Consider the following 46,528-nt stretch of genomic DNA (forward strand, 5'->3'; position numbering starts at 1 on the left):
TTAGGATAAATCCGAAACTTATAGGCTTTATTGACTAACATGACTTTCACCTCCTCGCGTGTTGAGATATACATCTTATACCATATTAGATAGATATTCCATTTCATTTAGAGGTGAAGATATGGAAACACAATCGGTTGTCTTAAGATTTTTTTAGATAGAGTCGACATATACAACGAGCGAAAGGGTTTTGGTACTCGTACACAAGCTATTTTTCATTTACTGCAACTCGCACTCGAACAGTCGGACAATCGAGATGGCAAGTAAGCCATCCCTTGCCTATCTCTCCATAAGAAAGCACCCCAAATGTTAGAATTGGTGTCTAACATTTGGGGTGCACTTCATTTTACTGAATTTTTTTCGGCAAGGGATGTTACGGCTTGAGACATATTAGATTAGTTTTTTAATCCTCTTGTCTTAGACTCTTTATTTATGGAATTTTTTAACTGTCTGTATGTCATTTGGCGTAAGAATCATGTTAGAACTTTTTTTATTTGCGACTAAGTCTGGAAGGGCATCTTGTGTTTTTCCTAATAGTCGATTTAAATTTGTGGTCATTTGGACAAATTCCTCATCATCGAGTACTTGCTTTGCGTGAAGATAGCAACTGATCGCGTAAGCAAGCGCACTCGTATCGATGGTGACTGATACATCTACATCTGAATTCCCACTATTAACAACCTTTGAATGATTGTGCAAGATGTTCTCCTCCTTGTGTAAGTATAAAATAGGGCATACCAAATTATTTATCTATTAAAAGCGTCTCGGTCTAAATACATTACGATTATCATTGTCATTTGTGTTATCGTTGTTATTGTCGTTGTCGTTTTCATTTGTGCTATTAATCGTATTGCGATTTCTACTTACAGCGTTCGAATCGGAGTTAGAGTCTGAATTTGCTCTAGCACTTTGACCTCTTTGACGCTGTTGCGTTTGCTGACGTTGTTCACCTTGTTGGTTTTGCTCACCATCTTGACGATTACGAGTTTGTTGATCTTGATCTGCCTCTTGCTTTTGAGCTGATTCTGCATTAGAGTCGATATGAACATGAACGTGAGAGTTTCCAATGTTTTCGATATGAACCGAGTTTGACCCTTCTGTTGTTTCAGTAGTAGGTCGATCATAATATTTCTTTTTTGATGGATATTGACAATTTGGTTTTTGTGGATAATACAAGTGAATTCCTCCTTACGTGGTATACTTATAAAGTATGTCAAAGATATGTTCATGAAAGGGCGTTTGTCCTAGGACAAGTGCTCATTTTTGTCCCAATATGATAAAGATCACGACAAGATACTTGTCCGTTCATGAAAAAAGCTATGTCATAGGAAACAAAAACGTTCCATTCGACATAACCTGATCCATAACTTAAGTAAAGAGCTAGAGACTTTGTATTCATCACTTCTATCGTTTCACTTGTCCATTCTTTTGCTGCTGTAACCAAATGAAAAAAGCACCTGCATCACGAACATTATGTTCAATGACGCCTTTATACACATCTTCACTTGTATAATAACGTCGATAGCCATTTTGTTGTTTTAAAGATAAAATTAAGTTTCGCTTTTCATCGGTTAGCATTGATTTTAATTGTTGCTGTTTCTTTAATTGCTGCCTGACCAACTCTGTGGATACTAGCCATATATCAAACTTCCACTCTTTTTCTAAACTATCTGCATACATTCCCCAATATAAACCGTTCGGTAAGTGAGGAGTTTTAGCAATGCGTTCATTACGATAAATCATTTTTTTCGGCTCAAAGCGCATCGTCAGCTCTCTGCCTAACCGAAAAAACGCATCCTCAAACATAACATCATTACCGATATAAACATCGATATCTCGCCAAGTCATCACATCTAAATCATAACTCCCAATAATTAAAGGATTGCCGTATTTTTTTAAAATAGAAAGTAAATGATAATCGTCTAATAATTCCGTTGCTTCGCGCTTTAGCTCGCTCGATTGTGATAGCAACTCATTCATAATCGTTACCCCTATCTTCAATAAATTGGTTATCTTGTTTATTCGACCTCTTTCGCAAAAATCCTTTTTCTTTTAGTAAGCAAAAAAAGAAAGTAGCTCTTCACTACTTTCTTTTTCATTTATATTTATTGTTGAACATACACAGAGACAGATCCTCCATTCACATAGAATTGCCCCCATCCGTCTGCATTAATCGTTACTTTATCTCCTCTGTTACCTGTCAAGTCACCCCATACCTCACCAGCATTTTGTTTTCCTACATACATCCACTTTGATCCACCTGGTCCATCCGTAATGAGAGTTGCTAACCCAGATTTTGCTTTTGTCCCGTCTCCTTCACGAGTCCAACCAATAACATCCCAGTGATCCATGTAGTTGTGTTGAGTACCGTATGCATAATCTTTACGTGCTTTTAATAACGGCTCTAACTTTGTTTTTAATGCAGGAATCTCATAGGAACTGTTTCCATTTGTTCCATACATATCACCGTAAAATACACTCGGGTAGCCTTGTGCTCTCGTTAAAATAAATGCATAAGCAAGTGGTTTAAACCAAGACTGTACAACGGATTCTAAAGACTGACCTGGCTGTGAATCATGATTTTCAACTAATGTCACAGCTTTCGTTGGATGCGTAGCTACGACAGTGCCATTTAATAAGTTTCTCATATCATAGTTTCCACCTGATTGAGACGCATAATGAAAATTGTAATGAAGCGGTGCATCAAAGACAGAATGATTATAATTCACTTTAGCTAAATAGTTGTTAATCGCATTCACATCATTTTGCCAATATTCAGCAACCGTAAACATTTCTTTTCCTGTTCGAGTACGAACGTGATTGACCCAATCTCCTAAATAATTGTGTTTAATATGCTTTACCGCATCTAAACGAAATCCATCTAAGCCAACTTCATTTGCATACCATACGCCCCAGTTTTTCATTTCATTCGCAACGTCTGGATGTTCAAAATCAACATCCGCATACATTAAGTAATCGTAGTTACCGTTTTCAGTGGAAACTTCCCAATCCCATGCTTTTCCTGTTCCGCGAAACTTAAAAATACGACTGGCATTCCGAGACTGATCCCAGTCTGTTCCATCAAAATGATACCACTTCCATTTAAACGAACTATGTGTATTCCCACGTCCAGGAAAGTTAAAGCCTGTCCAAGCTTGAATCATGTAGTCTCCTGATGTTTCCTGGTTTCGGTTAGAAGGGTTTACTTCGACTGCTGTTACATTTTCTGTATAATCGGCTCCCCCTTTATGATTCATGACGACATCTCCATATACTTGAATGCCGTTTGCTTTGAGTGTACTAACTGCTGACTTAAGTTCAGCCTTTGTTCCATACTTTGTGCGTACCGTTCCTTTTTGATTAAACTCACCCAGATCATACAAATCATACGCTCCGTATCCTACATCATTTTGACTTGTGCCTTTATAAGCAGGTGGCGTCCACACCGCAGAAACACCGATACTTTTTAAATACGTTGCGTCAGTGCGCAAACGGTTCCAGTGTTGTCCATCATTAGGTAAATACCATTCAAAGTACTGCATCATCGTACCGTTTTGTTTAGCTGCCTCCGCTTTATCACCTGGTGCAACCGTTAGCACTGCTAGTAATAAAAAAACAATTGAAACGAACCATGTTTTTGTTCCTTTTTTCTTCATACGGTCATCTCCTCCACTATTATGTAAGCGCTTCACATGATAAAATTAGAGATAAAAAACGAAAACTCCTTCTTCTTTTTAAAAAAGGAAACAATCGTCCTATTATTTTCACAATAAAGAAGAGAATCGTTATTTTACATACTATTTTTAATGCTCATTAAGAAAGAGAATAAGAAAGAAGAACTAAAAAAGCCCAAAAAAGACTATTCATATCTTTTTTGAGCTTCTATCTTATCGTTGCATTTCAAAAAAAGAGCGTGCTCCTAAAACGTATATCTCGCACCTTCACCTTCTCTCAAAAGATTTACCTATAGTAGTATGAAACGTTGGCATGCCCTACTCAAAATTTATAGAGACAATGAAATGTATTTCACTTCCAAATACTCATCGATTCCCCAATGACCACCTTCACGACCTAATCCACTTTCTTTAAACCCACCAAACGGAGCTTGTGCCGTCGAGGGAGCACCATCGTTTACACCGACAATTCCATATTCAAGTTGTTCTGATATCGAAATGGCTTCCTTAATCTGTTCAGTAAACACATATGCTGCTAAACCGTACGGTGAGTTGTTGGCTCGTTTAATGACTTCTTCTTCTGTTTGATACGTTGTAATCGGTGCAAGAGGGCCAAATGTTTCTTCAATCATACATTCCATCTCGTCTGTTACATTTGAAATGACGGTTGGTTCCATAAAGTTTCCACTTTGCTCATCAATCTCTTTCCCGCCTGTAAGAAGTTGACCTCCTTTATCAAGTGCATCTTGTATATGTTCTTTTACTTTTTCCACTGCACCCTCATCAATTAACGGCCCAATATCAATTCCTTCTTCCAAACCATTCCCCACCTTTAATTGTTGAACCGCTTTTGTGAATTCACTTGTAAACACTTCCGCCACTTCTTCATGAACGTACACACGATTTGTACAAATGCACGTTTGCCCTGCATTTCGAAACTTCGATCCGACTACTCCTTCTACTGCTTTTTTTATATCTGCATGCTTCGTTACAATAAATGGAGCATGACCGCCTAGCTCGAGGGACAACTTTTTGACGGTATCGGCAGCACTCTTCATTAACATCTTTCCAACTTCTGTTGAACCTGTAAACGATACTTTACGAACACGTTCGTCTTTCATCCACGCTTCACTAATTTCGCTTGCACTCCCTGTCACAACATTCAATACTCCTTTAGGAATGCCTGCTTCATGAGCTAACTCTGCTAGCTTAAGTGCTGTTAAGGGTGTTTGTGAGGCTGGTTTTACCACTGCCGTACACCCTGCCGCTAGAGCAGGTGCAACTTTTCTTGTAATCATCGCTGCTGGAAAGTTCCAAGGTGTGATAGCCGCAATGACTCCTACTGGTTGTTTATGTACAAAAATGCGTTTATTTGGAGCAGAAGCAGGAACGGTTTGCCCATATACCCGCTTTCCTTCCTCCGCATACCATGAAACAAACTGATTTGCATACGTAATTTCACCAAGCGCTTCTTTTTTTGGCTTCCCTTGCTCTTTGGTCATCAAAACGGCCAGCTCTTCTTTTTGTTCATCAATCTTTTTGTACCAATTCATTAATAACGCACTTCTTTCTTCAGCTGTTTTTTTTGCCCATGTTTGAAACGCTTCGTGTGCCGCATTTACAGCCAAAGTTGCTTCTCTCTTTCCTCCTTTAGGAACTGTCGTAAGAACTTCGCTTGTTGCTGGATTTGTAACGGTAATCGTATCGTTTGTTTTGATCCACTCTCCATTGATATACATTGAATCAAGTGTCATGTTATCCATCTCCTTTTGTTTTTATTAGTTTATATTTATCCTATCCACAAAAGAACAAACTTCTTCTTGTACTGTTACGACTCTCTAAAAGAAAATTTCTGTAAAAATCTACTTAGATGCTTAAAGTGTGATCTTAATGATTATTTAGCACATATATTAATTAAATCGTTTTTCATTACCAGGCATGATTTTAACTCTCTAACTTAAAATAATCAGGTGTCGTATTACTTTTTTAGGAGGATTATGAATGAATATGAATAGCCAAACTCATGAAAACATGCACATAGGTCAAGTTCCACAGCAAATGAACCACGGTGGTCACGAAATGTTTGATGTACATGAAACATTAGCAGGCTACATTAATGTCCTTGATCAATTTATGTTATTTCGACAATATGTACAGGACGCTGAGTTACTTTCAATTCTTGATCATCAATATTCATTTATTTTAGATGAGTACAATATGCTGACTCAATGTTTTTCATCCGGACAAAAGCCACCCCATCCAACACAAACGTACAACATGTCCCAAAGTCATGATTTTGTCTACGGATTGAAACCGTCTCAACCGAAAAAACCAAATCAGTCGATTAATGACATGAAAGACACTGGTGTTTCAGGGCATATGTTAGGGTTAATAAAAGCTCACGCATCCCTTTTGACGATGACATCTTTAGAAGTAACAAACCCAATCATTCGTCGAATGTTTGCTGATACCGTACCAAATTGGGTAGAGATGGCTTATGACATCGCCTTGTTCCAAAACAAACGTCATTATTATCAAGTGCCACAATTAGCACAACAAGATATGCAACAGATGACAACAAGTTTTGTACCAAGTCAAGCACAACCGCAAATGCCTTCGAACCAAACACATTAAAAAGAGAGAGACCGAACAATAAAGAGAAGAACTTCTTCGCTCGATTCTGTCCTAAACATCCCATGCCCATCACATCCACACACAAAAAAATAGATAGGCATGGGATGTTGCATATAAACTTACTTTTCTTCACTCTTCTTACTTATCAATCACCCTTCTTTTGTTTAGTTCAATTCACTTATTTTTTGTAACAGTTATGTATCAAACAAATGTAAAACTCACCTATTTTTGTGAATATATAATGAGTTTCTCATCTAAAACACCTGTTCTTTCGACAATATCTATCCTTATAGTTCAAAATATTCATACTATTTAATTTATTTATGATATATAATGTATACAACTTATAAGAAAGGAAGTGACATACAAAAGCATACTTGTTAAAAGGAGGTGTTAAGCAAACGTAGTTGGTGCAAGATGAATGTTGTATGAATGAAACAGAAACAAACATATTACACCTATCTAAGCTTTAAGCGAGTTTGCCATTATGTCCAGATTTACGATTCCTCTAAAAGAACGAATAAACAAATAAGCTGCGTCTCTATAAACAAAAGAGAGCAGCTTATTTGTATGTTTGACTGTTATAATTTTTATCATCAGTACTAGCTACTTGCTCTTTATAAACAAGAAAAATCATGACTTCTCCTTTTTCACTCCTTCCTCTAGAACTATCCTTCTTACTCATTCGCCCCACCTTTCACATTTCTTGAAGATGGGAGTTTCTCGCCTCCTTTACATAAAGTTAAACACGTTACACTTGCTCTCTTTTATTCAAATATTTTTTTGAATATATGTGTGGATTTTCTTTTAAGATGACGAACCTACAAAATATGTACATGTTCCTTTTCAATTTGGACAAGACTGTACTTATACATATTATCTAAACTACATGAATTGAGGTGAAAACATGGTAGCGTTGAATTTGGTTCTTGTTGCTCTTTTGATTGCATTAACGGCTTTTTTTGTTGCTACTGAATTTGCCATCGTAAAGATTCGTACATCGCGTATTAACCAATTAATCGAAGAAGGAAATAAAAACGCCCTTGCAGTTAAGCATGTGGTATCAAACTTAGATGAATACCTTTCTGCATGTCAGCTCGGTATCACCATTACAGCCTTAGGTCTTGGATGGTTAGGTGAGCCAACACTCGAACGACTTCTTCACCCATTGTTTCATAGCTTAGAACTAAACCCTTCCGTTTCAAAGATTTTATCATTTGCCATTGCATTTGCAGTCATTACTTTTTTGCATGTCGTGATTGGAGAACTTGCTCCAAAAACATTTGCAATTCAAATGGCGGAACGTGTCTCTCTTTTATTCGCTCGCCCCATTATCTGGTTCTACAAGATCATGTTTCCCTTTATCTGGGCGTTAAATGGTTCAGCCCGTGTTATTACGAGAATGTTTGGAGTCAACGCTGCATCTGAGCATGAAGTTGCTCACAGCGAAGAAGAATTACGCATTTTGTTATCTGAGAGCTTAAAGCGTGGAGAAATCAATCAATCTGAATATAAATACGTAAACAAAATATTTGAATTTGATAATCGCCTCGCAAAAGAAGTAATGGTACCACGAACAGAAATTGTCGCAGCATCTAAAGCTGACATTGTTGAAGTGTTCTTAAAAGTGGCTGGCATCGAAAAATATACACGGTATCCTGTTATAGAAGACAGTGACAAAGACCGCATTGTTGGGTTAATTAACATTAAGGAAATTTATAATGATCTTGTTTTTAATGAAAAAGATGGAACTGAAACACTCGAGTCGTATATTAAGCCCATTATGAAAGTAATTGAAACCATTCCCATTCACGATCTCCTTGTAAAGATGCAAACCGAACGTGTACAGATGGCAATTTTGTTCGATGAATATGGAGGGACCGCTGGTTTAATTACGGTCGAAGATATTGTAGAAGAAATTGTCGGTGAGATCCGAGACGAGTTCGATGTAGATGAGATCCCAGATGTTCAGAAAATCAAGGACGGCCATTACATTTTAGATGGGAAAATGCTAATTACAGAAGTGAACGAACTTCTTGGCACAGATATTAATGAAGAAGAAGTAGATACGATTGCCGGCTGGATTTTAACAAAGGATTTCGATGTAGGCAAAGGAGATATCGTTCGCCATGATGGCTACTACTTTAAAGTACTCATTATCGATGATCATCATATTAAATATGTTGAAGTAAAGAAACGAAAAACCGAAGAGCATACAGAAGAATCATAGGAATGAACCAGTTAACTGGTTCATTTTTTGTTTATCGCTTTCACATTCCTTAATTGGGCACCGTTTATTGGTCGTTGCATACTATGACAACGAATCAATACAAAAGGGTGTGAGAACATGAATGAACAGAAGTCTTATGTCGTGATGTTTGCTGCTTTTTTATGTACATTAACGCTGGTTACCGTTTTCTTTTTGTATGATACAGGAACGAAACAACCTTCCTCTCACCAACTGAACGCTTCACCTTCTAGTGAGTCATCCGTTCAAAACGAGGTTCAAAACACGATTAATCATAAAGGCGACGGCACTATCAATAACAACGTGACAAACTCCGTTGAGGTAGATGAAGGTAACACCATCGCCAACTCTCTTGCAAACAACATCGATGTCAGTGTGAACGTCACGATTGAAAACTCAGTCACAAACAATGTGAAAACAACACCACCACAATCAAGCGAATCTTCAAACCAGACAGATGAAACAAAAGCTTCCGATAAGACGAACGAAACAAACACTTCTATCCAAAAAGGCAATAAAGAAAACGAAAATCAGCCAAACAAGCAACGTGATAGTCAAAAGCAACTAGAACTAGTATGGGGAATTGATTCTGCAAGTGACACAACCGAAGAATTCAATTCATGCGTACGTAAAAACTTCGGAAATCCGGCTGTGTGGGGCCGCTATTTAGGTGATAAAAATAACGTTTCAAAAGGTGTGACAAAAGACGAAGCCTCGTTTATTCAATCAACAGGTGCAAAAGTGTTACTTATTTATAACCAATTTAAAGATGCTCGCGGATATGAATCAGGTAAAGAACAAGCTCAACTAGCCACCAAACTTGCTACTGACCTCGGTGTACCCGATGGAGTCGCCATTTTCGCTGATATTGAACCTAATTATCCTGTTGACGCTGACTTTATTGTTGGGTGGTTTGAGACAATGACAGCCTCTCCTTACAAGCCTGGAATTTACGGGATTTTTGACGCAGAAAGGGAATTAACAACAGCATTTGAAGAAGCTTCAAAACAAAATGAAGAACTTAAATCCAGTACTTATTTATGGACTGCAGCACCTAATATGGGAATCACAACCGAAAAAAACGCACCAAATTACCAACCTGAAGCACCAAAAGATGCACTTGTAGCAGGGTGGCAATACGGAATTGATGCCGAACAATGCAACATTGATACGAATTTATTTACGAGTGAAGCATTAGACGTTTTATGGTAGTAAAATCCTCTGCACTCTTTATTACTTGCTGCAAAACGGCATAATGAAGAGTGCTTATTTTCTACTCATTCTATTATTGACTACTTTTCCTCTTAAAATAGGTAATCGTATGAAGCAACACTCACAAGTATGAATATAGTATAAGAGAGTGAAGAAATAAAAGGAGTGAGTATATGAGCAACCCACAATTTTCAAAAGACAGCTTGAAATTTTTAGTAAATAGTACGTTAAAAAAGCATGGAGTATCTTCTAATAATGTGAAGAAACTATCTAATGCAGAACGCCAACAAATTCTATCAATGGTAAGAGATTTAAAACAAAACGTTGAAACGATTGTGAAAAACGCAAACAAACAACAAAATGCAGCGAAGCAACAAAATAACACGAAAAAATAACCTATTTAACTATGAATGGACCATGACACCTCACGTAATATATAGCCAATGAGGTTGGGACATAACGAAATGATTTCTTTTCAAAAACGAACAATGCCGTTTCTATAATCGTTAAGTTACAACAACAAGTTCGTTCCATTTCGCTCCAGCCTCTTTCTTTTTCATCTAGCATGTCTAACATACTCATTGCTCATTTTTCTCTTTTATTGAGTTCATTCATACAGCTAGATTCATAGCTTTATGTCATTAAAAGTTTCACAAACAGTCATTCACCCTTCTCTCGAACTCTTTTTCCTATTAGCTAGGTGTAAGCCAATTTTAATAGATTAGTAGAATAGCCTGTACCATCCTCACCTTCTTTTCATATACATATAATGTAGTTACTAAATGAAGGAGGAAGTTCAATTGAATCAACATGATTTTTGGTTTGGAACAAGAAATGGTAGAGGGAGTCAATCAGGTTCTAGACACGGTGATAGTTTTTCTCTATCAAACAAAGGCTATTCTGAAGTTGTTCAAAATACTCATGAAGAAATTTATGTAAAAGATTCTACTAATGTTGCTGTACTTTCTATTGATGCAAAAGCTGCATTATCTTTACAAGCTGCATTGCAAGCGGCGATCTCCGCTATTATTAGCCTTTCTTTACTTGACGATGACGACGATACAGCAAACCACATCACTCAAGAGTTATTAGGTGTTGTCAAAACAAAACAGTATAATTATCAAAAAACATATATTGAAGGTTCTGATAATGTATTAGTCGCAACGATTGACCTTGGTCTAGTTGTCAACTTACAAATCTTATTACAGTTATTACTTCTTTTAATCGTTGAATTAGACATTCTATAATTTTTTATAGAAATAAGAAAGCCAACCCCGTATGTACAGGGGTGGCTTTCTTATTTCTAATTGGTATCTTGTTTCATAAACAGGCGATCGGCATAAAACTCTAAAATTTCTCGTCGTCTTATAATCCCGATAAATACGCCTTGATCATCTACAACTGGTACGAAGTTTTGATCAATTGCTTTTGATAAAATGCTATCAATTTCGTCATGGATAGAAATTGGCTGGTAATCTTGATAGCGATCGACTTGTATAAGTGGAATTTGTTCAGTATCTTGAAAACGATAATCACCTAAACTTTTTAATTTCCACAGTAAATCTCCTTCTGTTAAAATTCCAACGTATTTCCCATCATCATCTACTAATGGTACAGACGAATAACGATGATATTCCATCTTCTCAAGTGCTTGTCGTAATGTTGAATTGATGTTTAATGTTACGACCTCATGTTTTGGAATTAAGAGAAAAGCAATATTCATTCGTTTTCATTCTCCTTTTTTGCCTTTTTAAATCTACAACATAAAAAGTCAGCTCTTAACACGCTTACGGAGTTAGCTGTCGGATTCGGATTATAAGAGTAACCCTGCCTTTTTCAAAAGGTTCACCCCAAGTAGTCGGTTCCCCCGTTCATCGTAAAATGATTAAGCGTTCATTTGCGACAAATAATACGAAAGTATATTACCGTTGTAAATATTTTCTGTCAAGCGAGATACATTGCTTTTTCACCCTATTTTTCGATGACTAAATGATTTTTCAAAATAACATTATGGTTATTTACCGACAAAATTATCTATATGTATCATAACCCCTTTTTTATTCCCCCTTCTTTTGTCTTACAAACTTCTTTTTCTCTTTGGCTCTTAGAATCTTCCTTATATTGCACTATATACACATTCGCGATAATGAGCATCTTTCCTTTAAAAAAATGGAAAACTCCGCAACTACCCATTTTTATCACAACCTCTACGTTTGTGCGTATGATAGTAATGTAACGTAAAGTAAATCACCTATAAGAAATACTTTTCATGTGTAACAGAAAATAAAAGGAGGCGTTTTGGATGGGCGCAGGTTGCGGAACTGGTGGATATAACGGAGGTTTTGCATTTTTAGTTGTTCTTTTCATTCTATTAATCATTGTTGGTTGTAGCTGTTTTGGTGGCGGCTGGTAAGCTGAAAAACAACCATGATTTGCAAAAGTTCTTCGTAAAAAAAGACCGTTTTGAAGCGGTCTTTTTTTCTGTTTAAACAGCTAATGAGTATCATGTAAGATTCAGTTTGAGCACGAATTAAAAGAGCGAAATAAAGCATGTTATAGACAATACCCTTTGCTTATCTGTTCTTCATTTCTTAGACTCTATAAACAAAAGGTATTGCCAATTACGTTTCACAAGCGTCTTTCATTTACGTTTTTTCATTCAATTTTATCTAAACGGAATAATGATTCACAAAAAACTCCCACATCATCTGACTGGCGTTAGGGCCTTGAGGATCCGTATACGTTCCTGATTCATCTCCACCTGACCAAGCATGACCCATACCGTGTATAATATGCTTTTCAACTATGACTTTTTCTTCTGTTACTGCGTATTTGTAACTTGTGTATCTGCGACCAAAAGGTACAGTTTCTTCATCAATATGAATATCAATGTCACGAATCCAATTATTATTTTCTCCATTATGAGCAAAATCGTTCGTGACAATCCACTGTGACACCACTTGATTCGCATTCTTTTCAATGACGGTTCGATCAGCTGTTCCTTGAAATACAATAACAGGAACGACTTTAGCATATTTCCCCATTTGCTTGTATGCTAACTTGCCTTGTTTCACTGGATTAGGTCCACCACTTGCCATTGCCGCGTATGCTCCTAATACATTCGTGGCTGCTTTATATTCAAGTCCCGCAACTACACCTACACCAGAAAATACATCAGGGTATGTCGCTCCTAAAATGACGCTCATCGCCCCTCCTGCAGATAATCCTGCAACGTAGACTTGACTTTCGTTAATGTTATACATATCTTTCACTTTATTCACCATGCCAACAATAATACGAGGCTCTCCCTTTCCTCTCTTTTGATGAGATGGTGAAAACCAATTCCAGCACTTCTTCATATTTGATTTTTCTGTTTGTTGTGGATATAGAACTAAAAAATTTTGTGTATCAGCTAATTCATTCATCTTCGTTCCAGCTGCAAAGTCGTTTGCATTTTGTGTACACCCATGTAACATCACCATAAGCGGGTACGACTCGCGGTCATCATAATGTTTTGGAACATACAGTTTAAACATCTTTCCTCCGAACATGTATGATTCAAAAGTACTTTCTTGAACAACATTCTCGAGCGAATCTTCCTCACAACTCTTACCACAAATCAACATTAAAATTGTGACGATCACCGTAAGCGCTTCAGACATGTGGCACCACCCTTTTTGTGAGCGTTTACATTCATGTATATGCGTAATGAAAACCCTTCATTTATATAAAATATTGAAATAGATGAAAATTGACACTAGTAAAAGATAAAAAAAAGCTAAATTTAGCTCTTGTTTACATAGAAACTCACTAATTGGAAAAGTTATCTAGTATAGAACAGAAGGAGGGACTTTTATGACAAAATCAAACATGCCTCAATCTCCTGAACCATTTTGGCGCAGTAACCTTCCATTACCTTCATTTGATGCACTTCAAAATGATTTAACCGTTGATGTAGCCATTATCGGTGGAGGTATAACAGGGATTACAACCGCTTATCTACTTACAAAACAAGGGTTAAATGTGGCTTTATTAGAGGCCAATGAATTGCTAAATGGTACAACGGGACATACAACAGCTAAATTAACCGCTCAACACGGTCTTATCTATGATGAATTAATTCAACACATTGGAAAAGAACAAGCAAAGAATTACTATAAAGCAAACAATGAAGCACTTCAATTTGTAAAAGATTTAATTGAAGAAAAACAGATTAATTGCGATTTCTCAACAGAAGATGCTTACATTTATACAAATTCAGACAAATACGTACAAAAAATCTACGATGAATATAAAGCATACCAAAAGCTAGACATTCCAAGTGACCTTACACATGAAATCCCTTTCGATTTCCCAATTAAGGAAGCTGTCGTTATGAAAAATCAAGCACAATTTCATCCTTTAAAATACTTATTTGCATTAGTCGAAGAGATAAAAAAAGCGGGTGGACAAATTTTCGAGCATACGGTAGCAACTGATATAAAAAAAGGAGAACAACCCATTGTATTGACGAAGAACGGCGTCAAAGTCACATGCAAACACGTTGTCATTGCGTCTCACTTTCCTTTTTATGATGGCAATGGCTTTTACTTTTCAAGAATGTATGCTGAGCGTTCTTATGTCATTGCGATTAAATCTGAAAAAGCCTATCCTGGTGGTATGTATTTGAGTGCTGAACAACCAACACGCTCACTTCGGTATACAGAAATGAACGGAGAAAAGTTGATTTTAATTGGTGGAGACAGTCACAAAAGTGGTCAAGGTGTTAATACGATGTATCATTATAAAGCACTGCAAGATTTTGCCGAAGAGACATTTGGTATAAACGAATACTTATACCGCTGGTCAGCTCAAGATTTATATACACTCGATAAAGTGCCTTATATCGGTTCTATTACACCGAAGAAGAAAAACATTTTTGTCGCAACGGGCTACCGAAAATGGGGAATGACAAACGGAACCGCTGCTGCTCTTCTTCTGCGAGATTTAATTACAGAGCGCGAGAACCCTTATATGGAATTATTTTCTCCTTCACGCTTTAATGCCGATCCTAGCATCAAACAATTTTTAATGCAAAACTTTGATGTTGCAGGTCATCTAATAGAAGGGAAATTAGACATTGGCGACAAACAAATAAAAGATTTAGAAATGGGTGAAGGTGCTGTCGTACTCATCAAAGGGAAACGATCAGGGGCATACAAAGATCTAGATGGTAAGGTTCATTGCATCGATACGACTTGTACACACTTAGGTTGTGAAGTTGAATGGAATGCTGGAGATACGACGTGGGACTGTCCTTGTCATGGTTCAAGGTTTTCTTATGATGGACAAGTTATTGAAGGTCCTGCAAATAAACCTTTAAAACATGTGGAAACGGAATAGACTTGCTTTTCAACAGCATAAATAAGCCCCCTCTATTCAATTCATCACATGAATGAAACAGAGGGGGTTATTAATCATCTTCTTTTTTAAAATAGCGGTTATAGAATAAAATCATTCCGTAGCTAACTAAAAATGAAATCGTAAATACAACAATTCGAATGACTTCTGTTAAGTGTTCAAAATAAAATGTTTCAAACAACAAGATAAAAATGAAAAATGGCACCAAAAACATGAGCCAAATAAACTCTCTATCAATCGTTACTTTTACGAAAAAAAAGAGAGCTCCTAAATAAAACATAATTGTAAGCATATAAATCCCCATTCACACTTCTTCAATTACGTTATTATAAATCATTTTCATGTTGATTTATAGGGAAATTTGGTTTAATTTTCTTTCATCATGACGTTTTTTCACGCACAAACGAGGATTAATTTGTTCTTGGTAAAATCAGAACTTCTACTCGACGATTTTTTGCACGCCCTTCACTTGTTTTATTGGACTCTACAGGCTTAAACTCTCCGAAACCTTTCGCACTAAAATCAGCTGGGTTCAATGCTGTATTTTCTAAAAGCAGTTTCATAAAGTTAACAGCTCTGAACACACTTAACTCCCAATTTGATTCGAATTGCTTGTTTCGTATTGGGATATTGTCTGTATGACCGCTAATGATAATGTTCCGTGGAGGATTCATCACTAAAAGTGAAGCAACTTCTAGGGAAACTTTTTCACTTTCTTTTCGAACGACCGCTTGACCAGAATCGAATAAGATACCAAAGATCTTAGGTACTCGCTTTATTTCACTAGTTGGGAATGCTACGATGACTGAAGCTGCAGTGCCTAAAAAAATAATGAGAATGGCAGTTGGGTTTACAAGCACCATTAAACTTACACCTTTTAAAACCATTCCTACCCCGATAGCGATTAGACCTATGATTAGACCTATCCATGTCGATTTATCCATGTCCTCTCCCCTAAATAGTTCATCTTACCTTTGTCTTAATATACTATGCAAAAGAGAAGGACGAGGTTAAACACTCATTATGAAGTTCAAGGTATTAAAAAAGCACCTGTTAGACATAACGCCACCTAACAGGTACTGAATCGCGATCAGCAATGTTGCTTATCTTTTTTTTAATTGATCTACATGAGCGAAAAACTGTGGATACGAAACGGAAACAGCTTCTTTTTGATGAATAGTCGTTTCACCTTGTGCAATGTAGCTTGCGATTGCTAACATCATACCAATGCGGTGATCACCATGACTACTAACCTCAGCTCCATGAAGAGGTGTTTTTCCTTTAATGATCATGCCATCTTCTGTTGCCTCGATGGTTGCTCCCATTTTACGTAATTCGTTGACAACTGTATCAATGCGGTTCGTTTCTTTTACTTTTAACTCCGCCGCATCTTTAATGATTGTAACACCTTCTGCTTGCGTTGCAGCTAATGCAATGATTGGAATTTCATCAATTAAACGAGGAATTAATTTACCACTAATTTCGATTCCTTTTAAAGAAGATGTGTTCACTTCAATGTCTGAAAATGGTTCTGCTTCGTTTTCCTTCATATTTAAATAGGTTAACTGTGCACCCATTGCCTTAAGAACATCTAATATACCTGTTCGTGTTGGATTCATCCCAACTTTTTTCAATAAAATGCGACTATTTGGAATGATTGCTCCTGCTACAAGGAAAAAAGCAGCGGAAGAAATATCACCTGGTACGTCAATATGTGTACCTTTTAACGTTTGTCCACCTTCAATTGATACAGTTAATCCGTCAACCGCTACATTCACACCGAATGCTTGTAACATTCGTTCTGTATGATCACGGGATTTCGCTGGTTCTGTCACGGAAGTGGTACCCTCCGCTTGCAATCCTGCAAGTAAAATAGCAGACTTCACTTGTGCACTTGCAACAGGTGAATGATAATGAATTCCTGTCGTTTTTCCACCACGAATCACTAATGGTGTAAAATTCCCTTCATCTCGTCCATCAATGTGAACGCTCATTTCGCGAAGTGGATTTGTGACACGCTTCATGGGACGTTTTGCAATCGATTCGTCTCCGATGAGCGAGGAATGAAACGATGTGTTTGCTAAAATACCCATTAATAAACGAATCGTCGTACCTGAGTTTCCAACATCTAATAGATCTACAGGTTCCTGTAATCCTTCTAATCCTCTCCCGTTTACCATGACAGTTTGGTCATCAATCATTTGAATATCGACACCAAGCTTTTGGAAACAGGAGATTGTACTTAAACAATCATCACCTGGTAAGAAGCCACGAATCGTCGTTTGCCCTTGTGCAATCGCTCCGAACATAACCGATCGATGCGAAATGGACTTATCACCAGGTATCTCAATCGTTCCTTGTAACCCTTTCGTTACGATTTCTTCCATTTTTCTCTCTCCTTACACGTACCGTCAATCTTTACACGAATTAAAACTTCTTTGCATACTCACGATGTTTTTGAATGTTTTCTTGCAGAAGGTCGATACGGTCAAATCCAAACTGTTCAACTAGTGCACTTGCTAGCTCCCAGGCAACAACAGACTCAGCAACAACAGCCGCTGCTGGAACTGCACAACTATCTGAGCGCTCAATGCTTGCTGCAAATGATTCTTTAGAATCAATGTCAACACTTTGTAACGGCTTGTAAAGTGTTGGAATTGGCTTCATAACGCCTCGAACGACGATTGGCATCCCAGTTGTCATTCCACCTTCTAAGCCACCTGCATTGTTTGTTTTACGTGTATATCCATTTTCTTCGTCCCATTGAATCTCATCATGTACTTCACTTCCCGGTCTTCTAGCTGCTTCAAAACCAATCCCGATCTCAGCACCTTTGAAAGCATTGATACTCATGATAGCGGAGACAAGTTTCGCATCTAATTTGCGGTCATAATGAACATAACTTCCAACTCCAGTCGGCATGCCTTCCACAATGACTTCAACAATGCCTCCAATACTGTCTCCATTTGCTTTTGCATCGTCAATGGCTTTCATCATTTTTTGACCCGCTTCTTCATCTAAACAACGTACAGGAGAAGCTTCTGTTTTCTCTTTTAACTCGTCAAGCGATGCATACTTTGTCTTTTCCGCTTTTACACCACCAATTTCAAGAACATGACAAGCGATAGTAACACCAAGAGACTTTAAAACTTGTTTCGCTACAGCACCAGTCGCAACACGCACAGTCGTTTCACGAGCAGAAGAGCGCTCTAACACGTTTCTCATATCACGGTGACCGTATTTAATCGCTCCATTTAAGTCAGCATGTCCAGGTCTTGGCTTTGTAATTTGGCGCTTCACTTCTTCTGTATCATCAATCGGATCAGCACCCATAATGTTTCTCCAGTGAGTAAAATCTTTGTTTTCAACAACTAAAGCTATCGGTGAACCTAATGTTTGACCGTGACGGACACCTCCCACGATTTGCACACGATCTGTTTCAATTTGCATTCTACGTCCACGTCCATGCCCTTTTTGACGTCTAGCTAAGTCTTCGTTAATGTGCTCAGCTGTTAACTCTAAGCCTGCTGGAACTCCTTCTACAATCGCTGTTAGCTGTGGTCCATGTGATTCTCCTGCTGTTAAGTATCTCATCTGCCTCTTCCTCTCTATTCTTTATAGAGAAAACTCGCCCTAAAGTTAGGGACGAGCTTCCTACCCTAGTAATAAGCTGACCCGTCTACTACCTTACTATATGAATAAACGAAGGTCTTATTATTTCATCTTTATTTTATTATGATAATTTAACTGCTGCACCTTTTAATATTTCCATGAATGAGTTGAACTCTGGAATATTCATTTGTTGTGCAGAGTCAGATAATGCGACTGCAGGGTCTGGATGTACCTCTGCCATTACCGCATCTGCTCCAATCGCAATGGCTGCTTTCGCACAAGGTAATAATAAGTCTTTACGTCCAGTTGAATGCGTTACATCGACAACAACTGGTAAATGTGTTTCTTTCTTTAAGATTGGAACAGCTGAAATATCTAATGTGTTACGTGTTGCACGCTCATATGTGCGAATTCCTCGCTCACAAAGAATAATGTTTCCATTTCCGCGAGACATAATGTATTCAGCTGCATTAATGAACTCTTCAATCGTAGCTGCTAAACCACGTTTTAGTAAAATTGGTTTATCTACAGATCCTGCTGCTTTTAATAGTTCAAAGTTTTGCATGTTACGTGCACCAATTTGAATCACATCTACGTAATCAAGTGCCACTTCAATGTCTTGTGGTGTGACAATTTCGCTTACAATTGATAAACCTAGTTCGTCACCAACTTGACGTAAAATCTTCAACCCTTCTACTCCTAAACCTTGGAAGTCGTATGGAGATGTACGAGGTTTAAATGCCCCACCACGCATTAACGTGATGCCTTGTTCTTTTAAAGCTAACCCAACTTGTTTCACTTGCTCATAGCTTTCTACTGCACAAGGGCCCATCACAAATTGTAATTCACCATTACCAATTTTCGTTCCGTTAATATCAACCACTGTATCTTCTGCTTTCTTTTTACGTGATACAAGTAACGCTTTACGGTGGTCATCTTCTTGAAGCTCTAAGCTTGCTTTGAAAATCTCTTTGAAAATGTGTTGAATCGTTGACGGCTCAAATGGACCGTTATGGTTTGATAAAATATGATCTAATGATTGACGCTCACGAACTGGATCGAATCGTTTTACACCTTGTACTTCTTTTAACTTTCCAATTTCCTGTGCAATTTCACCACGTTTGTTTAATAATTCTAAAATTTGAAGGTTTAATGAATCAATCTCGCCACGTAATTGTTCTAATGTTTTGTTTTCCATGTTTATTTCCTCCTTAGGATATTTGTTTTTTCGAAATCTTCTGTTTATTAAAGGTAAAGATAGCATCCTACTTCAAGCTAAGAAAAGCTTATACATATACAAAAAGTCCCTACTGATTGTGTCAGTAGGGACGAATTGATCGCGGTACCACCCTAATTGCAAACATATGCTTGCCTCTTCATTCGTATAACGGCTCATCACCGTCCTTTGTAACGAAACGTTACAACAGGAAAGCTCCAAGAATGTAATTCACAAATTCCTTTGTGCTGATTCACACCAACCATCAGCTCTCTGAAAAACAGGGAGGAAAATGTTACTTTGCTCTTATCATCGCTTCTATTCATATCCAATTATCATGTGCCACAAAAACAAAAAGTCCCTACTAATCCTAAGATTAGTAGGGACGAATTATTCGCGGTACCACCCTAATTGCAAGCAAATGCTTACCTCTTTATTACGATAACGGTTATACACCGTCTTTTCCTACTCAGAAAAGATGCTCAAGGATTGTAATTCATGCTCATTTATGTTCTGACTCGCACCGACCGTCAGCTCTCTGATACAGGGAAATGGAACATTACTTGTGATCCTCTCAACGCTCTATATTGCCCCTAACAAGGGGGTACTTGATAAGATGAGTATCAAGTACACTATGTATGATGTGTGTTAACAACTCATCGAGTGTGATAAGTTGTTGTTGATGTTGTTTTGTATTATGAACCGTTTTTAGTTAATCGTCAATACATTTTCTGAAAAAAATATAAAAAGAATTTTATTCGTTTTTGCATTTTTTAGAAAAACATGGATAAATCAACTTTGATCACGCTTACAATACCGAAGCTAATTTTTAAAATTTTCAAGATAAAAAAATAGCTCCATAGATCAGTGCACCACTAATGACGACAGCAGGATGCCACTTTCTCTTTTCAAGCAACAGAAAACTAACAACAATAATTCCAACAGTTTGCCACATCCCTGAGCTCTCATACGAAGTTGAAAAAAAATCAAATGCCATGACGCCTAAAAGAACCGCAATAACTGGGCGAATTAAATTGGTCATTCGTTTAACTTGTGGTGAATCTTTATAGGTATACAAAATACGCAAAAAAATAACTAACAATAATACAGACGGTGCCACCGTTGCAAAAACAGCAATACTTGCACCTACTATTCCTGCTTCTTGGTAACCGATAAACCCGGCCATTTTCGTTGCAATTGGACCAGGTAACGTATTGGCAATCGCAAGCATCTCACTAAATTGTTGCGTTGTTAACCACCCATATGTACCGACCACTTCTTTTTCGATGAGCGGAATAGAAGCTGGTCCCCCACCATAACCAAGAATATTTGCGATAAAAAAGGCAGTGAAGAGTTGAACATAAACCATTCACTTCTCTCCTTTCTTTGTCTTTTGAAGCCGTTTAACTGGAATCCAAGCTGCAAGCATTAGCCCAATAATTAAAATCGCAGGGTGAAGGTGAAACAGTTCCATAAAAATGAGTGCAAAAACAGCCAACATAATAGCCAATTTCAAGCCAAAGTAATCTGTTGATTTAGATAAAAATTCCCATGTCATCACAGCAAGCATCACGCCTACAACAGGTACAACAGCTTTGGTCATTCCGGCTACCCATGGCTGATCTTTAAACTGAGAAAGGGTTGTTAATAACAACACCATTAAAATAACAGTTGGTACGACTGTTGCCATAATACCATTTACTAACCCTAATAAACCTCCAACTCGGTATCCGATGTACCCAGCTAATTTGGTTGCAATGGGTCCTGGTAAGGTATTAGCGATTGCGAGTATATCACCGAATTCTTCGTCACTCATCCACTTGTATGTATCGACCACTTCTTTTTTTACAAGAGGAATCGATGAAGGACCTCCTCCGTAACCGAGCATTCCTGAACGAAAAAAAGCAATAAAAATATCAAGTTGCTTCAAAACTCTCTCTCCTCTTTTTTCTTTTTCTACTCCTTATATTATAGATGAAGATTTATTTCCAAAGAAATATTTTCAGAAATTTTAGACAATTAATTCATTTCGTCGACAGTATCTTTATTTTAACTGCTATCTTTTGTCGTTTTCTACAATTTTATTTCATTGATTCGTTTTGTTTGAAAGCAGACACTAGAAATAACATAAGAAGAGCGTCACCCTTAAGCGACGCTTTCTTTTCATTACTCACTTAATTTTGAACGAACTGCTTGTAATTTCCCAGCCATTGTATGTTTTTTATCGCGACGATCGTCAATGCGAATATTCGTACATACTCGCTTAAGACCCTTTTCAAACGGAACTTCGTGCAATTCTTGTACAATTTGTAATAAATCAGCCAATTCACCTTCAATTAATGTACTCATTGGCGTTAATTCATATGTGATTTTATCATCATGCTTTTTTAACACTTTATGTATATCTGCTACATAACTGCTCACACTTGGCGATTCTGTCCCTACTGGAATAATAGTTACATCTACAATTGCCATTTATGTATTCTCCCTTCATCAACAAATATTGTCTACATCAGTTTTACCACAATCCACATTTTCTATCAATTTTGTGATTATTTTTGTTTATTTCTACACAAAAAGGGAATAGTCTTTATGACTATCCCTATTACAATATGAATCTATTAAAGATAACGTTTCGCACCTAAGTAACGTTTTGACCAGTAAGAGTTGCTTAATGAATCAATGCCAACTCCTTTTGAAGAAGAGCTGTGTAAAAATTGCCCATTTCCGATATAGATTCCTGCATGACTTGCTCCTGGTTGATACGTTTCAAAGAAGACAATATCTCCTACTTGAGGGCTGCTGACACGCGTACCTTGTTGATAGATTTGTGCCACTGTACGAGGAATACTTACGCCAGCGCCGTTACGGTATACATAGTTTAAGAAACCGCTACAATCAAATCCACCTGGTGCTGAACCTCCCCATACGTATGGTGTACCCATGAAACGTTTACCATATGAAATAAGCTGAGAAGCAGAGCTTACTGTTGAAACACCACCAACAGCACTTTGAGATGTGTTAGAGTTTAACGCTCGTTGTGTAGCTGGCCCAACCACACCATCAGCTGATAAGCCATTTGCACGTTGGAAATTAATAACTGCCGTTCTTGTTAACGAACCAAAGTAACCTGTTGCACTCGCTTTTAAGTACCCTTTATTAATTAGCACTTTTTGTACAGATGTTACCGCTGATCCGCTCATGCCTAAACGTAGAGTTGTCGAACTTACAGAAGTAGACGGCGCTGAAGACGTACCTCCACCTTGTAATGCACGGAATGTAGCAGGTCCTGCGATACCATCTACAGAAAGACCATTTGCACGTTGAAAATTCATGACAGCACTTTTCGTAATCGAGCCAAAGTATTGAGTTGTATTTCCACTAAAATGTCCTTTATTCTTTAAAAGTTGCTGTAACTTCTGAACATCCGCTCCAGTTGAACCAACACGAAGTGTGCGGCTAAGCGTAGCAGAAGATGAAGTAGTAGAAGCTTGTCCACTATTTCCTAATAAAGCTCGATATGTATTTGGTCCGACAACACCATCAGCTGATAAGCCGTTTGCACGTTGAAAGTTGATAACTGCACTTCGCGTAATAGATCCAAAGTGATTAGTCGTTGTATTTCCACTAAAATGTCCTTTTTGTTTTAAGACGTTTTGTAATGCTTTTACATCAGGATGATTCATTCCTTGACGTAACGTCATATCTCCAAGTGCTGCTTCACTAATCGTAGGGACAACTGTTAACGAACCGCATAACGCGATAGAATATATTAACTTTTTCATAGAAAAGGTTCCTCCATTGTTATAATCTTCTAAGACGTTTACATTGTAACAACATATTATTACAATTTAAAAGCACTTTTGTTACATTTTTGTTACACGAATCGACATCATCCGTAATGCCTAATTTTCTATTATTAACCATTTATTTCTATAAAGATACCAATATATAGGTCTGAAATAATACAAAAATACACTAATAATACTTTTTATCCCAATTGATAATTTAAAAGTCTTCCCTTTACGATAATTAAAACAATTCTTATCACCTACAATATATTGAATACACGACCTAATTTTTTTACGAACTCTCCTTCTTTTATTAAATGAATAAAACATCCCTTACTTATTTATTCATTTCAATGAATGTCATAAGTAAAGGATGTTCCTTTTAGCGACTTGTTAATTTTCTTCCGCAGCCATTGCATCTGCTTTTGTTTTATGAACCGTACCAAAAGGATGTTCTGGTGGTGCGTAAATGCTATAGACTTTTAATGGTTTGTTTCCTGTATTCGTAATATTATGCCATTTACCTGCAGGAACCATAATAGCATAATCATCATATACGTTCGCTTTAAATGATAAATTATTCTTTGTATCTCCCATTTGAACAAGCCCTTGTCCGTCTTCAACACGGATGAATTGATCAACGTCTGGATGAATCTCTAATCCAATATCATCTCCAACATTAATACTCATCACCGTTACTTGCAAATGATTTCCTGTCCATATGGCTGTACGAAATGTTTTATTTTGTTTCGTTAGCTCTTCGATATCGACAACATATGGCTGTTTCCCATAATCTTTTACTTTCCCGTTACTTTTATAACGCGAAAAATGTGGTGAGTAATGTTTCATCTCGTTACCAATTGGATAGTAATTCGCCTGTCTGTAGTCGTAGGTTGGTTGCACATAATAAACGGGTGGTGAGTACATGTAAGGCACATAGTACATTCTTTCTCATCCCTTTCACAAAATAGTCGAAGTCATTTTATGCGTGATGAGTGTAAAATGTACGTTGGCCTACAAAACAGAACATAACCGTTACGACGATTTAAACACGGAAATGGTTTGACTCAATGAATCTGATAAACTAGCAAGCGATTGAGAAGAAGATGTCACTTCTTCCATTGTGGCTAATTGTTCTTCGTTTGCAATAGTTGTTTCATGGATTGCTTGAGTATGTGTAAGTGCAATTTGCTTCACACCTTCAATTGCTGTATGGATGTCATTTGCCTCTGCTTGCATCTGTAAGATTGCTTGGATAATAGAAGTTGCTTGAATGGAGACCTTATCAATGTGAGTTTGAATATGTAAAAATGACTCTCTTACTTGCTCAACCTCGTCTATTCCTTCGTTGACTGCATGTGAACTTTCATTCATATGTAAAACAGCTTCATGTGTTTCGGTTCTAATTTCTTGGATGAGCACAGAAATTTCTTCAGCTGATTGCTTTGTATGTTCAGCAAGCTTTCTTACTTCATCAGCAACGACCGCAAATCCTTTTCCTTGCTCTCCAGCTCTTGCTGCTTCAATGGTTGCGTTTAAGGCTAACAAATTGGTCTCGTTCGCAATGCCACTAATTACTTCGACGATTCGACCCACTTCGCTAGAGCGACTTTCAAGCTGTTTGACTCTTCGAGAGGTTTCAGACGATGACGATGAAATCTGTTGCATCTTCTGTACAATATTTTCTACTTTTCCGTTTCCATCACGAGCTGATATCGTCGCTTCACTCATCGAGATGGCCATTTTCTCACTATGACCTGTCATCACTTGAATCTGATGACGTAACTGCTCAATCGAAGTAGCAATTTGTTCAAATGCGCTTAGTTGGTGAGTTGCTCCGTCTGAAGAGCTCTGCGCCACCGCTACCATCTCTTCAGCAGAGTGCATGCTTTGCTCTGCACTTGCACTTAGTTGCTGAGACGCTGAAGCGACTTGTTCTGCTGCTTCTTGAACAGAATGAATGACTGTTTGAAGTTTTAACGTCATTTTTTCTAGCGAATGGAACACGAGCGTAATTTCATCTTTTCCTGTTTGCTTCGTGATTTTATGTGTTAAGTTCCCTTCTGCTAATTGTTCAATATGCCTTTGCATATGCTGAAGCGGCTTTGTTACTTTTCTTTTAATCATACGAAAGGCAATAATGACAACAATCACATAGAAAAAGGACATACCCATCACAGCCCATAATAACATGGTCGCTTGATTGTGTTGTTTTGTCACATCTTGTTCGACTCGCTTATTTACTAGCGTATCAAACTCTGTATTTGCTTTAATCATCGACCCTTTTGTACTTTCATAACTCATACCAAAAAGTTGTTTTCGTGCTATGTATACATTTCCTTTTTCGACTTCTTTAAATGCACGCTGATCTTGATTGATAAGTTCATCACCGTTCTCTTTAGCAAGTGAAAGAAGGTTCAACTCTTCTTTTGTCAAACCTTGTTTTTTAATAGTGCTCGTGAGTGTATCTCTTGTTTTCTTTTCATCTACTTCTCTTTGGTATTTCTCTAGATAAGTCGAGTTACTTGTCACAACGTATAGACGCGCTAAGTTTGATAGCTCCTCTGTTGTATGCTGAAGTTCAGATGATAATTTTTGGATCGATAGTTGCTGATCACGAGCCTCGTTTACATCGATAAAACTTTTATACATAAAAACTAATAAACTGAATAATACAATGGACAACACAAGAAACAATGTTGACAATCGTTTTAACAATGAAGCAATTGACACAAAAAAGCCCCCTATTTAATGGAATACGTTCAAGATTTTATCACAATAACAACTTTTGAACTAGGAAAATTTTCTTTTTAAACAATTTCATTCATTAAGAGAATAAATTTACCTCCATTGAAAAAAAATACAAAAATCAACAACTCACAAGGAGGCTTTTTATGAAAAACGAACAGTCTAATAATCCGAACCACCATGGAACGCATGTCGATGGTGCTGGTGGTTCACTTGATAGACGTTTTGGGACAGGCGAAAATGAAGAAACGTTAACAACTCGCCAAGGACAACCAATTCGCGACAACCAAAACTCTCGAACTGTTGGAAATCGCGGACCTGCTACACTTGAAAATTACCAGCTTATCGAAAAGCTTTCACATTTTGACCGCGAACGTGTGCCTGAGCGTGTTGTTCATGCACGTGGAACAGGTGCACATGGCTATTTCGAAACATACGGAAAGCTTGGAGACGAACCTGTTGAGAAGTATACACGAGCAAAAGTATTTTCAGGAGCAGGCAAACAAACTCCTTTATTCGTACGATTTTCAACCGTCACACACGGGAAAGATTCACCCGAAACAATGCGTGATCCTCGTGGATTTGCTGTTAAGTTTTACACAGAGGATGGAAACTGGGACCTTGTAGGGAACAATTTAAAAATATTTTTCATCCGTGATGCCATTAAATTTCCTGATTTAATTCATGCATTTAAGCCTGACCCTGTTACAAACCGACAAGATAGCGAGCGTATTTTTGATTTTATTTGCCAAACCCCTGAAGCGATGCACATGATTACGTTTTTATTTTCACCATGGGGAATTCCAGCCAATTATCGTCAAATGCAAGGTTCTGGAGTGAATACATACAAATGGGTCAATGACAAAGGCGAAGCGCATCTTGTTAAATACCACTGGGAACCGAAGCAAGGCATAAAAAATTTAACTCAAAAAGAAGCGGAAGATATTCAAGCAAAAAACATTGGCCATGCAACACAAGATTTATACGAGGCCATTGAACGTGGTGATTATCCAGAGTGGGAATTGTGTATGCAAGTTATGCCAGATGGTGAACATCCTGAGCTTGATTTTGATCCATTAGATGATACAAAGATTTGGCCAGAAGACCAATTTCCGTTTTTACCAGTAGGAAAGATGGTGCTGAATAAAAATCCAGAAAACTTCTTTGCTGAAGTGGAACAAGTTGCATTCGGAACAGGAGTACTTGTTGATGGGTTAGATTTTTCTGACGATAAAATGCTGCAAGGTCGAACATTTTCTTATTCCGATACACAACGCCATCGTGTAGGTGCAAACTATTTACAGCTTCCGATTAATGCTCCTAAAAAGCATGTGGCAACAAATCAACGCGATGGACAAATGGCGTATCATGTTGATTTAGGACCTAATCAAAATCCTCATGTAAACTATGAGCCGTCTTTATTAGGAGGATTGAAAGAAGCAAAAGATCATCCTGTTCCACATCAACCATATGTAGAAGGACACTTAACTCGCGAGAAAATTGATCGAACAAATGATTTCAAACAAGCGGGTGAACGTTATCGCTTATTAGAAGAGTGGGAACGAGAAGATTTAATTCAAAACTTAGTGGCCGGCTTAAAACCTTGTCATCAAGAAATTCAAAAGCGAATGATTACACTTTTAGCAAAATGTGATGCTGATTACGGACGACGAGTTGGCGAAGGAATTGGCTTGACAGTAAGAGAAGATGGTTCCATCGATATGGAGTTTGCTGAAGAACTTTCACCTTCATCTGGAAAATTGCCTACTAGCGGAGGATCTCCACTTGGAAGTTCAAAAGCAGCAGATGCTGTGGATGAAGCTGAACAAAAAGGGCATGACGCCCATCCTTATTAAAAAAATGAAAAAGCTGACTTCCCTTTCATAAAGGAGGTCAGCTTTCTCATTTTGCACCTTTTCATAAACGCGGCTACGGTGCTTAAAACAATCGACTTTTAACATCATCCATTCCATTTTGTTGTAATGAAAGTAAAGAAGTTGAACATGTTGTGATAGACGCAAAGAAGATTATGAGACATATTGGTTATGCTTTTCTCTTCTATACGTTAAGAATCTTACGAAAAACCAAGTTACTTTCATACAACAGCAAGTTCATATCTTATCACAGAATGACATTCTTTTGTTTAAAAAAATTGATTTTACACTTAGAAATTATTCCCTTTTGATTGTGTCATTAAATGATGCCTAACACATCTAAAAAGACAATGATAATTAAAATCGGTGCAACGTAGCGAAGGATTAATAGCCATAATGAAAACCACTTTTTCACGTTTGACGATCCGTGGCTAAATTCCTCGATTAACACGTCTTTCTTCATTTTCAATGGCACAAATAATGCGATAAGGAGTGCACCTAACGGCATTAAAATATTACTTACTAAAAAGTCAGCGGCATCAAAAATAGATTTACCAAAAATCGTTACATCTGCTAATGTTCCGTACGATAAAGCTGATGGTATTCCTACTACAAAAATAAGGAGACCAGCCATCCATGATAACTTCACACGCTTTGTTGAATCTCCTTTTGCAAGAGATGCAACAATGATTTCAAGCATTGAGAATGCCGATGTTAGTGTTGCAAATAAAAACAGCGCTAAAAACAGAAGCTGAAACACAACACCAAACGGTAGCTGTTCAAAAATGGACGGAAGAACGATAAACAGTAATCCTGGTCCAGCTGCTGGTTCGACTCCCATTGAAAACACCGCTGGGAAAATCGCAAGCCCTGCTAAAAGCGAAATGAAAATATTTAAGCCAGCGATTGAAATAGCCGAACGAGGTAAGTTTTGCTGCTTATCTAAATAAGAGCTATACGTAACCATCACCGATACTCCGACACTTAATGAAAAGAATGCTTGTCCCATTGCAAATAAAACACTTTCAGATGTGAGTCTTGAAAAGTCTGGGTATAAGAAAAACTCAACACCTTCCATCGCTCCGTCTAACGTTAATGAACGAATAATAATTGTGATAAATAAAAGGAAAAGTGCAGGCATTAAGTATTTATTTGCTTTTTCAATTCCGTTTTGAATCCCTCTTGATACGACCACGATTGTGATCAGTAAAAACAATAACTGCGCTCCTACAGACGTTGCTGGATTAGCAATCGTTGTTCCAAATAGCTGTTCGTAGTCTCCAGCTTTAAACAACTGACCTGATACAGTTGAGAATAAGTACTGTAAAATCCAACCTCCCACTACACTATAAAACGATAGTAAAATGAAACATGTAATTACACCTATGTATCCTGTTACGTTCCAAAAAGAACGCGGAGCAACAGCTTCATATGCACGAATTGCTTCTTTTTGTGTGTTTCTTCCTAGCGCAAACTCTGCTAATAGTAGCGGCAAACCGATAAGCGCGGTAAATAAAATAAATAAAAAGAAAAACGCGCCCCCTCCACTTGTTCCTGCAACGTACGGAAGCTTCCAAATGGCTCCGATTCCAATTGCAGAACCTGCTGATGCTAAGACAAAGCCTAGCTTTGATGTCCATTGATCTTTCTGACTCATCTCTCTCACCATTTCTCTATATAATTTTGAATTTTTATACTATATCACATCTTGTGTGCATCGAAAAGGGGTTTTGTTGTACGAAACGATGATTTATACGATCAACCGCTTTCTTCCCTGAGAATCCGTCCAATCGATAAGAGAGAATATATGAAATGATGAACTAACTAAACAACGTTTTTACCGGCTGAACTGTTTTCGATAATCACCCGCTTTTGCGAACTCGTCTTCCGTTCCTACAAAGAAAAATTCAATTGTATAGTTTTTATTTTCATTTCCTTCTGAAGCTCCGTGAATCATTTCACCAGCTTTTAATTTCTTTCGCTCACCTGATTGTGTGACATAATAATATTTATTCGTTGCCCACCCTTCATGTGTTAACAACGTTTTTGTTTTCGCTCTTCCTTGGTCATTGATTGAAAACACCGTGTAGTTTCCTTCTGTTTCCGTTGGTTTACCTTCATCTTTGTCATACTCAACCATGACCCACCCTTTGTATCCATCTGGAATTAAATAAATACTAGGTCTTGCTGTTTCATCTGACTTACTACACCCAATAATACTTATGAAAACCATGATAAGTAATAGGTATTTACGCATATTCGACCGTCTCCTTTTCACCTTGTTAGTCGTAGTTTTTCTCCAAGTATCAATTCTATTCGCTGGATCACTAAGCGCTACACAAAGAAAAACCAGAAAGACTTTTACATCTCTCTGGTTCTTGTTTACTTATGCTCATCTAACTTCTTTATGATTCTTTCCTGATTTTCGAGAATTTGCTGTTGTTGTTTTCTTTGTTTACGCTGATTTTTGATAAAAAACAAAATAACGAGAAAGATTCCAAAAACAGACAAAAGCGTAAACAGTTGAAACAAAAGATCTCCTACATTTAAATTTCCCACGTTTTGACCTCCTAGTATGTTAAGCTACCTGCTACAACTAGACCAACGGCAATTGCCGATGCAAACAATGTAAATCCAACGGCGATGTTTCCTTCTTCTACTTTCTCTGAAAGGCTTGTTTTTGGAGTAATGATGTATTCAATAATCCAGTACGCAATGACTTGTGTCCCGATTCCAACTACCCCCCAAATTGTGGCATCAATTAAGTTGACACTGTTCCCCCAAACTGTATAAATAACAATGGCTAAGCCAATTCCTTTTCCCCATAGCTTTAACGCCACTGCAACATTTCCTTTTTTAATCAGTTCACGCTCATTAAATTTTGTCGTCCATTCAAACACAACAATCCCTAAAAATAAAAGCACTAAACCAACTCCAACGTGTGAGAAAAAGTCTAACATGCTACTTCCATCAATAAATTCTGACATCTACGTTTCCTCCTTTAAAAAGATTGTGATGATTTTTTTATACCTATAGGTAAAAAATAAGATGCATTATCTGTTATTTGGTTCCCTGCACGAACGCCAATTGCAGAGGCATGACCATTAATTAAAAAGCTACCGTACATAATATGAGCGTTTCTTTTACCTTCTTCTGTTTGAATATCATGAGTAGGGAGTGAAACAAATTGTTGAAACACAGGTACAGATTCGCGATATGTTTTTTGTTTGTCTTCCTCTATTTTCGCCCCATATCCGTCATAAATTTCAACAGTATCTCCTTCACGTCCAAACGCTGGTTTTTTCACAAACGATTGTTTCCTTTTCAAAAATGGTTCGGCGTCTAAGTAGGTTGGCAGAAAATACGTAGATATCCAACCGTGCTCTTCTTCTGTGAAGTATGGGTGTTTTTCTTCAAACAATCCCCAAATGATAGCTTGCACAGCTTTTGATTGAAGTAAAAAAGCAGATGGCGGATTTAACACAACTACCTTTTTTTCTTCGACCCACCTCATCAAAAGTTGCCCCACTTTTTCTTTCGATTCTGGGTCTTCATCTTCAACAAGGTGTTCAACTGGATACGTTTGGCGATATAAAACATCGATGCGTTCTCCATCTCTATCATATAACCCTTCTTCTATCATTAATTCCCCATTTTCATAAATGGACTCTGATACAACACGTAATTCATCAAGCGGAACATATTTTGCTTTTACGCCTGCTATCTTCATTAAATACATAGCGGTCCATTTGTCTTCTTCATGATCTCCATGTGAAGAAAACACCACATTTGGATAAGAAGATTGATTTAACGTATTGTACGCTTGAAATATAGCATGTTTAAGTGCTTCAGCCAGTCTTTTGTCTTCTTCTTTGTTTGGATCTACAAAACCAAAATGGCGAGAGACTTCTCCATTCACATAAAAAGTTTCTTTTATGAACGTAGGCGTATCTGCGTTTAGCTCTAACAGCTTAATCGTTGAATGTTGAACAACGAAATCCAACCTAGCAATCACACTTTCCCATTGCAGCGTTTGAAGCCGGATAAACGCGAGGCTTTCTTTTGGAAAACCGAGCGATTGCAGTGTATAATCATCAAGTTTGCGAAGAAGATGAGCGGTTTTAAAAAACAAATGCCCCACTCGGTTTGTCGCAAGGCGTATGTGATTGATTACATCACTTGTTTCTTCTTTTAAATCGTATAACGCATATTCCGTTTCATACAAATTATGCCAAAACTGATCAATACTCTCGTAAAACTGTTGGCGAGACATACACACTTAGCCTCCAAACCCTCCTTTTGTACCACTACCAATTCCTGATTTGTACTGGCTCTGGTAAGATTTAAACGAAGAATCACTTTTCAAGGCACTTTTATTACTAAAATAACGTCCACCATAAAAGAAATGACCAGCGCGTGTTGAACTACTGTCATCACAATAGTATGTACCTGTTTCTTCATCAAACTTCCACTTGTCGCACTCGTCATCTTCTGGTTCTTGCGGACGTTCTGCTGTACCAGATCCGCACCCTACTAAAGAAGTCGCCATAATGGCTGCTAATACACCCGTCATCATTTTTTTCGTATGATTCATGTTTCTCCCTCCTTACTGATCAAACGTAAAACCTGTTTCTGTCACATACAACACATACACTCTTCGATCTTCATCCATTTCTGCTGAATCTCGTTCCCATTCTTTCCGATTGACATATGTATAGACCGCACCAATGAAAGATAGAACCTCAAGGTGGGTACGCATGTATTTTGTCGTCAACGCAGGGTGGTCTTTTCGTGTGTTTAACTCTCTTACTTCTACTTTAATGGAATGATGGCTTTCTGGATCTTCCTCTTCTTTTGGACTATGTTCATACTCATCCACATAAATAATATGCAAGTTCTCTTCAATCGCAGACGAGCGTTGTTTATATGTCACGCCTTCTTTTACATAAAACTCACACTCTCGTCTTGCTAAGATTTGCTCAAGCTCAATGTGTTCGTAATGATAAAGAGGTACATACTCATCATTGCCTTTTAACAGCCGATATTCAAGGACTAATTGACTCGTTTCCATCTCCTACTCTCCTTCACTTTCGATTCCATATGTATTACGCGCAGCAATCAAAAAAAGTTCCATTTTCCATTGTAAAAGATAGGAAACAAAAAGAAAACCATCTATTCGTACTAACTTTAGATGGTTTTCTTTTTTTCTTATTTGATTGTCACCGTTACAGGTGTAATGTCTAATGACACATTCACAAACGAATAGTCATCTTTTTGACCATCTGTGTATGCCCAATACCCATTTGTTTCGTCCGTTTTTCTAAATACAAGTTTAAATCCTTTTCCATCATTAAAGCTATAACTCTCGACTTGCTCTTCCCCTTCATTATCAACAAGGTTATACGCTAAAAACTTGTTTAATAAACCATGTCCGCTTAAGACACCTGAATGAGGTGGCACTTTTGAATTTCCATATTCGTATCCTTTTGTTTCTACTTTTTTGCTGTTAATCGTGGTTTCTTTTGTTTTAAAGTTAAACTCGTCACCCTGTGTAATCCATGATAATCCAATGTTTTTATACTCACTTTGTCCAAGTGTTTCGTCGTTTGATTGTTTCGATAAATCAACGAGTGTCACGCCACCACGGCCAACGACTTCCACTTTGTTTTGTTCATTGTACACGACCATTGCGGTATCTTCATCAATTCCGTAGGAAAGCTCATGGATGTCTCCATGCTCTTTTGTAACGGCTACTAAGCGACCAAGACGCGCTTTGTTGTCGAAATGTTGATCGATAATACCATGCTCAAAAAAACCTAAACCTCTCTCTAAATACCCAGGACCGCCTTCTTGTTGCAACATCCCGTCATATGTTTCAGTGAAGCCAGAAGCAAGTGTATCAAAGCTACCTCCACCCGCTATCATCACATCACTCATAATCGCTGCACCGGCACTCGTTCCACCTAGAACCGCACCATCACGGTACATGTCCCAAATCGCATTTAACACGTGAGAGTTTGATCCGTCTTCATTTAAAAGAGATGCGGTAATCTTTGTTTGATCGCCACCAACAAACCAAATGCCATCTAACTCTCTCACTTTGTTGGCAAGCTCTTCATTGTTTTTGTTGTCGATCCATTTCGATTCATCTTCAGCTGTTCCTTTGTAGTTAGTGACAGACAATGGTAAAATGTCGATGTTTTCTACTTTCATTCCATATTTCACAAGGTCTTTTTTAAATGACTCAGACGATTTTAAGCTTGAGCTTGCGGCTGGAATGATTCCAATCTTAGAGTCTTTTTTCTGTTTCGATAAGTCAATGAACTTTTCATAAAGAGCTGCATTACTACTTCCAACTGCTCCTCCTGCAATGACTAAGTTTCCTTTTACAGGCTTTTCACGGTCAATCGTAGGAAGCTTGAAGGTAGATGGTTTGTAATCTGAGAATAAATCGTTTTCTTCCTTAAATGAAACGGTTTTCGGCTCTACATCCATGGCTACATTCACAAATGAATAATCGTCTTTTTGACCATCTTTGTAACCCCAATAGCCTTTTGTTTTATCTGTTTTTCTAAAAGTCAGCTGAAATCCTTTGCCTTTACTATCATATAAGTAACTTTTTACTTCGGTTTCTTTATTGTCCACTAAAGAATAGGAAAGATATTCTTTTAAACGACCATAAGAAGTGAAAACACCTGTAGCCTCTAATGGCTGAAATTCATAATATTCATAGCCATTCGTTTCATCTTTATGATCACTAATGGTAAACTCTTTTGTTTGTACATTTAATTCGTCTCCTTCAACAAGGTGACTGATGTACACATCTTTCAAGTTTGCTTTTCCTGCTTTTACTCGTTTTGCTTGACTTACATCCACAATTGATACACCGCTTCGACCAACAACTTTCACTTTCTTTTCTTTGTTGTTCACAACGAGCGCTGTATCTTCATCAACACCATATGCAAAGTTCTGTTGACTTGCTTTTGGTTGCTTCAATGCGGTCATCACTAAACGACCTAAACGAGCTCTCTCATCAAAATGCTGATCGACAATCCCATATGGAAAGAACCCTAACCCTTTTTCAAGATAAACAGGCGCATATTCATCACTAGATCCTGCAACATCTTCGTAAACGAATTTATTATTTAAACCACCTAAGCTATCTCCACCTGTTATCATTACGTCACTCATGACCGCAGCTCCAGCACTTGTTCCTCCAATAACCCCACCATTTCGGTACATCTCCCAAATGGCTTTTAGAACGACGGTTTGCTTTCCATTTCTTTGAATCAATGTATCTGTAATACGCAATTGATCTCCACCAACAAACCAAATTGCACTAAGTCCTTTTACTTGTGCTGCAAGTTTCGGACTGTACGCATTCATTTTCCATGTGGATTCATCTTTTTCGGTTCCTGAAAAATTACGATTAGCAAGTGGCAAGATCTGAATTTGCTTTTCTGTTAATCCATAAGACAGTAAATCTTTTTTGAAATCTTCTGATGACTTTAACGAACTACTGGCTGCTGGAATAATTCCCACTTTTGCTTTTTCTTTCCCGCCTGCTAGTTTAATAAATTCTTCATAAACAGCTTTGTTACTACTACCTAATGCTCCTCCTGCGATAACGAGATTACCTTTAATCTCTTCTTCCTTCTTTTTCGCTTGTCCGATAGACGGAAACCATAGCGTACTGACTAATACAAATGCTACCAACATTGTGATCCATTTTTTCACGTTCTCTCTCCTCTTTCTTTTGTAAATTTCACATACAAATAATGAATGATCATATTCCCCCTTTTTGTTATTTATCGTCTATTAAACTACTATGCAAGTTTTATGCCAAGAGAAAAAGACTGAATTATCAGAATGAACAGATTGAAACACCATCTAATAAGTTGTTTTTGGTGGATATAAATGCAATGATTCCAACCAATTTATTTAAAAATATCAAAAAAGCGTATAAAAAAGAAGCTTACATACAAGATCCCTTGCTTTTCTATCCATTGTGATACTGGATTTTTGTGGCAAGGGATGTTAAAAGCGAAGACGAAAGGGGGTGTTGTCTTCCCTTTTGTCTCCGCCTTTTTAGTCATGCAATGCTTCGTATCCACCTGTAAAGGGGTCAAAAATATAATCAATCGTTTCATCTTCACTACGTTTTACTTTATATAAATAATGATAGCGATTCTTTTCATCTTTATGTACATACTTATGCTCTTCAAATTCTGTTATCAACAACTTCTCTCGCTTAGCAACAATGGCTTTTGCTTCTGTGTACGAATAAAGAGGTAAATGGTTCGTGTACACAACTGGAACAAAAATGATGATAAAGATAGCTGCAATAATAATCCCTTGCTTCACCACTCGCATCATTCTCTTTGTTCGCTTTGATAAAAAGATGGAAATTAAAATGACCATAATAAGCGGAATCATATAAAATTGAATCGGTGGAATATTGACAAAAATAGGCCGATTCACAAATAAATAGACAATCTCAATGACGGCTACAAATACTATTAAAAAATAAATCACGAACTCTTTTACACCTCTACCTGTTTCATCGTTTACTTGTTCACTTTATTGTATCATTTTTCAACCAAAAAAAGAATGAGCATAATCAATACTCACTCTTTTTCACGAACCATATGATGTTCATTTTCTTTGATCATCATCCATAATTCTTTTGGAATGTGTTGATGATGTGACGTTGATTGTAAAGTGGTTTTAATCGATTTTTCTTCACTATGACGTACTTTATGCATCCACTTTGGCTCAAGAACGAGTTCTGTCCCCATTGTAACAAGAGATAACCCTGTACGCAGTGCTTCAATTACATCCTCTGGTGTACGCATGTGACCTCCACTTACAATCGGAATGCGATGATTAATATGTTTGATAATTGCTGGGACAATTTGTGCTTCTCCTTCTTTATGATGAGAAGCTTGTTGCCAAAAGTCATCCATTTGGATGTGAACATAATCTACTCCTTCTTGAATGAGTAAATCCATAAATTGCAACGTATGTTCAACCGTATTACCTTGATACCCTTTTTCTTCTGGTGTTAACGTATACCCAATTAGAAAAGGTTTATGTGCATTTGCTTTTACTGTATGTTTCATTGCTCGAATGACTTTTAACGTGAAAGCCATACGATTTTCAACCGAACCACCGTAACTGTCACAGCGACTGTTTGCTTGTTTTGAAGTGAATTGTTGTAACAAGTGCCCATTTGCCCCATCTAGTTCAACACCGTCAAATCTCGCTTCAATGGCTCTTCTTGTCGCATCCGCAAACGCTTGACAAACAATGTTCACGTCTCGTTCATCCATCTCTTTTGGTTTTTTTCCTCTTCGCACATGTGAAATCGCACTAGGGCCAATCGCGTTACTTCCCTCTTTGATCATATCGACACATTTTCGACCACCGTGAGAAAGCTGTAAGATTGATCGTGCCCCTTCCTTTTCGATTGTATGAGTTAGTTCACTTAAGCGGCGAAGTACCTTATCTTCATGTACGCCCATTTGTTTTTTAGCTATTTTCCCGTTTTCTAGAACATAAGCAGGACCAACAATGATCGCTGCAACACCGCTTGCTCTTTCTCGGTAAAAATCCACATCTACTTGTGATACTTCTCCATTCTCATGCGAAGAATATGTAAGCATCGGTGCCATGACCACGCGACTTTTTAATTCAATTCCATTTAAGAACTTAAAATGCTTAAATAACGGTTCATAATTACTATTCATCTACGCGACGCACTTCCTTTCTTCTATAGATTGACCAATCTAAAAAGGATTTACGCTTAAACGTTCGATTATTGAACAGAAAGTACAGCTAATGTCTGACTTGTATACGTAATGGTTATTTCTTTACCTGATAATGCTTGATACTCTAATGCTTTACCGAATGGCACTTTCAAGACAACGGGCTCACCACATTTGTTTACTACTTCAATCGTAGAACGGTCTACCGCTCCAATGGTTGTGAACGATTCTTTTTTAGCTTGAACAGGAATCGTCAGCTTTTGACCGATAATCACATAGTCGTTATTCATTTTGTTCGTATGTTTAATGATATTAACAGTTGTACCAAATCGTTTTGCTAAAGCCCACAACGTATCTCCAGCTTCTACCGTATAAATAGGCACGGTATTCATTACTTCATTTTTATCACTTAAATGAGCTGCAGGAACAGAAAGTGCCATTCCTTCACGAATAAAGTCCGATTGTAATCCGTTCACTTCCTTTAACTGATGAACGGTGACATTGTATTTCTTTGACAATCCATAAAGAGTGTCGCCACTTTTAATGGTATATGTATCACTACAAGCGGATGCTTGACTAGTAGAAACATTCATAAATGTTGCACTTATGACTGCGACACACGCTGCCGTTGTTACTTTTCTCATTTTTTGCTTTCGCTTCTGTACTTGCTTCTGCGCAATTGCTTCTTTTCTCGTCATTGTAATTTCCGTCATGATTGTTAGTCCCCTTTTGCACGTTATGTAATTGTAAAAAAATAAATATATCATCCATTAATAGGTTTTATAAGAATGTATTTCCAAAACTTACAGCGAGAATCATTATAGCAAATCATTTTTCGACAGAATATGCGAGAAAAGATAGATTTCAATGAACAACAGTATCATTATTCTAATAAAAAAAATGTTTCCTTTATACATAAAATCATGACTTTTAATCTATTAATACACGCTAATTTTATAAATAATCCATTTACTAGAAATTTAGTTACAAAAAGTATATGAAATGACCTATTTTTATAAAGGATAAAAAGAATCGCTTTTTAGAATTAAATGGTAATAGATAAACATATAAGCCTACATAGAAGATAGATCTATTATTCTATACTTTAAAACGTATATGTTACACATTGCTTTTTTCCATCCATTCAATTAGGGACAATATACCGATAACCACCACCATGCATTTCTTTTAACGAATTGAAAAATGTATTGCCTCTCTTTTTCGCTTCTTGAGGTGAAAAACACAAAAAAGAAACCATTCTTTATGCTGAATGGCCTCTTTTGATTGTTATTTGACAGCTTCAATTTCACGAACTAACGTAGAAATGGCATCGGTTTTCGTTGCTGCTCTCATCGTTTGTTTCATCGTTAGTGCATTTGTTTGAAGTTGTTGGATATGTTCCATCAGTGTGTCTTTCGTTAACTGTTCTTCCTCAAGAACTAGGCTGAACCCTTTTTTCTTAAATGACGCCGCATTCAAGATTTGATCTCCACGGCTCTGTGCTTTTGATAAAGGGATAATCAACATTGGCTTATGCAATGCTAGAAATTCGAAAATGGCATTAGATCCACCACGTGTAATGACATAATCGGTTGCTGCTAAAACATCTGATAATTCGTCATGAACGTATTCAAGTTGTTGATAGCCACGCACATTTTTTAATGATTCATCAACGTTTCCTTTTCCACATAAATGAACAATTTGAAACTTTTTCGTTAGTTCAGGTAGTGCTTCGCGAACCGCTTCATTAATACGACGCGCACCTAAACTTCCTCCCATAATCGTTAGAACAGGAAGTTTATCATAGAAATGGAGCCAATTTAATCCATTTTGAGCGCGACCTTGTAGTAATTCTTTTCGAATAGGTGATCCTACTACCGTTACTTTATCAGCAGGAAAGTATTTTGCTGCTTCATCAAATGAAGTGAAAATTTTTGTCGCAAAGCGCTGTGCAATTTTATTTGCAAGTCCTGGCGTTAAATCACTTTCATGAATAAAAACTGGAATATTTAAAGACTTTGCCGCCATGATGACTGGAACTGTAACAAACCCGCCTTTTGAAAACACAAGTGCTGGTTTTAATTTTTTCAAGATACGACGCGCATCTCCAATGCCCTTTACAACACGAAAGACGTCTTTGACGTTTTCCATATCAATGTATCTTCTTAATTTCCCACTTGAAATGGCATGGTAAGGTACATTGATTTTTTCAATTAACTCTTTTTCAATTCCTTTATGAGAACCAATATATTGAATGTCCCATTTTGTTTGGTCAAGCTCGTTCATGATCGCAATGTTTGGCGTCACATGACCAGCCGTTCCTCCACCAGTAAACACAATCACTTTTTTTGTCATCTTTTTGCCTCTCTTTTATGTTAATTCTTCACTATTTTCATTCTTATGTATAAGACTGTTAAATATGTAGTATATACAACCACAGATTATATCACGTTTAAACAAGGAGGCAAACTAACTTATCACTCATTTTCACTATAAAAACAGCCGTTCTTCTTTAAGAAAAACGACTGTTGATTGTTATAACTTTATTGAAATGTTGTCTCCACGTTGAAGTAATGGTACATCCACATACACGCTTTCTGGGTATTTGATTCCTTGCCCTGTGTTTAAGCAAACGACACGCTCATCTTCCTGAATCCACCCTTCTTCTCGTAACTTTCGAGCTGCTGTAAAGGTCGCCGCTCCTTCGGGACAAATAAACATCCCTTCATTTTGAGCTACTAACGCTTGTTTTCTTTGAATATCTTGGTCGGATACGGCTATGGCACATCCGTTCGTTTCGTAGATGGCTTCTAACACTAAAAAATCACCAATTGCTTTTGGTACGTTAATGCCAAACGCCATCGTCTCAGACTCTTCCCAAAACTCTGATTCTTTCTTTCCTTCTTGCCACGCTTTAACAATTGGAGCGCACCCTTCTGCTTGTACCGCGACTAGACGAGGAAACTTCCCTTGTTCAACCCAGCCTAGTTGCTGAAGTTCGACAATAGCTTTGTAGATGCCAATAATGCCGACACCACCACCTGTTGGATACAAGATGACGTCTGGTACTTCCCAGTTAAATTGTTCAAGAATTTCATAGCCCATCGTTTTCTTTCCTTCGATTCGATAAGGTTCTTTTAATGTAGAAGAATCATAAAATCCTTCTTCTTGAACGAGTTTACCAACCATTTTACCCGCATCGCTAATCAATCCATTAACTAAGTATAAATTCGCACCCGCAATCGCGCACTCTTTACGTGTAATAGAAGGTGCATCTTGTGGCATTACAATGTAGGATTCAATCCCTGCTCGCGATGCGTATAAAGACCACGCAGCCCCTGCGTTTCCGTTCGTTGGCATCGCTAAACTTTTCACACCTAATTCTTTTGCTTTTGATACGCCAACAGCTGCGCCCCTTGCTTTGAACGAGCCAGTAGGAACAAGTCCTTCATCTTTCATATGTAAGTGGGGAATCCCTAACTTTTCACCTAGTTTCTTCATTGGAATTAGGGGTGTCATTCCTTCTCCTAGGGTAACGACATTTTCTTCGTTCGTAACTGGCAGCACCTCATGGTAACGCCATAGATTAGCAGGACGCAATGCTAACTCTTCCTTGTTCCATACGCTCTTAACCGCTTCTAAATCATAATCAACTAAAAGTGGTGAACCACATTGACATAAATGATGGACTTCATTCGGTTTATAAGTCGCTTCACACTTTGGACAGCGTAATTGTTTAATATAACTATATGTCATATTCTCCTCAACACCTCTTTTTATTGAAATCATTTTTGTTTATTCACCTTTTATACCCTCTATATCATACTGGTATAATCAGAATTACATAAGTAATCTTAGAGTATAATAAAATGTCAGAATCATCAATCATCTTATATTATGTTAAATATTACCTTGTTTACTCTTTATTTGTACTTTTTATCTCTTAAGGTGAATGACTTCTCAGTAAAAATAGATAAATTACGTCCATTCGTTGTAAGCATATGGTAAACTATGATTAACAAAAGATGGGAGTGAATGTGATGATTGAAATTAGTACTCATAGCGGTGTGGTCTGTGCAAAAGGAACGGTTTCTTTACAAGATGCGCATATGAACATCTACGCATTTTTAGTCGATAACATGCTCGTTGATACAGGTCCTGAAAGTTTATTACAAGCATTTATTCCATTTTATCGATTAGAATCATTTGATTTTGTTGTGTTAACTCATCTTCATGAAGATCATACTGGATGCGCTCCTTGGATTGAACAAAATAAACAAGTCCCAATCTATATTCATGAAATGTCAATCGATGATAGCGAAAAACAAGCACATTACCCTGCTTATCGTCAGCATTTTTGGGGAGCGAGGCATCCGTTTCACCCAAAACCTCTTCAATCTACATTTACTTCAGAGAACTACAAGTGGAAATCCATTCATACACCAGGTCATGTCGATGATCATGTGGTCTTTTTAAATACAGATACAGGCACTTTATTTGCAGGAGATTTATTTGTCAGCCCTAAAACGAAAATCATTATGCGTAATGAGTCGGTATCAACAACTATTCAGTCCATTCGTAACGTATTACAGCACGATTTCCAAGAAATGTTTTGCAGTCATGCAGGGTATGTGAAAGATGGAAAAGCTATGCTACAGCGAAAGCTCCAATACTTAGAAGAGATAGAAGGGAAAATTCTTTCTCTCCATCAACAAGGCCAAACTATCCATGAAATAAAACAAACATTGTTTCCTGTCCCATATCCGCTTATCGCCCTCTCTGAGCATGAATGGGACTCAGAGCACATTGTCACATCTGTTGTGAATGATCGGTCTTATTCAATAAAAAAATGACGAGCTCTCAGCTCGTCATTTTTTTACTCCTTTTAAAATCCCCACCAATATTCATGCATTCCTTGAGCGTATTGAGTCGCTAAGTTTTGACGAAATGTTGCATTTGCAAGGTTTGCAGCATCCATTGAATTACTAATGAATCCTGTTTCACCAAGCGTAGCCGGCATATTTGTATACTTTAGCACATAGAATCCAGCTTCTTTTACACCTCGAAGTGTAGAATAAGAACTTTTTAATTTGTTATACGTACTTGTCGCAAGCTTTGAGCCATTTGTGCTTCCATAATAGTGATACGTTTCTAAACCATTTGGCGATGATGTACTGTAACTATTAATGTGCATGGATACAAAAAAGTTTGCTCCTACACTATTGGCATACGCCGTACGACTTTCTAATGAAAGGGTCGTGTCGGTGCTTCTTGTCATATAAACAGTTGCGGGATAATTGGCGATGATATAATCTCTAGATCGTTTTGCAATATCCAATACAATATCTTTTTCCCGAATGCCGTTTCCAACAGCACCAGGATCGGTTCCTCCATGTCCAGGATCAAGGACAATAATTGGATTGGCAGCTGCGCGAATCCCCTTCTTATTTTTCACATCTTCTTGATCAAGTTGTTCCTTTAATTTTGGATCGTAATTCTCTGGAGGAGGTGCTACATTCCACATCGGCTCATCAGCAATGACTGGACCGTTATCTTTCTTTTCAGCTCCTACAGTCGACACACCACCTACTAAACTCATACAAACTAAACCAGCAACCAATACCCTTAATTTTCTCATCTCTCCATCTACTCCTTTTCCTATCTTTTTATAAGAAACAAAGTCGTTTCACATAGCATGATCAAAACTTCATGATTAATCGGATATTAACTGGGATGTCAGAAAAGAATGCGTGTAAGCGTGGTTTCGTTAAGTTGTCTAAATATAATTCATAGTTGGTATGTTCTTTTTGATTCTCTAGCCAATGTCCGTAGTACTCTTTTTGCTTATCGTATAAAAGTGTCGCATAAATTTTGGCTTTCACTTTTTCATATGGTTGTTGCACAGGTTGTTGAATATCTTCGATTCGAAACCAATACGTATCTTCTTCATGTTTAATAGGTCCAATTACGTAATGAGGTGACGATTGAAACATTTGCTCTGCAATCAATCGCGGCACTTCTGAAGCTAGTTCTTGAAAAGAAGCAAGCTCTTTCCATCCTTCGTAAATCCTAGGTCCTTCAAGAGTATCACTATAAAGTGTTTCATCATTGAAATGCTCTTCAACTTCTTGCTCAACAATTGGATTATCTGTTCGTATGTATTGCAATGTTCTTAACTCAGGTATATAAAAAGACGCTTTATACGTTTCATAAAATTGTCGCGTTTCTTGTTCAGTGACAACAAGTTGATTGGTAATGTAATTTTTCACTTGCATACCAATCATTGCACGCTCAATGTTTTCTAAACTTTCGGCTTCTGTTACATTCATTTCTTTTAACTTTTCATTTCGTTCTGCTTTTGTTTCAGCTAACTGCAGAAAGTGCTGTTGCACTTCTTTCTCTTGTACATGAATGTTCATTTCTTTCGCTTGCTCTAGTACTAAATTTTCTAAACTGCGTTGTTGAATGGCCTCATGCTTCTCTTTTAAAGATGCTGTGTCCGCTACATAAAAATGCTCAACTCTACTCCAGTTACTGATACGTTCGACCTTTTCCCCCACTGTCATTAAAAGTGGATCATAGGTAATGTGAATGAGTAATAGAAACCCTACTAAACTAATGATGAATCCCCAAAAATAGAGCCTATTTTTATACTTCGTCATCTGTAAATCTCCCTTCTTATCAACAAGATAGGTGTAGGAAGGAAATCATTCTCTAGCTTTAGTGTATCATCACTTATCTCAACTCAGTATTGAGAAATAGCGTCGTGATTGTTTGCGTGATAGCTTGTTTTTACTAATATATTTAGAAACATCACCTTCTTTTGATTTAGATAGTTAAAAACAAAAAATTCAACCGATAGTGATCCAAATGATTTTTACTTGCGTATTACTCTATGAAAAAGTTACAAAGGAGGAAATACAAGATATATTAAGTCAAGTCTTATCACAAGTTCTCTCTTTTGCCTAGTCAAAGGGAGAACTTGTTTTATTTTTTGTAAAAAAACAACGCTATCTCTTTATGAATAATCTTAGATATGATATGAATAAGACAACGATTTAATAAGGGAGAGGTAGAATGAGAGATGTGTATGCAAATTTTGAGCAACTAAAAACACATGAACAATACGGAACGAGTTACATCATTGACCATCGTCACCAACCGGATGCTGACATTGTTTTTTTAGCAAATCATGGAGGGAGCATTGAACCTGGTACGTCTGAGCTTGTGCGTGCAATGCAAGATATCGGCTCAACTTATTTATTCGAAGGAATAAAACCTCCAGGCCAAAACCGCAATTTGCATCTCACATCTGTTAACTTTGATGAGCCGACGTGTTTAGCATTGGTTGCTCATCACTCACATAGCATTGCTTTTCACGGATGCACGGGAAATGATCCATTTACACTAATTGGTGGCTTAGACGTCGAATTCGCAAAAGACATCTACGAACACTTAACAAATGCAGGTTTTCGTTGTACATTACTTCAAAAAGGCGACCGATTATCTGGTACAAACAAACACAATGTTTGCAATCGTACTTCGCGTCAAAAAGGCGTTCAATTAGAACTTAGTTCAGCGTTACGTAAGTCGATGTTCGACTCTTATACGTTTACCGGAAGAGAACATTCAAAAAATCAAACGTTCTATCAGTATACACATGCAATAAAAGCGGCTGTGTTCCACCACTTAATGACATATAATCAATCATTTGCGAGGTGATAAAAGTGAAGGTAGAAAAAAAGGAAGTCAAAGGTGACATCGTCGATCACGAAACACGTTGTTCACACTATCATACCGAAAAAGATATTATCGCCATTAAATTTTATTGTTGTCAGACGTATTATCCTTGCTATCAGTGTCACGAAAGTCATGCCGATCACAATATTAGTGTGTGGCCACAAGAACGATTTGATGAGAAAGCTATTCTTTGTGGTGTTTGTCAACATGAATTAACGATTTATGAATACATGAACAGCAACTCAACCTGTCCTCACTGTTCTTCTTCTTTTAATCCTGGTTGTAACCAACACTATCATTTGTATTTTGAAGCATCGTGCAGCAAAAAGTGACGTGAACAACCACGTCACTTTTTTGGTCTTATTTGTCCTGCATGCACTTCCGCTTTTATGTAACTCACCTGTTCTACAGGACACCCCGCAAGACGACGAAGAGTCAGAAGCTGGCCAACGTGCATCACCGCATCTGATAATGGTCCTTGAATCATCTTTTCAATCGATAACGTTTGCGGCCGCTTGTTTTCCTGGATAGAGGCGTCAATTCGTTCAAGCATTTCTTGAACTACTCCCACTTAACACTCTTACGAGCTGTTTGAAGTGGGAGATTCCTAAG

Annotated in this window: 44 protein-coding genes, 2 pseudogenes, 1 riboswitch and 2 other annotated features; of the genes and pseudogenes, 11 read left to right on the plus strand and 35 right to left on the minus strand. The window is 37.5% G+C overall.

Annotated features, from left to right (window positions below):
• Window positions 1–426: 426 nt before the first annotated feature.
• The 5 genes from DIS06_RS18435 to DIS06_RS18455 form a co-directional block, all read right to left on the minus strand.
• Window positions 427–699, minus strand: a complete 273-nt coding sequence (locus DIS06_RS18435) for a hypothetical protein (protein ID WP_110114705.1) — start codon at window positions 697–699, stop codon at window positions 427–429.
• 54 nt (window positions 700–753) lie between these two features.
• Window positions 754–1,176, minus strand: a complete 423-nt coding sequence (locus tag DIS06_RS18440; RefSeq protein WP_110114706.1) for a hypothetical protein — start codon at window positions 1,174–1,176, stop codon at window positions 754–756.
• Window positions 1,177–1,404: 228 nt separating this feature from the next.
• Complete coding sequence (locus DIS06_RS18445; RefSeq protein ID WP_110114707.1) at window positions 1,405–1,980, minus strand: hypothetical protein; 576 nt, start codon at window positions 1,978–1,980, stop codon at window positions 1,405–1,407.
• Between the two features lie 125 nt (window positions 1,981–2,105).
• The gene (gene amyS, locus DIS06_RS18450) at window positions 2,106–3,656 is read right to left on the minus strand and encodes an alpha-amylase (RefSeq protein ID WP_110114708.1); all 1,551 of its coding nucleotides are present in this window, start codon (window positions 3,654–3,656) and stop codon (window positions 2,106–2,108) included.
• Window positions 3,657–4,003: 347 nt separating this feature from the next.
• A complete protein-coding gene (locus DIS06_RS18455) occupies window positions 4,004–5,413 on the minus strand; it encodes an NAD-dependent succinate-semialdehyde dehydrogenase (RefSeq protein ID WP_204166826.1) in 1,410 nt (469 codons plus the stop codon).
• 262 nt (window positions 5,414–5,675) lie between these two features.
• Here DIS06_RS18455 and DIS06_RS18460 point away from each other — a divergent pair, with 262 nt between their 5' ends.
• Window positions 5,676–6,308 (plus strand): spore coat protein, encoded by a 633-nt coding sequence (locus DIS06_RS18460; RefSeq protein ID WP_110114710.1) that lies wholly within the window; start codon window positions 5,676–5,678, stop codon window positions 6,306–6,308.
• A gap of 562 nt (window positions 6,309–6,870) precedes the next feature.
• Here DIS06_RS18460 and DIS06_RS20830 read toward each other — a convergent pair.
• Window positions 6,871–6,993 (minus strand): hypothetical protein, encoded by a 123-nt coding sequence (locus tag DIS06_RS20830; RefSeq protein ID WP_275425447.1) that lies wholly within the window; start codon window positions 6,991–6,993, stop codon window positions 6,871–6,873.
• Between the two features lie 222 nt (window positions 6,994–7,215).
• Here DIS06_RS20830 and DIS06_RS18465 point away from each other — a divergent pair, with 222 nt between their 5' ends.
• The 4 genes from DIS06_RS18465 to DIS06_RS18480 all read left to right on the plus strand — a co-directional run bounded on the left by DIS06_RS18465 (window position 7,216) and on the right by DIS06_RS18480 (window position 11,015).
• Window positions 7,216–8,538: a hemolysin family protein gene (locus DIS06_RS18465; RefSeq protein WP_110114711.1), complete on the plus strand. Its 1,323-nt coding sequence runs from the start codon at window positions 7,216–7,218 to the stop codon at window positions 8,536–8,538.
• Window positions 8,539–8,655: 117 nt separating this feature from the next.
• Window positions 8,656–9,768, plus strand: a complete 1,113-nt coding sequence (locus DIS06_RS18470) for a glycoside hydrolase domain-containing protein (RefSeq protein ID WP_239422148.1) — start codon at window positions 8,656–8,658, stop codon at window positions 9,766–9,768.
• 173 nt (window positions 9,769–9,941) lie between these two features.
• The gene (locus DIS06_RS18475; RefSeq protein ID WP_110114712.1) at window positions 9,942–10,163 is read left to right on the plus strand and encodes a hypothetical protein; all 222 of its coding nucleotides are present in this window, start codon (window positions 9,942–9,944) and stop codon (window positions 10,161–10,163) included.
• A gap of 405 nt (window positions 10,164–10,568) precedes the next feature.
• Window positions 10,569–11,015, plus strand: coding sequence for a spore coat protein (locus DIS06_RS18480; RefSeq protein ID WP_162596023.1), 447 nt, complete (start codon window positions 10,569–10,571; stop codon window positions 11,013–11,015).
• Window positions 11,016–11,071: 56 nt separating this feature from the next.
• On the opposite strand, the gene DIS06_RS18485 is transcribed toward DIS06_RS18480, so the two are convergent.
• Window positions 11,072–11,491, minus strand: a complete 420-nt coding sequence (locus DIS06_RS18485; protein WP_110114714.1) for a CBS domain-containing protein — start codon at window positions 11,489–11,491, stop codon at window positions 11,072–11,074.
• Between the two features lie 45 nt (window positions 11,492–11,536).
• Window positions 11,537–11,670, minus strand: a riboswitch (cyclic di-AMP (ydaO/yuaA leader).
• A gap of 400 nt (window positions 11,671–12,070) precedes the next feature.
• On the opposite strand from DIS06_RS18485, the gene DIS06_RS18490 reads away from it, so the two are divergent.
• A complete protein-coding gene (locus tag DIS06_RS18490; RefSeq protein ID WP_110114715.1) occupies window positions 12,071–12,181 on the plus strand; it encodes a YjcZ family sporulation protein in 111 nt (36 codons plus the stop codon).
• A gap of 256 nt (window positions 12,182–12,437) precedes the next feature.
• Here DIS06_RS18490 and DIS06_RS18495 read toward each other — a convergent pair whose 3' ends face one another.
• The gene (locus DIS06_RS18495; RefSeq protein WP_239422150.1) at window positions 12,438–13,430 is read right to left on the minus strand and encodes an extracellular catalytic domain type 1 short-chain-length polyhydroxyalkanoate depolymerase; all 993 of its coding nucleotides are present in this window, start codon (window positions 13,428–13,430) and stop codon (window positions 12,438–12,440) included.
• A gap of 193 nt (window positions 13,431–13,623) precedes the next feature.
• Here DIS06_RS18495 and DIS06_RS18500 point away from each other — a divergent pair, with 193 nt between their 5' ends.
• Window positions 13,624–15,150, plus strand: coding sequence for an FAD-dependent oxidoreductase (locus tag DIS06_RS18500; protein ID WP_110114716.1), 1,527 nt, complete (start codon window positions 13,624–13,626; stop codon window positions 15,148–15,150).
• A gap of 70 nt (window positions 15,151–15,220) precedes the next feature.
• On the opposite strand, the gene DIS06_RS18505 is transcribed toward DIS06_RS18500, so the two are convergent.
• From DIS06_RS18505 to DIS06_RS18555, 11 genes and pseudogenes are all read right to left on the minus strand, one after another.
• Window positions 15,221–15,460, minus strand: coding sequence for a hypothetical protein (locus DIS06_RS18505; RefSeq protein WP_110114717.1), 240 nt, complete (start codon window positions 15,458–15,460; stop codon window positions 15,221–15,223).
• A gap of 118 nt (window positions 15,461–15,578) precedes the next feature.
• A pseudogene (locus DIS06_RS20665) lies at window positions 15,579–15,920 on the minus strand (OmpA family protein); the annotation flags it as partial.
• 351 nt (window positions 15,921–16,271) lie between these two features.
• Complete coding sequence (gene aroA / locus DIS06_RS18515) at window positions 16,272–17,555, minus strand: 3-phosphoshikimate 1-carboxyvinyltransferase (RefSeq protein ID WP_204166825.1); 1,284 nt, start codon at window positions 17,553–17,555, stop codon at window positions 16,272–16,274.
• Window positions 17,556–17,595: 40 nt separating this feature from the next.
• Entirely contained in the window at window positions 17,596–18,762 is a 1,167-nt protein-coding gene (aroC, locus tag DIS06_RS18520; protein ID WP_110114719.1) for a chorismate synthase, read from the minus strand.
• Between the two features lie 139 nt (window positions 18,763–18,901).
• Window positions 18,902–19,978: a bifunctional 3-deoxy-7-phosphoheptulonate synthase/chorismate mutase gene (locus DIS06_RS18525; protein ID WP_110114720.1), complete on the minus strand. Its 1,077-nt coding sequence runs from the start codon at window positions 19,976–19,978 to the stop codon at window positions 18,902–18,904.
• Between the two features lie 123 nt (window positions 19,979–20,101).
• Window positions 20,102–20,318 (minus strand) — a binding site (T-box leader).
• A 56-nt stretch (window positions 20,319–20,374) separates the two neighbouring features.
• Window positions 20,375–20,583, minus strand: a binding site (T-box leader).
• Between the two features lie 251 nt (window positions 20,584–20,834).
• A complete protein-coding gene (locus DIS06_RS18530) occupies window positions 20,835–21,365 on the minus strand; it encodes a chromate transporter (RefSeq protein WP_110114721.1) in 531 nt (176 codons plus the stop codon).
• Window positions 21,366–21,926, minus strand: a complete 561-nt coding sequence (locus DIS06_RS18535) for a chromate transporter (protein WP_110114722.1) — start codon at window positions 21,924–21,926, stop codon at window positions 21,366–21,368.
• Window positions 21,927–22,162: 236 nt separating this feature from the next.
• Window positions 22,163–22,471 carry an MTH1187 family thiamine-binding protein gene (locus tag DIS06_RS18540; protein ID WP_110114723.1) on the minus strand — a complete coding sequence of 103 codons (309 nt, stop codon included), beginning with the start codon at window positions 22,469–22,471 and terminating at the stop codon, window positions 22,163–22,165.
• Between the two features lie 146 nt (window positions 22,472–22,617).
• Window positions 22,618–23,781, minus strand: a complete 1,164-nt coding sequence (locus DIS06_RS18545) for a C40 family peptidase (RefSeq protein ID WP_110114724.1) — start codon at window positions 23,779–23,781, stop codon at window positions 22,618–22,620.
• A 399-nt stretch (window positions 23,782–24,180) separates the two neighbouring features.
• Window positions 24,181–24,732: a cupin domain-containing protein gene (locus DIS06_RS18550; protein WP_110114725.1), complete on the minus strand. Its 552-nt coding sequence runs from the start codon at window positions 24,730–24,732 to the stop codon at window positions 24,181–24,183.
• A 90-nt stretch (window positions 24,733–24,822) separates the two neighbouring features.
• Window positions 24,823–26,439 (minus strand): methyl-accepting chemotaxis protein, encoded by a 1,617-nt coding sequence (locus DIS06_RS18555; RefSeq protein WP_481746888.1) that lies wholly within the window; start codon window positions 26,437–26,439, stop codon window positions 24,823–24,825.
• 242 nt (window positions 26,440–26,681) lie between these two features.
• Between DIS06_RS18555 and DIS06_RS18560 the strand changes: the two are divergent.
• Window positions 26,682–28,221 (plus strand): annotated as a pseudogene (locus DIS06_RS18560) (catalase); the annotation flags it as partial.
• 507 nt (window positions 28,222–28,728) lie between these two features.
• On the opposite strand, the gene DIS06_RS18565 reads toward DIS06_RS18560, so the two are convergent.
• The 13 genes from DIS06_RS18565 to DIS06_RS18620 form a co-directional block, all read right to left on the minus strand.
• Window positions 28,729–30,066, minus strand: coding sequence for a sodium-dependent transporter (locus tag DIS06_RS18565; protein ID WP_110114728.1), 1,338 nt, complete (start codon window positions 30,064–30,066; stop codon window positions 28,729–28,731).
• Between the two features lie 180 nt (window positions 30,067–30,246).
• Complete coding sequence (locus tag DIS06_RS18570; protein WP_110114729.1) at window positions 30,247–30,666, minus strand: DUF6843 domain-containing protein; 420 nt, start codon at window positions 30,664–30,666, stop codon at window positions 30,247–30,249.
• A 125-nt stretch (window positions 30,667–30,791) separates the two neighbouring features.
• Entirely contained in the window at window positions 30,792–30,968 is a 177-nt protein-coding gene (locus DIS06_RS20255) for a hypothetical protein (RefSeq protein WP_162596024.1), read from the minus strand.
• An 11-nt stretch (window positions 30,969–30,979) separates the two neighbouring features.
• Window positions 30,980–31,396 carry a DUF350 domain-containing protein gene (locus tag DIS06_RS18575; protein ID WP_110114730.1) on the minus strand — a complete coding sequence of 139 codons (417 nt, stop codon included), beginning with the start codon at window positions 31,394–31,396 and terminating at the stop codon, window positions 30,980–30,982.
• 14 nt (window positions 31,397–31,410) lie between these two features.
• On the minus strand, window positions 31,411–32,682 hold the full coding sequence (locus DIS06_RS18580) for a glutathionylspermidine synthase family protein (protein ID WP_110114731.1): 1,272 nt from the start codon (window positions 32,680–32,682) through the stop codon (window positions 31,411–31,413).
• Between the two features lie 6 nt (window positions 32,683–32,688).
• Entirely contained in the window at window positions 32,689–33,003 is a 315-nt protein-coding gene (locus DIS06_RS18585; RefSeq protein ID WP_110114732.1) for a hypothetical protein, read from the minus strand.
• A 12-nt stretch (window positions 33,004–33,015) separates the two neighbouring features.
• Window positions 33,016–33,480, minus strand: a complete 465-nt coding sequence (locus DIS06_RS18590) for a hypothetical protein (protein ID WP_110114733.1) — start codon at window positions 33,478–33,480, stop codon at window positions 33,016–33,018.
• 137 nt (window positions 33,481–33,617) lie between these two features.
• Window positions 33,618–36,146, minus strand: a complete 2,529-nt coding sequence (locus DIS06_RS18595; protein WP_239422152.1) for a cyanophycinase — start codon at window positions 36,144–36,146, stop codon at window positions 33,618–33,620.
• A gap of 351 nt (window positions 36,147–36,497) precedes the next feature.
• Window positions 36,498–36,944, minus strand: coding sequence for a hypothetical protein (locus DIS06_RS18600; RefSeq protein WP_110114734.1), 447 nt, complete (start codon window positions 36,942–36,944; stop codon window positions 36,498–36,500).
• A 92-nt stretch (window positions 36,945–37,036) separates the two neighbouring features.
• Entirely contained in the window at window positions 37,037–38,158 is a 1,122-nt protein-coding gene (locus tag DIS06_RS18605) for an oxidoreductase (RefSeq protein ID WP_110114735.1), read from the minus strand.
• 68 nt (window positions 38,159–38,226) lie between these two features.
• Window positions 38,227–38,889 carry a LysM peptidoglycan-binding domain-containing protein gene (locus DIS06_RS18610; RefSeq protein ID WP_162596025.1) on the minus strand — a complete coding sequence of 221 codons (663 nt, stop codon included), beginning with the start codon at window positions 38,887–38,889 and terminating at the stop codon, window positions 38,227–38,229.
• Between the two features lie 574 nt (window positions 38,890–39,463).
• A complete protein-coding gene (locus tag DIS06_RS18615; RefSeq protein ID WP_110114737.1) occupies window positions 39,464–40,531 on the minus strand; it encodes an undecaprenyldiphospho-muramoylpentapeptide beta-N-acetylglucosaminyltransferase in 1,068 nt (355 codons plus the stop codon).
• Window positions 40,532–40,711: 180 nt separating this feature from the next.
• Window positions 40,712–41,932, minus strand: a complete 1,221-nt coding sequence (locus DIS06_RS18620; protein ID WP_110114748.1) for a threonine synthase — start codon at window positions 41,930–41,932, stop codon at window positions 40,712–40,714.
• Window positions 41,933–42,216: 284 nt separating this feature from the next.
• On the opposite strand from DIS06_RS18620, the gene DIS06_RS18625 reads away from it, so the two are divergent.
• Entirely contained in the window at window positions 42,217–43,029 is an 813-nt protein-coding gene (locus tag DIS06_RS18625) for an MBL fold metallo-hydrolase (RefSeq protein WP_110114738.1), read from the plus strand.
• A 32-nt stretch (window positions 43,030–43,061) separates the two neighbouring features.
• Here DIS06_RS18625 and DIS06_RS18630 read toward each other — a convergent pair whose 3' ends face one another.
• Together DIS06_RS18630 and DIS06_RS18635 are read right to left on the minus strand one after the other, a co-directional pair.
• Entirely contained in the window at window positions 43,062–43,814 is a 753-nt protein-coding gene (locus DIS06_RS18630; RefSeq protein WP_110114739.1) for an N-acetylmuramoyl-L-alanine amidase family protein, read from the minus strand.
• Window positions 43,815–43,875: 61 nt separating this feature from the next.
• Window positions 43,876–44,838: a peptidylprolyl isomerase gene (locus DIS06_RS18635; protein ID WP_110114740.1), complete on the minus strand. Its 963-nt coding sequence runs from the start codon at window positions 44,836–44,838 to the stop codon at window positions 43,876–43,878.
• A gap of 415 nt (window positions 44,839–45,253) precedes the next feature.
• Here DIS06_RS18635 and DIS06_RS18640 point away from each other — a divergent pair, with 415 nt between their 5' ends.
• Window positions 45,254–45,898 (plus strand): poly-gamma-glutamate hydrolase family protein, encoded by a 645-nt coding sequence (locus DIS06_RS18640; RefSeq protein ID WP_110114741.1) that lies wholly within the window; start codon window positions 45,254–45,256, stop codon window positions 45,896–45,898.
• Window positions 45,899–45,903: 5 nt separating this feature from the next.
• Window positions 45,904–46,248, plus strand: a complete 345-nt coding sequence (locus DIS06_RS18645; protein WP_110114742.1) for a CHY zinc finger protein — start codon at window positions 45,904–45,906, stop codon at window positions 46,246–46,248.
• 14 nt (window positions 46,249–46,262) lie between these two features.
• Here DIS06_RS18645 and DIS06_RS18650 read toward each other — a convergent pair whose 3' ends face one another.
• On the minus strand, window positions 46,263–46,487 hold the full coding sequence (locus DIS06_RS18650) for a hypothetical protein (protein ID WP_110114743.1): 225 nt from the start codon (window positions 46,485–46,487) through the stop codon (window positions 46,263–46,265).
• Window positions 46,488–46,528 lie beyond the last annotated feature (41 nt).

It is taken from the genome of Bacillus sp. CGMCC 1.16541 (assembly GCF_003184905.1).
In the GTDB taxonomy this organism is placed as follows: Bacteria; Bacillota; Bacilli; order Bacillales; family Bacillaceae_H; genus Priestia.

What these genes read in the sequence shown, in the direction of transcription:
- DIS06_RS18550 (WP_110114725.1), bottom strand. Translation starts at nt 24,732, where the DNA reads ATGTACTATGTGCCTTACATGTACTCACCACCCGTTTATTATGTGCAA.
- DIS06_RS18580 (WP_110114731.1), bottom strand. Translation starts at nt 32,682, where the DNA reads ATGTCTCGCCAACAGTTTTACGAGAGTATTGATCAGTTTTGGCATAAT.
- DIS06_RS18545 (WP_110114724.1), bottom strand. Translation starts at nt 23,781, where the DNA reads ATGAAAAAGTTAATATATTCTATCGCGTTATGCGGTTCGTTAACAGTT.
- DIS06_RS18495 (WP_239422150.1), bottom strand. Translation starts at nt 13,430, where the DNA reads ATGTCTGAAGCGCTTACGGTGATCGTCACAATTTTAATGTTGATTTGT.
- DIS06_RS18610 (WP_162596025.1), bottom strand. Translation starts at nt 38,889, where the DNA reads ATGACGGAAATTACAATGACGAGAAAAGAAGCAATTGCGCAGAAGCAA.
- DIS06_RS18445 (WP_110114707.1), bottom strand. Translation starts at nt 1,980, where the DNA reads ATGAATGAGTTGCTATCACAATCGAGCGAGCTAAAGCGCGAAGCAACG.
- DIS06_RS18505 (WP_110114717.1), bottom strand. Translation starts at nt 15,460, where the DNA reads ATGCTTACAATTATGTTTTATTTAGGAGCTCTCTTTTTTTTCGTAAAA.
- DIS06_RS20830 (WP_275425447.1), bottom strand. Translation starts at nt 6,993, where the DNA reads ATGAGTAAGAAGGATAGTTCTAGAGGAAGGAGTGAAAAAGGAGAAGTC.
- DIS06_RS18500 (WP_110114716.1), top strand. Translation starts at nt 13,624, where the DNA reads ATGACAAAATCAAACATGCCTCAATCTCCTGAACCATTTTGGCGCAGT.
- DIS06_RS18485 (WP_110114714.1), bottom strand. Translation starts at nt 11,491, where the DNA reads ATGAATATTGCTTTTCTCTTAATTCCAAAACATGAGGTCGTAACATTA.
- DIS06_RS18590 (WP_110114733.1), bottom strand. Translation starts at nt 33,480, where the DNA reads ATGGAAACGAGTCAATTAGTCCTTGAATATCGGCTGTTAAAAGGCAAT.
- DIS06_RS18640 (WP_110114741.1), top strand. Translation starts at nt 45,254, where the DNA reads ATGAGAGATGTGTATGCAAATTTTGAGCAACTAAAAACACATGAACAA.
- aroA (WP_204166825.1), bottom strand. Translation starts at nt 17,555, where the DNA reads ATGGAAGAAATCGTAACGAAAGGGTTACAAGGAACGATTGAGATACCT.
- DIS06_RS18465 (WP_110114711.1), top strand. Translation starts at nt 7,216, where the DNA reads ATGGTAGCGTTGAATTTGGTTCTTGTTGCTCTTTTGATTGCATTAACG.
- DIS06_RS18565 (WP_110114728.1), bottom strand. Translation starts at nt 30,066, where the DNA reads ATGAGTCAGAAAGATCAATGGACATCAAAGCTAGGCTTTGTCTTAGCA.
- DIS06_RS18635 (WP_110114740.1), bottom strand. Translation starts at nt 44,838, where the DNA reads ATGACGAAGTATAAAAATAGGCTCTATTTTTGGGGATTCATCATTAGT.
- DIS06_RS18585 (WP_110114732.1), bottom strand. Translation starts at nt 33,003, where the DNA reads ATGAATCATACGAAAAAAATGATGACGGGTGTATTAGCAGCCATTATG.
- DIS06_RS18555 (WP_481746888.1), bottom strand. Translation starts at nt 26,439, where the DNA reads ATGTATAAAAGTTTTATCGATGTAAACGAGGCTCGTGATCAGCAACTA.
- aroC (WP_110114719.1), bottom strand. Translation starts at nt 18,762, where the DNA reads ATGAGATACTTAACAGCAGGAGAATCACATGGACCACAGCTAACAGCG.
- DIS06_RS18605 (WP_110114735.1), bottom strand. Translation starts at nt 38,158, where the DNA reads ATGAATAGTAATTATGAACCGTTATTTAAGCATTTTAAGTTCTTAAAT.
- DIS06_RS18470 (WP_239422148.1), top strand. Translation starts at nt 8,656, where the DNA reads ATGAATGAACAGAAGTCTTATGTCGTGATGTTTGCTGCTTTTTTATGT.
- DIS06_RS18630 (WP_110114739.1), bottom strand. Translation starts at nt 43,814, where the DNA reads ATGAGAAAATTAAGGGTATTGGTTGCTGGTTTAGTTTGTATGAGTTTA.
- DIS06_RS18625 (WP_110114738.1), top strand. Translation starts at nt 42,217, where the DNA reads ATGATTGAAATTAGTACTCATAGCGGTGTGGTCTGTGCAAAAGGAACG.
- DIS06_RS18475 (WP_110114712.1), top strand. Translation starts at nt 9,942, where the DNA reads ATGAGCAACCCACAATTTTCAAAAGACAGCTTGAAATTTTTAGTAAAT.
- DIS06_RS18540 (WP_110114723.1), bottom strand. Translation starts at nt 22,471, where the DNA reads ATGGCAATTGTAGATGTAACTATTATTCCAGTAGGGACAGAATCGCCA.
- DIS06_RS18460 (WP_110114710.1), top strand. Translation starts at nt 5,676, where the DNA reads ATGAATATGAATAGCCAAACTCATGAAAACATGCACATAGGTCAAGTT.
- DIS06_RS18620 (WP_110114748.1), bottom strand. Translation starts at nt 41,932, where the DNA reads ATGACATATAGTTATATTAAACAATTACGCTGTCCAAAGTGTGAAGCG.
- amyS (WP_110114708.1), bottom strand. Translation starts at nt 3,656, where the DNA reads ATGAAGAAAAAAGGAACAAAAACATGGTTCGTTTCAATTGTTTTTTTA.
- DIS06_RS18575 (WP_110114730.1), bottom strand. Translation starts at nt 31,396, where the DNA reads ATGTCAGAATTTATTGATGGAAGTAGCATGTTAGACTTTTTCTCACAC.
- DIS06_RS18455 (WP_204166826.1), bottom strand. Translation starts at nt 5,413, where the DNA reads ATGTATATCAATGGAGAGTGGATCAAAACAAACGATACGATTACCGTT.
- DIS06_RS18570 (WP_110114729.1), bottom strand. Translation starts at nt 30,666, where the DNA reads ATGCGTAAATACCTATTACTTATCATGGTTTTCATAAGTATTATTGGG.
- DIS06_RS18615 (WP_110114737.1), bottom strand. Translation starts at nt 40,531, where the DNA reads ATGACAAAAAAAGTGATTGTGTTTACTGGTGGAGGAACGGCTGGTCAT.
- DIS06_RS18490 (WP_110114715.1), top strand. Translation starts at nt 12,071, where the DNA reads ATGGGCGCAGGTTGCGGAACTGGTGGATATAACGGAGGTTTTGCATTT.
- DIS06_RS18530 (WP_110114721.1), bottom strand. Translation starts at nt 21,365, where the DNA reads ATGGTTTATGTTCAACTCTTCACTGCCTTTTTTATCGCAAATATTCTT.
- DIS06_RS18525 (WP_110114720.1), bottom strand. Translation starts at nt 19,978, where the DNA reads ATGGAAAACAAAACATTAGAACAATTACGTGGCGAGATTGATTCATTA.